Genomic DNA, 57,089 nt, shown 5'->3' on the forward strand with positions numbered 1-57,089 from the left:
TCGGCGACGACGTGCGCGAGCACCTCGAGGCCGTTCCGGGCGTCGGCCGCCAGCCGGACGACGACGGCGGCACTGGTGGTGACGGCGGCCCGGGCCGCAGCGGTCAGGCTCCGGCGCTCCTCGTCCCCCTCGGCGGTGGCGAACGCGGACGTGGTGCCCATCAGGCCGAGGATGCCGGCACGGTAGTGCGTCCCGGGGACGGCCTCGGTCAGCGCGCGTTCGAAGAGCTGCTCTCGCCCGTCGGTGTCGAGCGCGGTGTACCAGTCCGGCAGCAGCCGCGGCAGGTAGGCGCCGTAGCCCGCGACGACGTCGACGCCGCTCGCGAGCGAGAGTTCGGGCAGCCGGGCGTGGTCGGGCCCGAAGCCGAGCGAACTCAGGTCGACCGCGAGCCCGAGGCCGGCGGCCCCCGCGATGCGCAGTTCGTCGGCGAGCAGGTCGAGGTCGTCGAGTCGCAGGTTGTCGGCCAGCGCGAGCTGACTCCACCGCAGGGACGCCGCGAGGTCCGCAGTGACAGCGAGGCTCGGTTCGAGCTGCTCGACCCCTGGTCGCTGCAGGGCGCTGGCGTCGGTGAGCAGGTGCTCGTGCATCGACACCGGGCCGGTCCCGGACGACTCGACGGGACCGAGGACGGTCTGGATCACGACGTGCCTTTCACCGTGGCGGACTTGACGGATCCAATCTACATCGGTTTGGATCCCTCTTGTCCACGGGTGTCGCCGATCGTTCCGGCCGACCCCGAACGTTTACACGCGGGCGACTTCCGACACGAGCACGAAACAGGCGGGCAACGACGGCGACACAGCCCCGCACGACACTGGTCGCACTACCTGTCACACGACAGGTACTCCGCGAAAGGTCCGTAGCCATGCGCTCTCCCGAAGCACCGCTCCACGCACCGCGCGCCACGTCCAGCGTCGACTCCCAGGGCCTCGCCCGTCTCGGCTACGAGCAGGAACTCCACCGCGGGGTCGGCTCGTTCTCGTCCTTCGCTGCCGGCTTCTCCTTCGTCTCCATCCTCACCACGGTCTTCCAGCTCTTCGGGCTCGGGTTCGGACTCGGCGGCGCCGCCTTCTTCTGGGCGTGGCCGCTGGTGTTCGGCGGCCAGCTCCTCGTGGCGCTGAACTTCGCGCAGCTCGCGGCCCGCTGGCCGATCTCCGGCGCGATCTTCCAGTGGTCGAGCCGGCTCGCCGGGCCCCGGTTCGGCTGGTTCACCGGCTGGACGATGATCATCGGGCAGATCCTCACCGTCGCCGTCGCCGCGATCGCCGTCCAGGCGGTCCTGCCGACGATCTGGGCCGGCTTCCAGCTCGTCGGTGGGCCCGGTGCGGATCCCTCCGTCGCCTCACCGACGGGCGCCGCCAACGCGGTGGTCCTCGGACTGGTGATGCTCGCCGTGACGACGGTGGTCAACATCGTGAGCGTCCGCTTCATGGCCCGCGTGACCAGCTTCGGCGTCCTCGTCGAGATCGTCGGCGTCGTCGTCCTGATCGCCGCCCTGTTCCTCCTGCCGCACCGTTCGGCCGCGGTGGTGTTCTCGACCACGGGGTCGACGAGCACCGAGCCGTACGTCTGGGCGTTCCTGGCGTCGTCCCTGATGGCCGCGTACGTGATGGTCGGCTTCGACTCCGCGGGTGAGCTCGCCGAGGAGACGCACAACCCGCGGCGCACCACCCCGAAGACGATCGTCCGCGCGCTCACGGTCTCGGGCCTCGGTGGCGGGCTGCTCATCATCGGCGCCCTCGTCGCCGCCCCGAGCCTGACCGACGGCAGGCTCGCGACCGAGGGCCTGGCGTGGGTGATCACGTCCGCGCTCGGCGACGTCCCAGGACGCCTGCTGCTCTGCACCGTCGCGGTCGCGGTCTTCGCCTGCACGCTCGCGGTACAGACCGCCGGGGCCCGCATGGTCTACTCGATGGCGCGCGAGCACGCGTTGCCCTTCCACCGCACGCTCGCCCGCGTCTCACCCCGCACCGGCACCCCGATCGCCGCCTCGGTCGTCGTGGGGGTCGGCGCCGGCCTGGCCCTCGCCGTGAACATCGGTCAGTCCGCCATCTTCACGGCGCTCTCCAGCCTGTGCATCGCGATGCTCTACCTGGCGTACCTCGGCGTCACCGGCCCACTGCTCGTCGAGCGCGTCCGCCGTCGCCGGACGGGGCTGACGACGGGCGTCGACGAGGACGGCAAGCCGCTCTTCACCCTCGGCCGCTGGGGGATCCCGCTCAACGCCCTCGCCGTCGCGTTCCAGATCGGCATGGCCGTCAACCTCATCTGGCCCCGCCCGGAAATCTACGACCTGACCGGCCACTCGTGGTGGCTGCAGTACAGCGCGCTGCTGTTCATCGGCGCCGTGCTGCTCGTCGGCTGGGCGTGGTCGTCGTGGCGGCACCGCGCGCACGGTCCGATCACCCTCGCCGAGGTCCCACACACCGCCCCCACCCCCGTCAAGGCCTGAACACCAGCACCACCGGAAGGAACCACCGTGCGTGACCTGCACCAGACCGACAGCGTGACCGCCTCGCGCTCGGACGCCCGCGCCCAGGGCGGTGCCACGTCCGACTGGATGCCGTACCTCCCCGCGTCGTCGTCCCCGTTCGCCCCCGAGGATGTTGACCCGGCCGATCTGGTCTGGGCCGAGACGGTCGCCCCGGGCGGGTACACCCACAAGGTGCTCGCCCGGGGGTCCCGGATCCGGTTCGACGACCCCACGGGTGCTGCCTGCGCTCATCTTCTGCTGTTCAACGCCTTCGAACCGTGGGAGCGCCTCAACGTCGCGGACACCCAGAAGATCCCGTGGCAGGCGTACCTCGGCCAGGGCTCCCCCCTGCTCAGCGGCGACGGCCGGGCACTCGCAACCGTGCTCGAGGACACGTCCGGACACCACGACGCGTTCTGCGGCACCTCCACCGACGCGTGGAACGAACGCAAGTACGGCGGCGCGGCACCCGAGGGTCCGACGCCGAGCGGACGGTCGCTCTTCGCGAAGGCCGCGGCGAAGCACGGACTCACGAAGCGGGACCTGCCGCCGAGCGTCTCGTTCTTCCAGGGCGTGCGCATCGACCAGGACGGCGCGATGGAGTTCACCGGATCGTCCGGCCCCGGTCACCACGTCACGCTGGTCGCCGAGCTGCCGCTGCTCGTCCTCGTCGCGAACGTCGCCCACCCGATCGACCCCCGCCCCGAGTACGCGGTCGGTCCCCTGCGTGTGCACGCCTGGCGCGGCGCCCCGACCACGGCCGACGACGACCGCTTCAGCGCGTCGCCGGAGCTCACCCGCGCCTACCTGAACTCGATCGACCACGCGGAAGCACGAGGCTGCTGATGACCGACACGCTGACGTCCACGGTCCCCGTCGGGGCCGTCCACGCACCCGACGTCCCGCTCGACTGGGGCGAGTCGCTCGTACCAGGGGTCGTGGTCCGCGACAACCGGGTCGCCCCGCTCGCGCCGTGGTCCGCCGTGGTGCGGGCGGGCGAGGTGCTCACCATCGTCGACGTCGGCGGCAACCAGAGCGCCGACTGCCTGGTCTACGACGCGCACGACCCCGACGAGCGCTACAGCGTGCCCGACACGCTGGCGGCCCAGGGCAACGCCTACGTCCGGACCGGCACCGTGCTCATGTCGAACGAGGGCCGTCCGCTGATGATCGTCGTCGCGAACGAGATCGACCGCCAGGACACCATCGGCGGCGCGTGCTCGAAGGAGTCGAACACGCTCCGGTACGGTCACCACACGCAGTACCAGCACGGCTGCCGCGAGAACTTCCTCGCCGAGGCCGGTCGGCACGGGCTCGGCGTGCGGGACATCGTGTCGAACCTCAACTGGTTCATGAACGTGCCGGTCGAGGCCGACGGCGCACTCGGCATCGTCGACGGCATGAGCGCCCCGGGCAAGCGGGTCGCCGTCCGCGCCGAGCGGGACGTCCTGGTGATCGTGTCGAACTGCCCGCAGATGAACAACCCGTGCAACGACTTCTCCTGCACCCCGCTGCGCATGATCGTGGTCCGGCCGTGACCGCCGCGCTCGACCCCACCGGGAGCGACACCGTGGAACGTGATCCGAACACCGTGCTCGTCGCCAACCGTGGTGAGATCGCCCGTCGCGTGATCCGCTCCGCCAAGGCGCTCGGCATGCGCACCGTCGCCGTCTTCTCGGACGCCGACCGTGCAGCACCGCACGTCCGCGAGGCCGACGTCGCCGTCCGCCTCGGTCCGGCGCCCGCACGCGACTCGTACCTGGACATCGACGCCGTGGTGCGCGCCGCGATGGACACCGGCGCCGGTCTCGTGCACCCCGGGTACGGCTTCCTGTCCGAGAACACCGCGTTCGCCCGCGCGTGCGAGGACGCCGGCATCCGGTTCGTCGGCCCGACGGCCGACCAGATCGTGCAGTTCGGCGCGAAGCACACCGCCCGCGAGCTCGCCGCAGCGGCCGGGGTGCCGATGCTCGCGGGGACCGGCCTCCTCGCGGACGTCGACGAAGCGGTCGCCCAGGCCGAGCGCATCGGCCTGCCCGTCATGCTCAAGGCCACAGGGGGCGGCGGCGGCATCGGCATGCAGGCATGCGCGACGCTCGACGAGGTCCGACAGGCGTACGCGAGCGTCGAGCGCACCGCCTCCGCCGCGTTCGGGTCCGCCGGCATCTTCCTCGAGCGGCTCGTCCGACCGGCGCGCCACGTCGAGGTGCAGCTCTTCGGCGACGGCGAGGGTCGCGTCGCCGTGATCGGCGACCGTGACTGCTCGCTCCAGCGCCGCAACCAGAAGGTGATCGAGGAGGCCCCGGCCCCGGCACTCCCGCGACACGTCCGGGAGGCTCTGCACACGTCCGCCCGTCGGCTCGCCGAGAGCGTCGGGTACCGCAGCGCCGGCACCGTCGAGTTCGTCTACGACTCGGTCCGCGAAGAAGCGTCCTTCCTCGAGGTGAACACCCGGCTGCAGGTCGAGCACCCGGTGACCGAGGAGGTCTTCGGCGTCGACCTCGTCGAGCTCATGCTCCGCCTGGCCCGCGACGGCGCCACCGGCATCGAACCCGATGTCTTCACGCGCAGCTGGACCCCGACCGGGCACGCCGTCGAGGCCCGGGTCTACGCCGAGGACCCGGCGAAGGGCTCACTCCCCTCGAGCGGCCTCGTCACCCAGGCGGTGTTCCCCGAGCGGGCCGGCGTCCGCGTCGACGGCTGGGTCGAGACCGGCTCCGTGGTGTCCGCCTTCTACGACCCGATGCTCGCGAAGGTCATCGCCACCGGGGAGACCCGCGACGACGCCCTCGACCTCCTCCGGGACGCCCTCGCCGACACCCGCGTCGACGGCATCGTCACGAACGCCGGGCTCCTGCGCTCCCTGACCGACGACCTCGAGCTGCGGACCGCCACGCACTCCACCTCGACGCTCGACGCGACCGACGATCCGGATCCGCGCATCGACGTCGTGGTGGCCGGCACCATGACGACGATCCAGGACCTCCCGGGTCGGGTCGGGTACTGGCAGGTCGGTGTCCCACCGAGCGGACCCTTCGACGCCGCGTCGTTCGCGGAGGCGAACCGCGCGGTGGGCAACCCGGACGGCGCTCCAGCCCTGGAGATCACGGCGACCGGCCCGACCCTGCGCTTCTCGACCGCCGGTGTGGTCGCCCTCACCGGCGCTCCGGCGCCAGCCGCCCTCGACGGCGAGCCGCTGTCGCTGTGGGAACCGGTCGAGGTCGGCGCAGGGCAGACCCTCACGGTCGGCACCGCCCAGGGGCCCGGGCTCCGCAGCTACCTGGCGGTCCGCGGCGGCTTCGACGTCCCGACGTACCTCGGCTCGGCCGCGACGTTCACGCTCGGCGGCTTCGGCGGCCACGCCGGTCGGGCGCTGCTCGCCGGTGACGTCCTGCGACCGGGGTCACCGGACTCGGACGCGCAGCACCCCGCCTTCCCCGCCGGCACCAGGCTCGGGCTGGTCAGCGGCCCGACCCCCGCCGAACGGCGCACCGCACTCACCGACTCGTGGGAGATCGCCGTCACCGAGGGGCCGCACGCGGCGCCGGACTTCTTCACCCGCGCCGACCTCGACGTCTTCTACGCCACCGACTACGCCGTGCACCACAACTCCGCCCGCACCGGGATCCGGCTCATCGGCCCCCGGCCGGGCTGGGCGCGGACGGACGGCGGCGAGGCGGGACTGCACCCCTCGAACATCCACGACACCCCGTACGCCGTCGGCGCGATCGACTTCACCGGCGACACCCCGATCATCCTCGGCCCGGACGGACCCTCGCTCGGCGGGTTCGTCTGTCCGGCGGTGGTCGCCAGCGGCGACCTGTGGAAGCTCGGCCAGCTCCGACCGGGCGACACGGTCCGGTTCGTCCCCGTCCGCGAAGCCGACGCCGCCGCGCTCGAGGCGAACCGAGCCTCCAGGTCGGTGCCGCGCACCGGAGGTGACGGCGACGACGGGGTGATCGCGCGCCTGGACGCGACTCCCGCCCGACCGGGCGTCGCGTACCGGCGTGACGGCGACGACAACGTGCTCGTCGAGTACGGCGACATGACCCTCGACATCGCGCTGCGGATGCGCGTCCACGCCCTCATGACGAAGCTGCAGGAGGAGGCGCCGGCGGGGATCCTCGACATCACCCCCGGCATCCGCTCGCTGCAGGTGCACACCGACGCCTCGGTGCTGAAGGCGAGCACGATGGCCGGACTCCTCCGCGAGCTCGAGGACGAGATCCCGCCGACCGACCAGCTCGTCGTGCCGTCGCGCACCGTCAAGCTGCCGCTGTCCTGGGACGACCCGGCCACCCGGCTCGCGATCGAGCGGTACATGGCCGGTGTCCGGAACGACGCCCCGTGGACGCCGTGGAACATCGAGTTCATCCGTCGGGTCAACGGCCTCGACAGCGTGGACGACGTCTTCCGCACCGTGTTCGATGCGAGCTACCTCGTGCTCGGCCTGGGCGACGTGTACCTCGGCGCACCGGTCGCCACACCACTCGACCCGCGGCACCGCCTCGTCACGACGAAGTACAACCCGGCTCGTACCTGGACGGCCGAGAACTCGGTCGGCATCGGCGGCGCCTACCTCTGCATCTACGGCATGGAAGGGCCTGGCGGCTACCAGTTCGTCGGCCGCACCGTGCAGATCTGGAACCGGTTCCGCCGCGGCGGCCTGTTCCAGGAGGACCCGTGGGCGCTGCGGTTCTTCGACCGCATCGAGTGGTACCCGGTCGGCGCCGAGGAGCTACTCGAACTGCGCGCCGAGACCGACGCCGGCCGTGGGTCCTTCGAGACCGTCGACGGCGAGTTCTCGATCGCGTCGTACAACCGGTTCCTCAGCGACAACGCTGCCTCCATCGCGGACTTCCGGGCGCAGCAGACCCGGGCGTTCGACGAGGAGAAGGACCGGTGGCGGGCCTCGGGCGAGTTCGACGTCCGCGACGAACCGGCCGTGGTCGTGCCCGACGAGGTGGTCCTGCCCGCCGGCGCGACCGCGGTGACCGCGCCGTTCACCTCGACCGTGTGGCAGGTGGACGTCCGACCGGGCGACCGGGTGGACGAAGGACAGCGGCTGCTGGCCGTGGAGGCGATGAAGATGGAATCGATGGTGCACGCACCCGTGGAAGGACACGTGTTGGAGATCTACATCAAGCCGGGCGACCAGGTCGCACCGGGACAGGTCCTGGCAGCGATCGGAAGTGCCGCGTGAACGGGGTCGTCGGCGAACCCGGCACGGCCGCGGACCGGGTCCGGGCCGCCTTCGACCGGATCGACGCCGTCGACCGTCCCGAGGTCTGGATCACCCTGCGCGACCGCGCCGCCGTCCTGGCGGAGGCCGAGTCCGTGGACCGGTCACTACCCCTCGCCGGGATGCTCTTCGCGGTGAAGGACAACATCGACGTCGCCGGGCTGCCCACCACCGCGGCCGCCCGGTCGTACGCGTACACGCCGACGGCCGACGCCACCGCGGTCGCCCGGCTCCGTGCCGCCGGCGCGGTCGTCGTCGGCAAGACGAACCTCGACCAGTTCGCCACCGGTCTGGTCGGCACCCGCTCCCCCTTCGGCGCCGTCCGGAACGCCTGGGACGCCTCCCGCATCTCCGGAGGTTCCTCGAGTGGCAGCGCGACCGCCGTCGCCCTGGGCATCGTCGACTTCGCACTCGGCACCGACACCGCCGGGTCCGGACGCGTCCCGGCGGCGCTGAACCACCTCATCGGCGTGAAGCCCAGCAAGGGGCTCGTGCCGAACACCGGCGTCGTCCCTGCCTGCCGGTCGCAGGACTGCGTCACCGTCTTCGCCCGGTCCCTCGACCTCGCTCGGACGGCCACCGAGCTGATGGCCGGGCCCGACGGCGTCGACCCGCTCGCCCGGACCGACGCAGCCCTGACCGACGGCGCCCTCGTCGTCCTTCCCGCAGTGCCGCGCATCGCCGTCCCGCTGCCGTCGCAGCTCGACGGACTCGCGCCAGGCTGGAGCGAGGCCTTCGAGCGCGCGGTGGACCGGTTCCGCGCCCTCGGCCACGAGATCGTCGAGGTCGACATCGCGCCGCTGCTCGACGCCGCGACGCTGCTCTACGACGGCGCGTTCGTCGCAGAGCGGTACGCGGCGGTCGGCGCCCACATCGAGGCGCACCGCGACGAGATCGGCGAGGACCTGGACCCGACGGTCGCCGGGATCGTGCTCGGCGGTGCGGCCCCCACCGCCGCGGAGCTCTTCGCCGACCAGGAGCGGCTCGACGCGTTCGGCGCTGCCGGTCGCGCGGCCCTGGACGGCACCAATGCGCTCCTCACCCCCACCACGACGTGGCACCCGACCCTGGACGAGGTCGCTGCCGACCCGATCGGCGCGAACAGCCGGATGGGGCGGTACACGAACTTCGCGAACCTGCTCGACATGGCGTCCCTCGCGGTGCCGGCCGGCTTCGTCGACGGGCTGCCGTTCGGCGTCATGCTCACCGGGCCCGCGTTCAGCGACCGCCGCCTCGCCGCGCTGGCCGCGGCCTTCACCGCGCCGACGATCGACCTGCTCGTCGTCGGCGCACACCTGCGGGACCAGCCACTGAACGGTCAGCTCGTCGCCGCGGGCGGCACGTTCGTCCGGGAGGCACGCACCGCCTCCGACTACCGGCTGTACGCACTCGACACGGTGCCGCCGAAGCCGGGGCTGGTCCGGTCGGGTCCGGTCGCGCCGGCGGCGTCGGCCTCCGATCCCGGCTCGATCGTCGGTGAGGTGTGGCGGCTCCCCGCCGCCGGCTTCGGGACCTTCGTCGCGGCGCTCCCCGCGCCGATGGCGATCGGTTCGGTGACGCTCGACGACGGGACCACGGTCACCGGGTTCACCGTCGAGGCGCACGCCGTCGAGGGCGCCGAGGACATCACGCACCACGGCGGCTGGCGCGCCTACCGGCACGCTGCCCGGGAGCACGTTTGACGCTCGGATGTGAGGATGGTGGCATGTCCTCCGACGACCGGCCCGCCCGTATCGGCAGACCGCGTGTCGTCCCGGACACGGCGTCCGGACTGAGCCCTCGCGACCAGATCCTCGACGCCGCCGCGGCCCTGTTCGTCGAGAACGGCTTCAGCGCCACCTCGACCCGGGCGATCGCCGAGCGCGTCGGGATCCGACAGGCATCGCTGTACCACCACTTCGCCGGCAAGGACGAGGTGCTCGTCGAGCTGCTCGCGACCTCGGTCCGCCCGAGCCTCGACGTGGTGCGAGGCCTCGAAGAGCGTGTCCACGGCTCCGTCTCCGCCGCGGGCGCCCTCGCCGCACTCGTCCTCATCGACATCGACACGCTCGCCCGCACGCCCCACAACATCGGGACGCTCTACCTGCTGCCGGAGGTGCAGGGCGACCGGTACGAGGGCTTCCGTGCCGACCGCCAGGAGCTCCGGGACGCGTACGGACGGCTCGGTGCCCTGGCCGCGACGGACGACATCCGTGGAGCGGTGCCGCCCGAGCTCCTGGGCGGCATCCTCATCCAGCTCGCGGAGACCGTCATCCAGTTGCGCCGCACCGGGGAGGTGGACGAGCAGGCGCGCGAGGCGATCACGGGCGCGTGCCTGCGCGCGTGTGGGCTCGGCGAGGACGCCGTCGGCGACGCGCGACGGGAGGCCGATGCGCTGCTCGCTGCCGCTTCGGTCTGAGCGCACGAGCAACTTCCCGCTGTCGCAGCAGTCGGCGATCGCGTCGCGTTGGTACGGGGCTCGCCTCCCGACGAGCCGAAACCGCCGTCCGGGCGGGTGCGGCTAGAGTTCGAACGATCCGCTCCGAAGCCAACTCGGGCGCCAGGTCGGTCATCGTCTGCGTCCGTGCGACATAGGGAGACCAGATGAACGCCAACACCCGGACCGCGCTGTGGTTCGCAACACCCGTCGTGCTGATCGCCATCGCGGTGGCGATACTCCTGTTCGACCTCCCCGGCCTCGCGTGGCTGTCGGTCCTGGTCGTGCTCGGCATCGCGGCCGCGGTCTTCGCCGTCGCGGCACGACGACGATGACCCCGTCAGCCCCGTGACGCACATCGCTATCTGACCGGCCCGCGCGGGCACAGGGCGTTGACTACGCCCATGATCACCAAGAGCACGATCCACGAGATCGAGAACGCGACCGTCCGGGACCGCGACGGCACATCGGTCGGCAAGGTCGCGCAGGTGTTCCCTTCCGAATCGGACGGCAGCGCTGCGTTCGTGAGCGTCGCGACCGGGATCTTCGGGGGTCGCACCACGCTCGTGCCGGTCGAGGACGCGACGTTCGACGGCACCGACCTGCACGTCGGGTACGCGAAGAGTGCGATCAAGGGCGCGCCCTCCCCCGGAGCCGGGAACACCCTGTCCCTCGCCGAGGAGAACACCGTCCGCAAGCACTTCGGACTGTCCCCCGCGGGCAAGGCAACAGGCGACATGGGCGATCCGCACGAGAACCTCGATCAGGCCGGTACCGGTCCGGCGGGCGCGGATGACACGGAGGGCGCGGGGACGACGCCGCCGGCGTGACGACGCTCTCCACCTCGGCCAGGCTCCAGATCCGACATGGAGGCTCGACTCGACTCCGCCAGGTGGGCCGCGTTGGTCTCATGGTCACCCGTCAGGCGTCCGCCGCACCTCCTGCTCGACGAGCGTCGCGGCGATCCGATCAGCCGCGCCAGGGGCCTTCGCGAGCGCGTGGACCACGGCGGTGACACCACCCGCACTGGCGATCACCGCCCCCGCAGCTCGAACCTCACCGTTGATCCAGACGGATCCTCCCGAGCGCTGCCAACTCACGGTGCGACAGCTCGGGGCGCCTGGCTCGAGCGCCCAGTCGGCGTAGCGGCACAGGTCGTCGAACGTCGACCACACCCCACCTGCCGCCGCGAACGACCCCGCACCGAGCGCCCACGGCCGGATCGCGCGACCGAGGAGTCTCGGCATGACCCGATCCGACGGATCGGGCACGAGCGCGGCCGACGTGATGCCAGCCGGCTGCAGGACGCGCTCCCGCACTGCGGCGAACCAGTCCCCGTGCACCTTGTCGAGAACGGCACCCAGGAGCGCGTACCCGAGGTTCGAGTACACGTACTGCCCTCGAGGCGAGACCGGGAGCGCGGCTGCCAGGTCCAGCGGAACACCCACGGCCGAGCTGTACGGGTCGCGGAAGAGACTGTCCCGGATCGTTGCCGGTACTCGTGGCAGCCCGGAGGTGTGGTGGACGAGGTCGGCGATGGTCATCGCAGCATCGGGCACACCGGGGAGGTAGTCCGCGACCGGTCGCTCGACCTCGAGGGTGATCGAAGCTGTCGTCCCGACGAGCCCTTTCGTGATGCTGCCCCACTCGAGCAACGATGCGTCGGCGTAGGGCCCTTTGGGCTCTCGAACGGTCCGCCACCCATCGGCTGCGCGAAGACTTGCGCGCCACAGTCCCCCAAGTACATTGCCGTTCACATTCCAGGACGCTAGCGTCGGTGCCGTGTCTGGAGCAATGGTGATCACGCTGATGGCCGAGATCGGCGCAGCAGTACTCGTCGCCTGGGTGACGTGGCGAGCCGCAGTCGGATCGCTGGGTCGGAACGGGTTCGCGGGGGTCCGGACCAGGATCACGATGTCCAGCGACCGGGCCTGGCGGACAGGGCACCGCGCCGCGCTGCGTCCGACGCTCATCTCTGGGTTGATCACCGTCGCCTGGTCCGTGCTGACCATCCTCATCGCCCCGCTTCGTACGCCGTCGTCGGTGATCGTCGCCTCGGTCCTGCTCGTGGGCGGAGCCCTCCTGTCCATCCCAGCGGCACACAGGGCCGTGCGCCGAGCATCGGGCGACGAGGTCGGCACGCCTCAGCCCCCACGCCGCGATGTGTGATCGCTGAACGCCGGAAGCGAGGCGGCCAGGAAGATGGACGGGACCACGCGGACGCGTCGGTCAGAGAGGGCACCGTGACGGACACCACCAGCAACGCCGGACTGCAGGCGATGATCGCCCGCGCCGGGCAGATCACCGCCGAAGAGGCAGAAGCGCTCGACGTCACCTGGAAGGCCGACGAGGGGATCTTGCTGCCGGAACCGAGCGCATCGCTCGCGATCCAGGGAGGCGCCGACGGACGGATGGTCACGAACGCCGACCTCGTCGCCGCGTGGCAGCACGCGCTCGAAGCCGCTGGCGCTGCGGGACGCGTCGAGGAGATCGAGGCTGCGCAGGAGGCCGGACGCGCGGTGCGGCACTCGGACGCGCACCTGCGGGACCGCGCCGGCGCCGAGGAAGCCGTGCGGTCCGCGGTGCTCGCGACCGGGGTGCGCGACCTCGTTTCCGACGAGGAATTCGCCACACTCACGGCAGCCTGGCGGACGGTGCTCGGGGAGGCCTGACCCGTCGCTGTCGATCGATGCACTGAAGTTTCGGTGTTGACACTTCAAACACTGGCAGGAAGTATGAGCTTTCGAGCGTCCTGGCTGTGGGAGAAGATTGAGGCCCTCGGTGGGGCAGCGGCGAATCTCGGGGCCGAGCTCCTCGGAATCGCGGCCGTGAAGCAGAAGCGCTTCTCATGAAGCGGCGAACGTCAGCGCTGATCACGCTCGGCGGCCTCGCAGCGGCGATCCTCGCGTACTTGCTCTTCGGACCGATGTACGCAGGGATCCTCGCACTCGCGACGCTCTGCTTCGCGGCCTTCGGTTCGCCCATCGTCGGGAGTACCACCACCCCGGGGACGGGACCGATTGACCCCGAAGCTGTCCGACGACACCGGGAAGCTCACCCCGGCGCCACCATCAGTGAGGCTGCGGGAGTCGTCGCGCGAAAGTAATCCGCTCTCCATCCGCTGGTCAGAGGGCCAGCAAGTGCTGACCCTCTGACTCGACGCAGATGAGCGGCCCCACGGTCCCGATCGCCGCCGGACCTGGTGCTCGATGAGCACGGTGGTAAGCCTGTCGGCCGCGTGCAGAGCCGTGATTCACCAAGAACGCGCAGCGGTCCCGATACACGTACACGTGGGTGGGCGCGGCGACCTGGGCCACCGCAACCACAACCACAACCTTGATCGCGGTGCGAGGACCTCGTCGTCGCACTTCGGATCCTCGCGGTCGGACTAGATGTCGGCGGTGCCCTCTTCGCGATTGGAACCCTGCGCGGATTCACTCGGGAAGATCCGCATCACGCGCCGCGGCTCGTCGCGGCGTTCGGGACCACAGGCGCCGGGTGAGCGCAACCGACAATCTCACCGCGGCAGTGACCACAGCCGTGGTCGTCGCCCTCGCGAGAGCCTTCGCCAGCCTCGTGCTCTCGATCCGCAATCTCGCCCGACACGAGCGCGAACACCGAACCGGCGCACCGTAGTTTCCCAAGACAATCACATCTGATCAGATTCGCTGAGCAGCGTCGAATCGCTGCCAGAGAGCTTGACTGTCTCTCGGTGGCCGATCGGCAGCTGCGACAGCGCGGACAGCCAACAGAGTCCTAGTCTGCATGTCGTGCTCATCGTGATCCGCGGCGCCTCTGGCTCTGGCAAGTCGACCCTCGCAGCGCAGGTGCAACAGGAGCTGGGCTGGCCCACCGCGGTGCTTGGCCAAGATCACTTCCGGCGGACGATCTACAAGGAGCGCCAGGACGCTGGTCACGCTGACGGCATGGAGCACGTAGGGCTCCTCGAAGTCGCAGCGAAGCACTGCCTCGCGGCTGGCCACGACGTCGTTCTGGAAGGAATCTTCCAGTCGGATCGCTACGCAACGATGCTGGAGCGCATTTCGAGCGCGTCATCTGATGCTCGCTTCTACGCCTTCAACCTCTCACTCGAGGAGACTCTGCGGCGGCATGCGGGGCGGTCGCTGGCGTCTGAGGTGCGGCCGGATCAGATGCGTGACTGGTACCGCGGATGGGACCCGCTCCCTTTCGTGACGGAGCAGCCGATCCTGCCGGGCGAAGAGCTGGCGGCAGCGACCCAACGAATCCTCCACGACCGTTGAAGGATCGGCTTCCGGGCAGCCCGAGAGATCCTCTGGCACAGTCTCTCGAGGAGGTGTGTCGATGGTCACCGGACAAGAAGCAGAACAGATGAGACGTGGATTCGTCGGTGGCAGGGTCATCATCGCCGGTGCGATGGCGCTGGCAGCGCTGGTCGCCATGGTGATGGGGCAGGCTTGGGCTCTCTGGCCCTTCATCACACTGCTGATCATCGAAATCGTGTTCGTCGTGGCGATGATTCGACGTAGACGATCCAACGGCGGGCAGTCTGACCGATAGCGGATCCGCTACCGGGTCGGACGCACAACGTAATCTGGCAACGTGAGAAGTAGTCACCGGCTCATTGCACGCGCACGTTCGTGGTTCAACGCGCTCACCTGGCGCTTGGCTACTCAGGCGGGGGCTCTCTATCTCGGGGCCGTTTCCTTCATCGGCCTTGAGGCCGTTGCGGTCCTTCTCACCTTCACTACAGCCTGGCCGGTCGTCTTGCCTGTCGTTGTCCTCGTGTTGGGTGTCGCCTATCTACTTCGGGACCGCTTGGTCGCCACGTGGCGCCGCATCCGCCGCGCCCACCGTTGATCCCTGATCGCTCTCGAAAGAGGGTCGCCGAGCGGACACCGAATGCGACGACGGTTATCGCCGCGAGCGACTCGCTGACCCTCTCACTGGCCGATGGGCTACCGGTTCGCGATCTGCCCTCGACCCTCTCCCGCGCTGCGGCTGCTTCGTGAGAAGTCACTCCACCGCTCCTCGTACTCCCGATCGTGACGTTCTTCTAGCTGCGTGAACGCTCGCTCACGCGACTCGTCGTCAAGATCGCGCCGGTAGACGAGGTCCATGAACTCCGCACCCCACCCGAACGTAACGCTCTCGAACTGATTGACGCGCTTCCACACCTGAGCGACCTTCTCGACCGTCAAGGACGGGAAGACCTCCTCGATGCGGGCGGGCACACGGCGTACTCGAATCGTGAACGCGGCATCGAGCACGGTCAGCTCGCGCAGTTCCTCTGGGGTCACGTTGGCACCGTACCTCCAAGCGCCGCACTGTCTCGCTAGCCGATGAGTTGACGGGACGGCTCCCGATCGACGTTCCGCGCTTGTTACCTCTTGCCGGTGTACCGACCACGGAGCGCCACGAAGGTCACGACCGCTGCCAGCCCGACCGCGAGAATCGGAATGCCGTACAGGTGGCCGTCAACACGGGCAAGGAACGAGCCGAGTGCGAAGACGGCTAAGCCAGCGATGAACAGCACCCAGAGCCATGCAGGCGTCTTGCGCCTCGAACTTGAGTCCTCAACCACGAGCCGAACGTACAACCCGAACCTGCGGCGTGGTCAACGACTGCTGCACGGCTGTCTCAATAGCCGATCCCTTGTCGGAACGCCGAGCACTCAGCTTTGGTGTTCGTTCGATACGGTCAGGGACGTGGGTGTCCTTTTCCTTGCGGTTGGAGCGGTAATCTGTATCGCCTGGGGCTGCGCACTCATGCTTTTCCCGGGCCCGATCACCCGCTCTGCGCGGAAGGCCGAAGGAGAGTTCTGGGGACGCCAGATCACTCCGGAGCTGACGCGGTTCATCGGATGCGGATTCTTCCTTGGAGGACTCATCGCAGCAGTAACGCTGGTCGTCGGACTCCTCAGACACTGACACGTCAGGTGCCCGCTCGAGGATGGGTTACTGAGACGGGCTGATCGTCAATGCGATCGTCCCTGAGCGTTCGCCCCGCCCCGTTCGCGGCGGCACCGTCACTGAAACGACCACCGCGCCAGCTAGGTGCGATTTGAACGATCCTTCACCGGGCTATGGGACGAAGTTGAGGTTCATTACGCGACTTCCGGGTCGGGGATAGGGACGAGCGTGGCCTGGATCGCGGGCGCCAGCATGGCGACGAGGGAGTCCAGGTCTGGTTCGACGAGCGGGTTGACCTGGATGACGTGTCTCGCGACGGCGACTCCGAGTAGCTGGAGGCAGTGCACCGTCCTCGATGTTGATGCCGACCGCACCGGCTTCGAGTACTCCGTCGACCGTGTGCTCCACGCCGTCCGCGTCATCGGCGTAGCCGGCCTCGATGTCAGCGGTGACCGGCACGGTCACCGCGCCAGCGATCCGAGAGAGAGCCGCGACGGCCTCCTCGCGCCCGCGAGCGTTGCCGTCCGCATGACCAAGCGACCATGCGACACCTGCGCTGGTGGTAGCGATGGCTCGCGCACCCGCGCTTTCAACGAGTCGGGCGCTTACTACGTCCCAGGCGTTGGCGAGGAGGAGCGGTTTTGCTGGGTTCTGGTGGAGCGTGTGGAAGGCGGTCGCCTGCGTGTTTCTGTTGTTCACCTGCTCAGTTCAGCCGAGCTGCGGTTCCGTTTCTGGCGGATATCGGACGACGCGGTCGGCCCTACAGCGGTCTCATTAGCCGGAAGGCCGGCGGACGAACCGCTCAGCGGCTCAGAGTGTCGACGAGATCCGTCTCGGATAGCCCGTCCGCTCCCGTTCTCGTTGACGGAACGACACACGGACACGGAAAACGCCCCGCCGGCCGAAGCCAGTGACCCGTGGCACGGCTTCTTGGCCGAAGTTGGCCAGCGAGTTCCGCGCGGCTAAGGGAGGGGCCTTGCCTGCGCGCCGGAGGGCATATCCACGCCCAGTTGGCCATATATCACATAGGGGCATTGGTCGCTGTGATTCCGCGCAACGCCCGGCCAAGTGGACCCTCGGCTTCCCTCGTGAACGCGCTTCCACTGCGGCGACTTGCCTGGAATCCGAGGACCGTGGATCCCGACCTCATCCCTCTGCTCATCGTTCCTGGACACCTAGGGGGCGACACCCTCCAACTGCGCTTCCCGCCCGAATACGCGAGGGAGATCCTGCAGCTCCTCGACGAGCACGAGATCGAACACGGGACCGTGCTGGAACTGTCCGCGACCACGGTCGACTGGATCGAGGAGGTTCACGTACTTGGTACCGCCGTGGCGGGCGCCGGCGGCCTCACCGGCCTCGCTGACGTGATCACCGCGTTCGTGCGTCGCCACGACAAGAAGCGGTTCGTGTTCAAGCGCGGCAGCGCTGAGATCGACGCAACGGGCTACTCGCGGAAAGACATGGAGAAGCTCCTCGCCGAACTACCGGACGAGAAGGCCCGACTCAAGGACGAGACACGGAAGCGACTCAGCGAATGACGCCCGCAGCCCCGACGCACGACGCGGTCCGCTCTCAACGCGCGGAACCAATAGCGGGGCGATCATGACGTCCGAGGACCATCAGGGCGCGTTCGTCGACGTGTGCGTCCTGTCGGAACCGCGGGCGAACGAGATGGACTTCGATATGACGCAGGCCACTCGGGACATGCCCAGAGTGCGAGTCGTCGGCGACCAGATCACGCTGGCGCAGGCTGTCCAGACCGCCATCGACACGCTGGACGGTACGATCGAAGTGATCGCCGCGTACCGGCGCACCGCCTACGGTGACGACCGAATCCGATACGTGGTGCTCCCCGACGCGGATACCGACGACGCCACGGCGGTCGCGTGGACGAAGCAGTTCAACGAGCCCATCTACGGCGTCCGGTCCGACGGATCCCTGGTCGCTGACGACGGCTTCCACGAGAACATCACCATCGGAGACCTCTCCCGGTCCGCCGGCCATTTCGGCAACGGAGCGAACGACCGTGTTGTGCTCGTCGCGCCAACCGGGTTGGGTGATGCAAGCGTCTACCACGACGTGACCATGTTCCTACTCGACCACTGGCTGGAGTACACGGTGGCGGGATGGGAGGCGCTGACGACGCTGCGGAAGGCCATGCTGCGCCGCACGATGATCCGTGCCGCGCGACGCACCGTGCAGGCGATGCTGCACGCTGCGGTGGCGCAACCGTGGCAGCTGCGGCGGTTCATCGACACGCAGACCGAATGGCAGCTGTCCCGGTTCGCGAAACTGATGCAGATCCCGCCGGCGGACACAGCACGGCTGCTTCGTGGAGTCGGCTACGAACCGCGCGGCGACGTCGGGGAACGCAGCGAAACAGGCCGCGCTCGTCGCGCGCGGCGTCATTGGATGCGGGACGAGTCCCGTCGTGCCGGCAGCTGAGGCGCCTCAGGGATCCCGTCTCCGACGTCATTGCCGGCCTCGCCCTCCTCGTCGCCGTCGGCACGTTCCTGTTTCACCCGTATCGAGAGCACCAAACGCCGGGCCGAACGCGTCGAAGACCACGTCCAATCTCCATGCTCGCGTTTGGCGCGAAGCACCCGAGCCGAAAACGGTGACCGGCAGCTCGAGCACGTCTTGATTCATAACAGCGCCACCGCTTCGCACTGCACGCACCGGGCTCCACGCCACGTACGGAGGATCGACGAGAACCGCTTGGCGATCCCGTCGGAGTCGGTCCCGCGGTCGCATGCCTTCAGCATCCGGGCCGGTCGGCGCCGTCATGGGAACTCGCGTCAGCTCCGCGGTCGACGGCAATCTCACCATCGGCCGCCCCTGCCAAGGCGGCGGCCGTTGAGCTCCCGGATAGTGCGCGTCAGAGTCTGAACGAGCAGCGCCGAACGCCACGGCGCATGCGTCGAATCGGCAAGGAACGCGTCGAAGCCGAGGCGATTGACGCAACCACCGTCAGCGGTGGAAGCCGGCCCCTTGCCACCAGATCGCGTCGCCCGGCCGGAAGCCGCGACCGCTCCGTGTGGAACGGCTTCGCGCAGCTGGGAGCTGGCGGAGAAGCGGATGAGGCGTCTGGCGCTTGGAGCCCCCGGTGCGGATGACGTACGGCATCCTCCCGCTTCGGAGTACGGAGTCCCAGATCGGCTGGTGCGCTGCGTTGCGAGACCCGTGATGTGGGGCACTCATAACACCGATGGCGTACCACGGGAAGTCCCGCAGATTTCGTTCACCTCCCCCATCTCCATCGCTCCAGATCACGGCGTCGCCGGCCGAGCCTCGCCCCCAGAGATATGGAGCGAGCGCCCGCCGATTTTGAACGGTCAGCTGCGCTGACCGGAGGAGAAGAGCCCCGTTCGCTGGAGCCCGGTGCACCTGAACTTCCTGCGCGTTGCTGATCGTGACCAGTCCTGGTTCCCCTGACGACATCCACGACCGGGCCCGGGTGTGATCAGTTGAAAACCATCGAATCCGCCATTCCGCTGACCGCGCGTCGAGCAGGATCCGGCCCAGCTTCACGGCCTTCTTCGTGATGTCTTTTGCGACGCCCTCGACGTCGCGCTCGCTCGGCGAGTAGTGCGCCTCAATGGTGCCTGCAGCTAGGGCGCCGGAGAGCGCCCGAGCAACGTTCGAGATGGTCCCCTCGTGAAAATTCACATCGTCCCCTTCAGCAGCGTCGATGTGGCTCCCTGCTTCGGCTGTGAGCGGATCTGCCCACTGCACCGGCTCGGCCCCTGAACGAGATGCCCCGTCGGGGCGTTCCTCTACCGCATCACCGACAGGCTCGGCCAAATCCTCAATTCGTCGGACATCGTCGGCGTCGACTCCATTCGTAGCCACTTGACCGAACACATCAACGAGTACCGCCCACTCATAGGGCATCCAGAGTTCGTGCAGTAGGCCGCACGGCATTTTGTCAGCTGTCACAACCGCGAAGAACGGGCCCGCGCCGTTGATGTGGTCCTGATCCGAGTGGGTGAGGACGACCACACGCGGATGGGCTCGCGCTGCCCGTTCGCCGGTCTTCGCATGTCCAAGGTCGACGCTGACCACGCCATGCCCCGCTGACCACAGGTGCGCTTCCCCACCGCCACCCAAAGTCATAAGCATGCTCGGTTCCGCCCCCAGGAAGACTGTCACAGGGCGATTCTTACAGAACGGTTGACCGTTCGGTGGGGGTGGAACCGGGAATGCTCACCGCACCGGAACGCGAAGGAACGCGCGCGCCACTTCAACAACTCGCACGCCCCGGAGGACGTGTCTCGTGACTGAACGTGCCAACGACTGTCCGGGTGAAAATCGACGGCGGGCTCCAGCACAGTTCACGCGACTTGATCTTGACGTCTTTCAGGTGCTGCACTCCGCGCATGTCTCTGTAGACGAAGATTCCGTCGCTGTCGGAACCGGAGAACACGTAGCCGACAACCTGTTGGCCGCTGCTGAACGTCACGGATTCAAGCGGGGCGAGCTGCACAGGCGTTGTGAGCAGGGAGTACCCGTATGTGCCAAATATGGCCCACACCACGACCCACGCTGCGGCGAGCAGGCCAGGAGCTCGATGCCGTGCGATGGCTTCCTGTCGTGCTACTACCTCTTGACTGATTGCGTGCAGGTGCGAGGGCTCTTGCCGGCCTCGCTGCCACAACTGCCGGAGCACACGGTCCTCCGGTTCGGGAGGTTCCAACCACTGCTCGAACGGCATGCCGATGGTGAGCGAGTCGCGTGCGCGGAGCCACTTTGGTGGGAAGCGCCAGAACACGTAGCAGATCCCGAGAGCGCTTATGAACACCGTCGCTGTCTGCGTGTAGAAGGTGATCAACAGCAGCGAGGTTGATCCGATTGACGCTGCACGTCGCACCGATGGAGGCATGGACCGGTCTCCGCTCACGGAGGAGAATCCGATGGCAAGTCCCGCGCTGACGGCCGTGGATAAGCCGAACAGCACCCCGAACGCAAGGCTGGTGAGCGACAGGTTCTGCAGAATCGCGAGCGTAAGCCGGCTGTCCCCGTGCGCTTGCTGGAGGAGGTTGAGGGCGGCCAGAAGCGCCGCGCCGAGCGGCAGCAGCGCCACGCCGGCGCTCAGAACCCCGGTGCGAACCTCCCGCTCTTCACGGGTGACCGCTTCGAGGTCCCATGAGTGGTGGGAAGTGCGCTGGGGCGCGCGGAGCGGCCACACAAGTGCTCGTATCACTTGTGCGCGGATCGGTTGCCGCTCGCGGTGCCGTCGGGTCTTAACCACATTCACACGCTATGCCGGACCTCCGACATTCCCAATGCTCCGAGAAGCGGCGCCAGATAGCGGTTCCGGGTTCGTGTTGGGCAGACTTAAGCGGGAGCTCCGATTCGGCGAATGGTGCTCCGGTTTCACGCCTCTTACGCGTCGCGATCAACTGGACGGCTGCTTTCCTCCGGCTGCTCACTGTCGAGCGCGGCGTTTGCGTATCGCACCCGCAACGTATTGCCAGATTTCAGCGATGGGCCCGAAGTAGTACTCCCTGCCAGGCGTGCCGGCGATGCGACGAGCGTCGTTGCGCTTCAGCATCCTCTCGTGGAGGAGGCCGGTGATGACGAGAAACACCAGCGCGAAGACGAGGAACACGCCGGCGGCGACGCGCTGTGTGACGGCGTCAGCTTCTGTCTTCTGGTGGTGGGCGGCGATGAACGCCGTGACAGCGAAGAACGCGAAGAGGATGAAGTAGCCGGGCATCAGGACGCGCGCGAAGTCGAATCCGACTGGCGTTGGGTTCTGTTTCGCGTATGCCGCCGCGTTCTCACGGACGATTCTGCTGAGTTCTCCGCGGAGTTCCGTTTCGTCTGCCGGGGTAATGAGCCGGGTGCCGTTCGCGTGCGCTGCGGGGAGCGTGTCGAGATCGTTGAGCAGCGCCGATGCCCCGTGCGCACGTTCGACATGACGTCGCACGCCGGAGGCGTGCACTGCGGTGATCGTGCTGGTGATGCCGCCGACTGTGCCGAGGATGCCGAACGTGCCGGTTACGACCGTGAACGCGTCTGTCATGGTGATCTTTCTTCTGCCGGCCGACGCCTCATTCGGTGGCTGGTGTTGGAGGTGGGATTGCCCACCTGCGGTTCCTGCTGGATTCGCCGCATCTGCGGGTGTGGCCGCGGTCCGCGCATCGGGTCAGCGCCGGGTCCGTTGCGGATGTCGGTGGGATGTGTTGCGATGAGCGCAACGCTGAGAGGAGGAAACATCATGACTATGACAACGACTACGTTCGTTCGGGTCCGCCATGTGAGCGCGCCGACGCCGGATGGGTGCCGCTGGTGCGGTGAGTCACGGGCGCTGCACGGTCATGCGCACTCTCGAGCCGTTGGTGGCCACTATTGGACGATGCCGACGTCCGCTCAGCGTCTCGCTCGGATGCGTGCCCGCCGGGCTAGCTCGCGCGCTTGATCATCTCCTCGAATGCAGTGATGAGGTCTGCCGGTACCTCGCTCGGCTCGCGGAGCGTCAAGGCAAGGTCACGGAGTGCGTCGGGTTTCCCGGACGGTCCGGACGTCGACCCGCGTTGCAGCATGTCGAGCACCTGACTGCTGAACTTGCCCTCGCGATGCGCCGCGAAGTCGGCTGCTGTCCACTCGTTCGACGTTTCCTGCTCCCCATCGCGCGGCCACAGCGTGTTCGCAGCAGCAGCCCACTGCGCGTCTGAGAAGACGTCTTCGATCTCGTTCTTGTCGCCGATGTAGTGGCTGTGCTTCTCCGGATCCAGGCCTTCCTTCCGGAGTTTACTGTCGCTGAAAACGTGCTTCGCGTTCGTCCTTGAGTCCCTGTCGACGAGGAACATGACATTGCGGTTGTGGCGGACGAGGAACGTCGCGAATCGGACTGCGCCTTCGTTGTTGTTGCATGGCCAGAGAGCGATGCCGTATGACTCGGGCTGCCGTCCCATCGCGAGTCGGAAGAGCACTGGGAGTGCGCGCGCTTCCGAGTCACCTTCGACGCCCACGAAGAGCCGCTCATGCAGAAGGACAGTGTTCCGGAGGCCGACACTCGCGGCGATCGCGCCGAGGTGGTCGCCGACGCTGAGGTCGTCGGTGAGGCGTTCGACGACGGTGCGGTGTCCGACGTGTTTGATGTGGGCAACATCGGCGATGTCGGTGCCGTCGATGAGGTTCATGGAGTGCGAGGCGATGACGACGGTGACGTTGGGGTTCTTCGTCTGCTCGTGAATGAGCCGCATCAGCTCCCGCTGATGGCCGTAGTCGAGGTGCGTGTCCGGCTCGTCGTAGAGCAGGACGATCTCTTCGGTCGCGTCGGCGAGGAGGGTGGCGTTGTACTCCCAGACGGCGAGGGCGATGCGTCGTGCGCGGCCAGCGCCGGAGAGGCGTAGATCGATCGCTTCGCCGCGAGAGTTCTGCACGGTGACGTGCGTCGACTTGAGGCCGCTGCCGTTGCTGAGGCTCACCATCGGACGGATTGTCACTTCGCCGACGTCCGTGACCTTGTCGGCGATGTGGTCGCGGATAGCCTGCGCATCGTCGATGAGCTTCTGCTCGAGGCTTTCCTCGATGGTGCGGAGGCTGCCGCTGTACTCGTCAGACTTGAGGTGCGCTTTGAACTTCGTTTGCAGCGTCGACTGGATGGCCGCTTCAGCGTCGACGGCACTGCTGGCGTCGAATCGCTTCACGGTCGGGAGAGCCCGGTCGATGGCGGTGCTCGCGGTAACCCACAGCTCTTCTTTCTGGGCTGCAGCGGCAGCTGCGTCGAGCCGTTCGATGAGTTCGGCCTTGTTGCCCGTCTGCGCGAGGCCAAGAGTGTCGAGGCGGTCCTTCAAGAAAGGGATCGTCAGGGTGCCGTAGTCGCGAAGCCTGGCATCGACGGGCGCCATCGTGAGCATCTCAAGCTTCGACGCGTCGCCATCAGTCGAGATCCGTCGGAGCCGAAGCGTCGCAACCCCGTGTGTTGCAACTTCGTCGCCGTTGAGGGCAAACACACCCTCAACGAACGTCTCGGACACCCGGCCGGGAGCCTGCGGCTCATCATCGTCCGCGACCGGGGCCAGGTCGATGTATGTGCGGTCGGACTCGGTGAGATCGTACGAGCCGAGCAGGAACAGGACAGCATCGATGATCGTCGACTTACCGGCGTCGTTGTGACCGGCGAGCACCAATGGGGAACCGACTCGCAGGTCGGTGAGGAACTCGATCGACCGGAAACCGACGATCGAGACGTTCTGTAGCTTCATTTCTCCACGGGGCTTGTGATGGCAGGCCGATGAGGCTGAACACGTATGGCGCGTACGGATCGACTGCTGCGGAATGGGTTGAACGGGTCGGGTGCCTAAGTGGCAACCGGTGCAGCGCAAGTCTCGTTGGCCACTCGCGCGTGCTGCACCCTCACAGCGATCGCAGTCGTGCGGCGGGCAGCAGATCCACAGGACGAGGACGGGTAGTCCTAGGCATCACATCCAACCTTCCCCCACATATGGATCCGAACCCGCTCGACCAGCCGGACCGCAGCCCCACTCATCCCAGCCACACCGCAAAACACCGCACCAGCAGAAATTGGCCAACTTCAAGCGACCATGGCCAACTTCACTTCCTAGTGGCCAACCTCACACACCCACCGGCCAAGTAAGAGGCAGTCGGGTCAGCCAGCGGGGCGCTCTCGCGGGTCAGACCAGACTCAGAAGTCCCAGTCCTCGTCCTCCGTGTTCACGGCCTTCCCGATCACGTACGACGACCCCGACCCCGAGAAGAAGTCGTGGTTCTCGTCAGCGTTGGGCGACAGCGCCGAGAGAATCGCCGGGTTCACGTCCGTGATGTTCTTCGGGAACATCGGCTCGTAGCCCAGGTTCATCAGGGCCTTGTTGGCGTTGTAGTGCAGGAACTTCTTGACGTCCTCGGTCAGCCCGACCTGGTCGTAGAGGTCCTGCGTGTACTGCGCCTCGTTCTCGTACAGCTCGAACAGCAGCGAGAACGTGTAGTCCTTGAGCTCGTCACGCTCGGCCTGGGTGGCCTGCTCGAGCCCCTTCTGGAACTTGTACCCGATGTAGTACCCGTGGACGGCTTCGTCGCGGATGATCAGGCGGATGAGGTCAGCGGTGTTGGTGAGCTTCGCACGCGAGGACCAGTGCATCGGCAGGTAGAAGCCCGAGTAGAACAGGAACGACTCGAGCAGCGTCGAGGCGACCTTGCGCTTGAGCGGGTTGTCGCCCTGGTAGTAGTCCATCACGATGGACGCCTTCTTCTGCAGGTTCGGGTTCTCCTCGGACCAGCGGAAGGCTTCGTCGATCTCGGGGGTCGACGCGAGGGTCGAGAAGATCGACGAGTAGCTCTTGGCGTGCACGGACTCCATGAACGCGATGTTCGTGTAGACCGCTTCTTCGTGCGGGGTGATCGCGTCGGGGATGAGCGACACGGCGCCGACGGTGCCCTGGATGGTGTCCAGGAGCGTCAGGCCGGTGAACACGCGCATGGTGAGCGTCTGCTCGGCCGGCGTCAGCGTGTTCCACGACTGGACGTCGTTCGACAGCGGCACCTTCTCGGGCAGCCAGAAGTTGTTGACGAGGCGGTTCCAGACCTCGACGTCCTTGTCGTCCTGGATACGGTTCCAGTTGATCGCCTGGACCCGATCGATGAGCTTGAGCTTCTCGACCAACGCACGTTCCTTTGAAGAGATGGTGATTACGGGACTGGAGGCGCGGTGCGGGCTGGCACCGCGCCTCCAGGAAGAAGGGTGATTGCGTGAGCAATCAGAGCATGCAGGAAACGCAGCCCTCGACCTCGGTGCCCTCGAGCGCGAGCTGGCGGAGACGGATGTAGTAGATCGTCTTGATGCCCTTGCGCCATGCGTAGATCTGCGCCTTGTTGATGTCACGCGTGGTGGCGGTGTCCTTGAAGAACAGCGTCAGGGACAGGCCCTGGTCCACGTGCTGCGTCGCCGCGGCGTACGTGTCGATGATCTTCTCGGCACCGATCTCGTACGCGTCCTGGTAGTAGTCCAGGTTGTCGTTCGTCATGAACGGCGCCGGGTAGTAGACGCGACCGAGCTTGCCTTCCTTGCGGATCTCGATCTTCGACGCGATCGGGTGGATCGACGACGTGGAGTGGTTGATGTACGAGATCGAACCGGTCGGCGGGACGGCCTGCAGGTTCTGGTTGTAGATGCCGTGCTCCTGGATGGACGCCTTCAGCGCCTTCCAGTCGTCCTGCGTCGGGATCGCGATGCCGGCGTCAGCGAACAGCGACTCGACGCGCGAGGTCGCGGGTGCCCAGACGGCGTCGGTGTACTTGTCGAAGAACTCACCCGACGCGTACTTCGAGTCACGGAAGCCGTCGAAGGTCTCCCCCGTCTCGATGGCGATGTTGTTCGAGGCGCGCAGAGCGTGGAACAGCACCGTGTAGAAGTAGATGTTCGTGAAGTCGATGCCCTCTTCGGAGCCGTAGTACACGCGCTCACGAGCGAGGTAGCCGTGCAGGTTCATCTGGCCGAGGCCGATGGCGTGCGACTTGTCGTTGCCGTCCTCGACCGAACGCACCGAGTTGATGTGCGACATCTGCGAGACCGAGGTCAGGCCGCGGATGGCGGTCTCGATGGTCTTGCCGAAGTCCGGCGAGTCCATCGTCAGCGCGATGTTCAGCGAGCCGAGGTTGCAGGAGATGTCCTTGCCGATCTCCTTGTAGGAGAGGTCCTCGTTGAAGGTCGTCGGGGTGTTGACCTGCAGGATCTCCGAGCACAGGTTGGACATGTTGATCCGGCCCTTGATCGGGTTGGCCTTGTTCACCGTGTCCTCGAACACGATGTACGGGTAGCCCGACTCGAACTGGATCTCCGCGATGGTCTGGAAGAAGTCGCGCGCCTTGATCTTCGTCTTCTTGATGCGCGAGTCGTCGACCATCTCGCGGTACTTCTCGGAGATCGGGACGTCGCCGAAGGGCACGCCGTAGACCTTCTCGACGTCGTACGGCGAGAAGAGGTACATGTCCTCGTTGTTCTTCGCGAGCTCGAACGTGATGTCCGGCACGACGACGCCGAGGGACAGCGTCTTGATGCGGATCTTCTCGTCGGCGTTCTCGCGCTTGGTGTCGAGGAACCGCATGATGTCCGGGTGGTGCGCCGACAGGTACACGGCGCCGGCACCCTGGCGAGCACCGAGCTGGTTGGCGTACGAGAAGGAGTCTTCCAGCAGCTTCATCACGGGGATGATGCCCGAGGACTGGTTCTCGATCTGCTTGATCGGGGCGCCGGCCTCGCGGATGTTGGAGAGCAGCAGGGCCACGCCGCCGCCGCGCTTCGAGAGCTGCAGCGAGGAGTTGATGCCGCGCGAGATCGACTCCATGTTGTCCTCGATGCGGAGGAGGAAGCAGGAGACGAGCTCGCCGCGCTGGGCCTTCGCGGTGTTGAGGAACGTCGGGGTCGCGGGCTGGAAGCGTCCGGCGATGATCTCCTCGACGAGGTCGATCGCGAGCTGCTCGTTACCCTGCGCGAGGCCGAGGGCGGTCATCACGACGCGGTCCTCGAAGCGCTCCAGGTAGCGCTTGCCGTCGAAGGTCTTCAGCGTGTACGAGGTGTAGTACTTGAACGCACCGAGGAAGGTCTGGAACCGGAACTTCTTCGAGTAGGCCAGGTCGTTGAGCTTCTGGATGAAGTCCAGCGAGTACTGGTCGATCGTCGCCTGCTCGTAGTACTCGTTCTCGACCAGGTAGTCCAGCCGCTCCTTCAGGTTGTGGAAGAAGACGGTGTTCTGGTTGACGTGCTGCAGGAAGAACTGCTTGGCGGCTTCCCGGTCCTTGTCGAACTGGATGTTGCCGTCCGCGTCGTAGAGGTTGAGCATCGCGTTGAGGGAGTGGTAGTCCATCCCCGTCGTCGGCGACGTCAGATCGACGTCTGCAACTGCTGCGTCCAAAATGCATCCAATCCTGAGTTGACCGCCTGCACGTCGTCAGGCGTTCCGAAGAGTTCGAATCGATAGAGCACGGGGACGTGGCACTTCTGTGCGATGACGTCCCCTGCGAGGCCGTACGCCTCGCCGAAGTTCGTGTTGCCGCCGACGATGACTCCCCGGATCAGTGACCGGTTGTGTTCGTCGTTGAGGAACTTGATGACCTGCTTGGGGACCGCCCCGTCGCCGTTGCCGCCCCCGTAGGTGGGCAGCACGAGGACGTACGGTTCGTCCACGTGGAGGAACGGTTCGCTCGGGTAGAGCGGGATCCGGTCAGCATCGCGACCGAGCTTCTCGATGAAGCGTGCGGTGTACCCGGACACGCTCGAGAAGTAGACGAGTCGGCTCATGGTTCGCTCCTTACGACAAGGTGCGTGGCTGACGGACCGGAGGGCGTCTGCGGGTGGTGATCCGAGCCTCCTGAGCGGGCTCGGCTCGACCACCCGGCGGACTACGCCAGTTCGGCGCTGAGCGTCGCGATCTTGTCGGGACGGAAGCCCGACCAGTGGTCGTCGTCGGTGACGACGACGGGGGCCTGCAGGTAGCCGAGGCTCTTGACGTGCTCGAGCGCTGCTTCGTCCGTCGAGACGTCGTGCACTTCGTACTGGATGCCCTTGTTGTCGAGGGCTCGGTACGTCGCGGTGCACTGGACGCAGGACGGCTTGGTGTAGACGGTGACGGCCATGATCTCCCCTGGTTCTTGCTGGTTGTTTCGTGCTGTGGAGGTGGTGCTGATGCCTGTGCGCAGACGTGTCCGGGAAGGGGCCGCTGCGATGGACTCCACACTACATCTAGTGGCCGACCACGGCACCGACCACAAGAGAAAGTGTTACAGCCGTGTAGTTCTCCACAACGCCCTCCACAGTCTGTGGATTCCCGCGAGCCCCGTGATTCCGCCAGTCTGCGGCCGACCACCGACATTTCCCCACACCCGTGGACAGCCTCGATCCACATGTGTGGAATGAGCGCATCGGCGTGTCGCCGTCGTGCCGGATCGGGGTCGCAGCCGACGCCTCCCCCGGACGGGTGACGCCCGACCCACGGACCTCCCGTCCGGTCCGTACACTCGACCCGTGAGCGCGTACGGCAACCTGCTGAAGACCCCCGGCGTCGGCCGAGTGATCGCTGCGCAACTCACGGCGAGGTTCCCGTTCGGGATGCTCTCGCTCGCCTACCTGCTGCACGTCGAGCACGTGTTCCACTCGTACGGATCCGCTGGTCTCGTGCTCGCGACGACGAGCGTCGGGCAGGCCATCGCGGGACCGCTCACCAGCCGGTGGATGGGCAGCTGGGGCATGCGCCCGGTCCTCATCCTCACGAGCCTCGTCGCACTCGCCAGCATGGGCGTCATCGCGTTCGTGCTGATGCCGCTGTGGGCCTACGTCGTGATCGGGTTCATCGGCGGCCTGGCGGTCCCACCCGTGCAGCCGGCCGTCCGCACCATCTACCCGAAGATGGTCACGTCGACGCAGCTGACACCCCTGTTCTCCCTCGACGCAAGCGCGCAGGAGCTCATCTGGGTCGCCGGCCCGGTCATCACCACGTTCGTCGCGACGCAGATCGGCACGGTCGAGGCGATCGTCCTCGCGATGGTGTTCCTCGTCGTCGGCGGCGTGTGGTTCATCGCCTCCCCCGAGCTCGGCCGCGTCCGCATCCCCCGCTCGAAGCGCGCGTTCGGCGTGGTCCTCAAGCGCCCGTCCGTCGTGGTCGCCACCCTGACCGGCATGCTCCTCATCGGTGCGTGCGCCGCGGTCGAGGCCGGTGTCACCAGCGCGTTCGGCGAGGGCAGCCCGAACGCCGGCATCGTCCTCGCGATCTTCGCGATCGGCTCCCTGGTCGGCGGCCTGGCGTTCGGCCACCGTCCGATCTCGCCGAACACGCTGTGGACCCGCATGCTCATCGTCTTCATCGGCCTGGGGCTCGCCACGTTCGGCACCGGGTTCTGGTGGCTGTCGTTCGCGCTCCTCATCGCGGGTGGTGGGATCGCGCCCGCACTCGCGGTGATGTTCGGCTCGGTGTCGGCGACGGTGAAGTTCTCCGACACGGCAGAGGCGTACGGCTGGATGGGGACGGGGCAGCTCATCGGCGCTGCGCTCGGTTCCGCGGTGGCCGGGTTCCTCATCGACCTGCACGGTGCGACGGGCGGCATGCTCGTCGGGGCTGCTGCGGCGTTCGTGGGTGTGCTGCTGCCGCTGTTCGCGAAGCGGTGGCTCCCCGACCTGCGCGGTCGCGACGCGAGCCCCATCCCCGACACCGAGCCGGTGAACATCCCGACGTAGGGGCGCTTCGCGCTCTCCTGTCCGGTCCCCGTCCCCGTCCCCGTCCCCGTCCCCGGCGGTGGCGTTGGGCCGTTTCGCGCGTAGGAAGCGGAATCGCGCGTAGTCGGTCGGAACTTCCGACCCCCTACGCGCGATTCGACTTCCTATCGCGAGCGTTGTGGGTAGGAACGAGCGTCCTCCACAGCGACGCGCGACAGCCCGGTTCTCCACGGAACGGACTGGAGGCTCGGCTCGGCCCCGCCACGACCGGCAGGATGGACGCATGGTCACCTCCATCCCCCTCCGCGACGGTCGTTCCGTCCCCGCCATCGGGTTCGGCGTGTACAAGGTCGACGACGCCGAAGCCGCGACCGCGGTCGGAACCGCACTCGACAGCGGATACCGCCACGTCGACACCGCCGAGATGTACGGCAACGAGACGGGCGTCGGCAAGGCGATCCGGGCCACCCGGCTGGACCGTGACGACGTCTTCGTGACCACGAAGGTGTGGAACAGCAACCAGGGGCGCGACGCGACCCTGCGGGCGTTCGACGCCAGCCTCGACCGGCTCGGGCTCGACGCGGTGGACCTGTACCTGATCCACTGGCCGGCCGCGGCGAACGACCGCTACGTCGAGACCTGGCGGACACTGGTCGAGCTGCGGGAGTCCGGGCGGGCGCGCAGCGTCGGGGTCTCGAACTTCCAGGTGCCCCATCTGGAGCGGATCATCGCGGAGACCGGTGAGGTCCCGGCGGTGAACCAGGTCGAGCGACACCCGTGGCTGCCGCAGCGGGAGCTCATCGCCTTCCACGAGCAGCACGACATCGTGACGGAAGCGTGGTCGCCGCTCGGTCGTGGGCGACTCATGGACGAACCGGTGCTCGCGGGGATCGCGGCGGCGCACGGGGTGAGCGTGGCGCAGGTGCTCGTGCGATGGAACGTGCAGCAGGGCGTCGTGGTGCTGCCGAAGTCGGTCACGCCGTCACGCATCGCGTCGAACATCGACGTGGACGGCTTCGCACTGACGGACGACGAACTCGCGGCGATCGCCGGGCTGGAGTCGGGCGAGCGGACGGGGTCGCACCCCGACTCGGTCTCCTGACGGGGTACGGGCGCCCAGGAGCCGTGGGGAAGCGTCCGTAGAGTCTGGAGCGTGATCGATCCTCAGCAGACCGCGCGTGACCAGCTTCGCCCGGACGAGCATCTGTACTGGGCAGGGATGAGTGACCCGGCAAAGCTGTTCTCCGGCCGGGACGCCTTCCTCGTGCCGTTCTCGCTGCTGTGGTGCGGGTTCGCGGTGTTCTGGGAAGCACAGGCGCTCGGCAGCGGCGCGCCGGTCTTCTTCCCGCTGTTCGGTGGCGTGTTCGTCCTGCTCGGACTGCATCTCGTCGTCGGCCGGTTCCTCGTGAAGCGGCACCGGAAACGCACGACGGCGTACGCCGTCACGAGCCGGCGCGCACTCATCGTCACGCCCCGGTCGACGCGGGACGTCCCGATCGGACGGACCGACCGCACCACCACCTGGAGCGGAGGGCGCCGCCATTGCTCGGTGGAGTGGAACGACGGCGATCGCCGCGACGTCCGCTCGCTGTTGTCGGGTGCCTCCGCGATGCGGATCTACGCCAACACCGGGCTCGACGGGCTGTTCGGCCCGCAGCCCTTCGCCTTCTGGGACGTCCGCGACGGCGAGGAACTCGTCCGGGAGCTCGACCGGGCGTCGGCCTAGCCCCGGCGGTCGTCCTCGGACTGCCACGGCAGGTGCAGATCCCCCGGCTCGGGCTCGACGTCTCCCGCGTCGTCCGCACCCCCGGTCCCCGGCGCCGCGACGACCCGCGACGGGTCGATCCCGTCCTCGCGCAGCTCCCCGCCACTCCGCTGTTCGGTCTGGGAGGCCACGGTCTCGCGCTCGCTGGACGGGCTGTAGGAGGTGTCCACGGCGCGCTGCGCAGACCCGCTCACGCCGTCGGACCCCTCGTGGTGAGCAGCATCGCGCAGTTCGTCCTCGCGGGCACGGTCGTCGGAGGGTCCTGGTCCGGGCACCTCGGGAGTACGGTCGTCGGTCATGCCCTGCACAGTAGGCCGTGCACCTTGCGATCCGGGTCCGGTCCCGGTCCGTTACGGTTGATCAGCACTCGCCACTCGCAGGAGGTACCCCGTGACGATCGTCGCTGCCGCTGACGGCTCCGCCCTCGGCAACCCCGGCCCAGCCGGCTGGGCCTGGTACGTCGATGACGATCGGTGGGCCGCCGGAGGCTGGCCGAAGGCCACGAACAACATCGGTGAGCTCACCGCCGTGCTCCAGCTGCTCCGTGCCACGAAGGGCACCGACGAACCGCTGCACATCCTCTGCGACAGCCAGTACGCGATCAAGGCCTGCACCGAGTGGCTTGCCGGGTGGAAGCGGAAGGGCTGGCGGAAGGCCGACGGCAAGCCCGTGATGAACGTGGAGATCATCAAGGAGCTCGACGAGGAACTCCAGGGCCGCAAGGTCACGTTCGAGTGGGTGCGCGGCCACGTCGGTCACGAGATGAACGAGGCCGCCGACGTCCGTGCTCGTGGCGCAGCGACCGCCTACCAGAACCGCACCGAGGTCCCGCACGGGCCGGGGTGGCCCGGCGTCGAGGTCACCGAGCCGGCTCCGCTGCCCGAGGCGACCCCGCCGGCGACCCTGTTCTGATCACGGCCCCGTCTATATACTCGCTTATACAAACGGCGAGGAGCTCATCATGGCAGTCACCACGATCGATCTGGACCAACCCCTGCTCGACGACGCCAAGCAGCTGACAGGCGCTCGCTCCAACCGAGAAGTCGTCCAACGTGCACTCGAGACGCTCATCGCGGTCCGTCGTCAGCCTGCAGCAGTCGAGCGCATCATCGCCCGGGACTTCGCGGAAGACCCCACCGCGGCGGACGAACTCCACCCCTGATGGCGACCTACATCGTCGACAACTCCGTCTGGTGGAAAGCAGGGCGCTCGCCGGTCATCGCTGAGCGACTCCGCGCGATCGCGACGCAGGACCTGATCGTGACCTGCCCGCCGCAGGTCTTGGAGTACTGCCACTCGGCGCGATCGAGCGCGGATCACGGCGACCACTGCGCCGACATGGAAGCCTTCCTCGAAGCGTCGATCCACCCCGACGTCGACGATGTGACCGCCATCCAGAGCGCACTGTGGAGCAACGGCTTCGTGCGGGGCGCTGGCCCGGTCGACGTGCACATCGCGGCGTACGCGGTCCGCAACGGGGCGACTGTCCTGAGCGCTGATCGTGACTACGAGCACATCGCAGCGAGCGTGGACGAGTTCCGGCACGAGTACCTCGCCGAGCAGGCCTGATCAGATCAGGACCCGACGACCGCCTTGATAGAAGCAGCGAGGAGCGCCAGCTTGTCGGCATCAGGGCTGCCCGCGTCGGCGTGGTAGATCGCCACGGTGAGGTTCTGCGCCTCGGCGGGCACGAGCTTCTCCCGGTGCAGGCTGATCTCGCCGACGACCGGGTGGTCGAACCGCATCAGCGCACCACGGCGCCCACCGATGTCGTGTCGTCCCCAGAGCCGCTGGAACCGCGGACTCGCGATCGACAGCTGCCCGACGAGCTCGACGCAACGGGGGTCGTCGATGGAGGTACCGACGGACTGCCGGAACGACGCGACGAGCCCCTCGGTCGCTGCCTCCCAGTCCACGAACAGCGCCCGTTCCTCCGCGTCGAGGAACACGTCGCGGAGCCGGTTCGCCCCGACGACCAGCCGCGGTGACAACGCCGCGGCGAGCGGGTTCGCGGCGAGTACGTCGAGATAGCGGCCTTCGATGAACGCGGGGCTGCCGAGGCCGTCGAGGAACGATCGGAGGCTCGCGGGCACCACTTCCCGCGCCGCGCGACGGCGTGCAGTCCTGGGTTGCGAGACGACGAGCCCCAGCAGGTACGCGGTGGTCTCCTCGTCGAGCTGCAGCACCCGCGCGATCGCCTCGAGCACCTGCACGGACGGGTTCCGGTAGCGCCCCTGCTCGAGCCGCAGGTAGTACTCGCTGCTGATCCCCGACAGCATCGCGACCTCCTCGCGACGGAGCCCGGCGACCCGGCGAACTCCAACGACCGGGATGCCGGCCCGCTCCGGGGTCACGAGCTCGCGCCTGGCGCGCAGGAACTCGCCGAGGGGGTTGGTCGCGTCGGTCATGGCTCCCACGCTAGGCCGGATCCCGTCCTCGCTGCCTGGTCGCCCCGCTACCAGGAGCGGAGCGGTCTGGAACACCCGACGGTGCCGCGCGAGGGTGGGACCCATGTCCACGACTCCCAGCACCAGCACTCGCGTCCTCGTCACCGGCGGATCCGGCTTCATCGCCGGCCACTGCATCCTGCAGCTCCTCGACGCCGGGTACGAGGTCCGCACGACGATCCGTTCGCTGTCACGTGAACCAGACATCCGGGCCGTGCTGCACGACGCGGGGATGACTGCTGACGACCGGCTGGAGTTCGTCGCTGCCGACCTGCTGTCCGACAGCGGCTGGGCAGCAGCAGTCGACGGTGTCGACACGGTGCTGCACGTGGCGTCCCCCGTGATGCCCGGGCACGTGGAGGACGAGGACGCGGTCATCCGCCCCGCGGTCGAGGGAACGACCCGCGTGCTCCGCGCCGCGCGGGCCGCCGGGGTCCGCCGCGTGGTGCTCACGTCGGCGTTCCACGCGGTCAGCTGGGGGCACTCGCACACCGACCACGTGTTCACCGAGTCCGACTGGACCGTGCTCGACGGCCCCGGAGTCGACGCCTACGGCAAGAGCAAGACCCTGGCCGAGCGCGCCGCATGGGATCTCGTCGAGGGAACCGACCTGGAACTCGTCACCATGTTGCCCGTCGCGGTGATGGGCCCGGCGATGGGCGGCACCGTGTCTGGCGCGAACCACATCCTGCAGTCGATGCTGAACGGTTCGATGCCGGCGACGCCGCGCCTGTTCATCCCGATCGTCGACGTGCGGGACGTCGCCGCCGCGCACGTCAGCGCGATCGCCGTCCCGGATGCCGCAGGCAAGCGGTTCCTGCTGTCGAACGGACCCGCACTCGAGCTGCACGAGATCGCGACCACGCTCCGCGAACACCTCGGCGACGGCGCGGCGGAGGTCCCGACGGAGGTCCTCCCCGACGACGCCGTGCGCGCGGCGGCGGAGACCCAGCCGCAGTTCCGTGCGATGGTCCCCGATCTCGGCTACGCCAAGCGGACGTCGAACGAGCGGGCACGCACGGTGCTCGGCTGGACGCCGCGGGACGCGCACGAGGCGATCACAGACGCGGGACGCACCCTCGCAACGAGGTAACGACGCAACGACGCTGCGCAGCCGACTCCCCGCCTCAGTCGACGTCGACCTCGGCCCACCCGTCGAACCGCCCGATCTCGGTGACCCGCACGACGGCCTCGCCCGCTTCGTCGGACGCGTCGAGGTCGATCGTCGCCGAGAACCCGGAGTCCTTGTCCCCGGAGGGATCGGCGAAGATCTGTCGAGCGCGCCACGTCCGGCCCTGCTCGGACAGCACCAGGTACTGCATCGACCGCGCGTCAGCGTCCGTCCCGACGTGGTCGTGCGCCTCGTAGTACTCCTCGAGCACGGCGTCCCACGCGTCGGCGTCGAACCCGGCGGCGCCGTCGAGCACCCCGAGCCCTTCGACGTCGTCCCGCGCGGCGAGGAGCACCCGCTGGAACAGGGCGTTGCGCACCAGGACCCGGAAGGCCCGCACGTTGCCGGTGAGCCGGGCGGGCTGCGGCGGGGCGATCTCCTCGTGCTCCGCCGCCGCGAGCGACAGATCCCCGTTGACCAGCGCCTCCCACTCGTCGACGAGCGAGGAGTCCACCTGTCGGACGAGCTCGCCGAGCCACTCGATCAGGTCGTCGAGCTCGTCGGTCCGCTGCTCGTCGGAGATCGTCTGCCGCATGGTCCGGTACGCGTCGGAGAGGTACCGCAGCACGAGCCCCTCGGAGCGGGTGAGCTGGTAGAACCGCACGAAGTCCCCGAAGGTCATCGCCCGTTCGTACATGTCGCGGACGACGGCCTTCGGCGACAGCGTGAAGTCGAGCACCCACGGCTGCTCGGCCGCGTAGGCCTCGTACGCCGCTTCCAACAGCTCGGACAGCGGACGCGGCCAGGTGACCTCCTCGAGGAGCTCCATGCGCTCCTCGTACTCGATGCCCTCCTGCTTCATCCGCGCGACCGCCTCGCCGCGCTCCTTGAACTGCTGCTGCGACAGGATCGCGCGCGGGTCGTCGAGGGTGGCCTCGACGATGGACACCATGTCGAGGGCGTACGTGGGCGACTCCGGGTCGAGGAGCTCGAAGGCGGCGAGCGCGAACGGCGACAGTGGCTGGTTGAGGGCGAAGTTCGCCTGCAGGTCCACCGTCAGCCGGTAGGTGTCCTCGACCTTCTCGATCACGCCGGCGTTGATCAACGTCCTGGCGATCGTCAGCGCACGCCTGGCCATCGCGAGCTGCCGGGCACGGGGCTCGTGGTTGTCGAACACCAGCGACCGGACCTCGTCGAAGGCCGAGCCACCGCGGGCGACGACGGACAGCACCATCGCATGGGTGATCCGCATCCTGGACACCATCGGCTCGGGCTCGGCCTGGATGAGCCGCTCGAAGGACGCCTGCCCCCACGAGACGAACCCGTCCGGTGCCTTCTTCTTCTTGACCTTGTTCTTCTTCTTCGGGTCGTCCCCGGCCTTGGCGACCGCGCGGGCGTTCTCGATGTCGTGCTCGGGCGCCTCCGCGACGACGTCGCCCTCGGTGTCGTACCCGGCCCGTCCGGCCCGTCCCGCGATCTGGTGGAACTCCCGCGCGGACAGCTGCCGCATCTTCGTGCCGTCGAACTTCGTCAGCCCGGTCAGCAGCACCGTGCGGATCGGCACGTTGATGCCGACGCCGAGGGTGTCGGTGCCGCAGATCACCGGCAGGAGCCCGCGCTGGGCGAGCTGCTCGACGAGCCGACGGTACTTCGGCAGCATGCCGGCGTGGTGCACCCCGATCCCGGCGCGGATCAGCCGGGAGAGCGTCTGCCCGAACCCGGCGCTGAACCGGAACCCGGCGATCGCCTCCGCGATGGCGTCCCGACGCGCGCGATCGGCAACGCGCACCGACATGAGCGCCTGCGCCCGCTCGAGCGCCGCCGCCTGCGCGAAGTGCACGATGTAGACCGGCGCCTTGCCCTCCTCGAGCAGGCGTTCGACGGTCTCCTGCACCGGCGTCACCACGTACTCGTACGACAGTGGCACCGGACGGGACACCCCGGTGACGCGAGCGGTGGGCCGCCCGGTGCGCCGCGAGAGGTCGTCCGCGATGGTCGTCACGTCGCCGAGGGTCGCCGACATCAGCAGGAACTGCGCCCGCTCGAGCACCAGGAGCGGCACCTGCCAGGCCCAGCCGCGGTCGGCGTCGCCGTAGAAGTGGAACTCGTCCATCACCACGACGTCGACGTCCGCGTCCGGCCCCTGTCGCAGGGCGAGGTTCGCGAGGATCTCGGCCGTGCAGCACACGATCGGGGCGTCGGCGTTGACGCTGGAGTCGCCCGTGACCATGCCGACGTTCTGGGCGCCGAACAGGTCCACGAGCTGGAAGAACTTCTCGGACACCAGCGCCTTGATCGGTGCCGTGTAGTAGCTCCGCTTGCCCTCGGCGAGCGCCGCGAAGTGTGCGCCGGCGGCCACGAGGGACTTCCCGGTGCCGGTCGGGGTGCTGAGGATCACGTTCGCGCCGGACACGAGTTCGATGACGGCCTCGTCCTGCGCCGGGTACAGCGGGCGGCCGCCGCTCGCGGCCCAGTCCGCGAAGGCCTCGTAGACGGCGTCGGGGTCGACGGCGCCGCCGACGGCCGCAGGGATCGCGGCGACGAGCGGGGCGTGGACGGTGACGTCGGTCATGCCCCCATCCTCCCAGCATGGTGACGTGGCGACGGTCCGGGAGGCTCGGCTCGATACGCGCGCATAGACTCACGTCGTGCGCGAACTCGGCTTCCTCTCCTTCGTCCCGAACCACGGTGGTCCAGCCGGTGCTGCCGCCGCCCTCGAGGACGGTCTACGGCTCTTCGAGACCGCCGAACGCCTGGGGTACGGCACGGGGTGGGTGCGCGGACGGCACTTCGAGCCCTTCCTGACGAGCCCGATGACCTTCTTCGCCGCGGCCGCGCAGCGGACCAGCACGATCGGCTTCGGCACGGCGGTGCTCGGGATGCGCTACGAGGACCCGGTGCGTCTCGCCGAGGACGCCAGCACCGTCGACCTGCTCAGCGGCGGCCGCGTGCAGCTCGGGATCAGCACGGGGATCGCCGGGTACGGCCCGATCCTCGACCCGGTGTTCGGCGCGACCGAGCGGAGCTTCCGCGACGAGGCAGAAGCCCGCGCGGCTCGGCTGCTCCAGGTCCTCGACGGGGAGCCCCTCGGCACCTCGGGCAAGGGGTACGAGAGCATCCCTGCCGACACGGACCTGACGCTGCAGCCGCTCAGCCCGGAACTGCGGAGCCGTGTGTGGTGGGGCGGCGGCAGCGTGGGCACCGCGGTCCGGACGGCCGAGAAGGGCCTGCTGCTGCACTGCTCGACCCTGAACACCGAGGACACCGGCGAGCCCTTCGCCGTCGCGCAGGCCGCGCAGATCGCAGCGTACCGGGAGCGCTTCGCCGAGCTGCACCCCGATCGCACGCCGAAGGTCGCCGTCGGCCGCATCGTCGTCCCGCTCCTCGACGACCACGACCGTGCCGTGCACGAGGAGTTCCTCACCGGCTACGCGTCGGGGATGGACGACGAGGGACGGCCGCTGTCGGGCAACCCGCCGTTCCGGTTCAGCAAGGTGCTGTCCGGCGATCCGGCGGCGATCGTCGAGGCCCTGCGCGCCGACCCCGCCGTGGCCGCGACCGACGAACTCGTGATCACCCTGCCGGCGAACGGCGACGCCGCGTCGCACGAGCGGATCCTGACGGTCATCGCCGAACAGATCGCCCCGCACCTGGGCTGAACCCCGAGTCGGTGGACGACAGAACGAATGTCAGGCATCCGGCGGAGCCCAGCACGAGTTGGTGAGTCTCGGGGCTCCCGCCGGATGACCATCTCGTCCCTGATCCGTACGGGATGGTGCACTCATCGTTCCACCATCTTCGTTGTTTGTCACAACTCGGACGCCCCGATTCAGCGAATCGTGATGATTCGTCACGACATATTCCGCATACGGAAAAACCTCCGCGTGGAAGAAGAGATGCGCCCCCGCAGAAGCGGGGGCGCACCATGACGCACCGGGACCGCCGGGGCTCCATCGGCCGGATCAGGAGGCCGTGTCGCTCACGCGGCGATCCCATGTCGGTGCGCGCGTCGACGGTAACCAGCCGCCTGACGCTCGTTCCATGCTACTGAACACACCTGACCGGTGCGCGGAAACCGGATGCGATCGGACTCACTCCAGTTCGAGGGCCACCGTCCCGGCCGCATCTGCGACCGACGCGCCGACGTGCAGGGTGAAGGTGCCCGGCTCGTACACCCACGCGCCGTCCCAGTGCGCAAACGCCCTCGCCGGCACCTCGATCGACACCTCGGTGGACTCCCCCGCTCCCAGGCGCACCGGGGCGAACCCCACGAGCCAGCGAACCGGACGGTCGACCGCGGACGTCTCCCGCGAGGCGTAGACCTGCACGACGTGCTTGCCGGCACGCGATCCGGTGTTCGCGACGGTCGCGGTCACTATCACCGCGTCGCCCTCGCGCACGGTCGGCGTCGCGGTGACGCCGTCGATCGTCCAAGTCGTGTACCCCAGACCGTGGCCGAACGGGTACGCGGGCTGTACCCCGGCGCGAAGCCAGGCCCGGTAGCCGATGTGCACGCCCTCGTCGTAGCGGACGACACCGTCGACCGGCGTGACGTCGAGCACGGGGACGTCGGACATGGCGACCGGCCACGTCGTGGGCAGGCGCCCGCCCGGCTCCGTCGCCCCCGTGAGGACGTCGGCGACCGCGTTCCCGTACTCCTGCCCGCCGAACCAGGTGAGGAGGACCGCGGCGACGTCGTTCCGCCACGGCATCTCGACCGGGGAGCCGGCGTTGACGAGCACGATCGTGTTCGGGTTCACGGCGGCGACGGCGGCGACGAGTTCGTCCTGGTGCCCGGGGAGCGACAGGGAGGAGCGGTCGTAGCCCTCGGACTCGACCTTGGAGTTCGTCCCCACCACGACCACGGCGACGTCGGCGCCACGAGCGGCATCGACGGCGGAGGCGATGAGCACCGACGGGTCCTCGTCGGAGGGCTCGGTGCCGAACTGGTACGCGAGCACCCCGCCCAGCGCCTCGTCCTGGATGACGTCGTACTCGATGCGGATCGCGACCTGCTGGCCGGCCGTCACCGAGACGGGCACGGAGCGTGCCGGCGGGTTGAGGAACGCCGCGCCGAGCTGATCGCCCTCGAACGGCACGTCCTCGTCCAGGACGAGCGACCCGTCGATCCACATCCGCGATCGACCAGCAGCGCCGATGCCGATCCGGACGGTGCCGGTCGTCGGTGCCGTGTAGGTCGTGGTGATGTCGAGCCGGTCGGCCTCGCGCGTGGGGGCGTCGCCGCCGAACCAGAAGAGCGCCGTCGCGCGGCGGTCCTCCACGTACAGCTCGGATCCGTCGCGCACGAACGCCACGCGCGCGCCTGGCTGCCCGGTGGCCGGGTTCGTGATCGTGGACAGCGGGAACTCCGCGATGCCCTCCTGCACGACGGCGCCGATCGCGTAGTCGACGGTCGCGGACGGGAACGCCGCGCGGATGCCGTCGAGCGGCGAGACGACCTGCGACGGCACGACCGTGGCCGAGCCGCCACCCTGCGTGCGGGCCTGGTCGGCGTTGTGGCCGATGACGGCGATCCGGGCGAGCGCGGGCGCATCGAGCGGAAGGATCCCGGTGTTCCGGACGAGGACGGTCCCCTCGGCCTCGGCCTCGGCCTCACGGACGAACGCGATGCCGTCCTCGACGTGCACGGGCTCCGCCGCGACGGCATCGAACCCGGACAGCGCTCCGACGCGGGCGGCGAGGGTCAGGATGCGACGGACCTTGCGGTCGATCGCCTCGATCGGGACCTCGCCGGACTCGACCGCGGCCAGCAACGGCCCCTCGCTCCACCACTGGTTCGGTCCGGGCATCGCGACGTCCTGCGACGCCTTCGCCGAGTCGACCGAGCGGACGCCGGTCCAGTCGGACACCACGATGCCGTCGAAGCCCCACTCGGAGTTCAGCGGTGTCTCGAGCAGCTCGTTCTCGGATGCGGTGACGCCGTTGATCGAGTTGTACGACGACATGATCGCCCAGGCGTGCGCCTCGGTCACGGCCTTCTCGAACGCGAGCAGGTAGAGCTCGCGGAGCGCGCGGTCGGACACCTCGGTCGACGCGGTGAAGCGGTCGGTCTCGTAGTCGTTCGCGATGTAGTGCTTCGGGGTCGCGGCGACGCCGTTCTCCTGCACGCCCTCGACGTACGACGCGGCGAGGTCGCCGGTGAGCACCGGGTCCTCGCTGAACGCCTCGAAGTGCCGACCGCCGAGGGGCGAGCGGTGCAGGTTGATGGTCGGGCCGAGGACGACGTCGACGCCCTTGCGGCGGGCCTCGACGGCAGCGGCGGCGCCGTAGCGCTTCGCGATCGCACGGTCCCACGACGCGCTCAGGGCGGTGGCGGACGGCAGGTTCAGCGACGGGTCGCGCTCGTCCCACACCTCGCCACGGACCCCGGAGGGGCCGTCCGACATCAGGATGCGCCGCAGCCCGATCTTCTCGATCGGCCAGGTCGTCCAGAAGTCTCGTCCGGTCAGCAGCTGCACCTTCTCCTCGGTGGTCAGCTGGTCGACGAGCGCGCCGATGCGCTCGTCCAGCGGGGCCGCGCCGGAGGCTGTGCTCACGTCGTTCACGGTGGTCACGATGGTCGTTCCTTTCGTTCAGAGCCAGGAGGGGTCGGTCAGCGGACACCGCGGATGCGCGAGACCGAGGCGATCCCGAGCAGTCCGACGACCGCGCCGGTGATGAAGAAGCCGCTGTACCCGCCGGTCAGGGCGATCACGCCCGGGGCCGCCGCCGGCACGATCGACTGGGGCAGGGCCTGCGCGATGTTCACGACGCCGAGGTCCTTCGCATTGTCCTCGTCGGACGGCAGCACGTCCGTGATCAGCGCGAGGTCGACGGCGTAGAAGACGCCCATGCCGGCACCCATCACGAACTCGCCGACCAGCACCGTGCCGAGCGACGGCGCGGTGGCGATGAGCACGAGGCCGACGACGCCGACGATCCCGGCGACCGCCACGAAGAGCTTGCGGCGCCCGAGCCTGTCGGACAACCACCCGGCGATGAGCGAGGTGAGGACGATGCCGACGACGTTCCAGAGCGTGCCCTGGAAGACGGCGTTCGCGACGTGGGCGGGCTCGACCCCGATGTCGTCGCGGAGGAAGTACGTGAGGTAGCTCACGGCGGTGTACTGCGCGGCGACCATCATGAACCGGGTGAGCCAGGCCCAGCCGAGGTCGGGGTGCTTCACGGGGTTGAACACGAACGACCCGAAGAGCTGCCCGATGCCGAGGCGCGTCGACGGCCGCTCGGTGAGCACGCGGTCGCGGAAGAGCAGCGCGTAGAGGACGACCACGGCCGACCCGATGGCCCCGGGGACGATCATCTGCGTCGCCGACGTCGAGAAGAGCTGCACGAGGAACGTGCCGCCGACCAGCGCGAGGTTCTGCGAGAGCCCGAGCAGCGCCGCGACCCGTCCGCGCTGGGACCGCGTGACGTGGTCCGGCATGACGGCGGTCAGCGCCGCGATCGTGGCGTTGTACGCGATCTGCGTGACGCCCCAGGCGAGCACCAGGACCACGGTGGACGACGTCGTCGCGACGACCACGAGGCCTGCGAACCCGACCACGGTGCCACCGATGATCCACGGACGACGCATGCCGAGCCTCCCGGCCGTGCGGTCGCTGAAGCGACCGGCCAGGGGGTTGGCGACCATCGCCGCGAACGCACCGACGCCGAGCGCCAGGCCGAGCACGCCCGCCTGGTCGTCCGGCGCGATCTCCGCGACCTTCAGCGCCATCGCCACCAGCACGGGTGGGAGGAGGGCGATGTACAGGCCGAGCATCGCGATCGGCATGCCGAGCGTGTACATGAGCGAGCTGCCTCGACCGCGCGTGGGTGCGACTGCGGTCGGGGTGTCGGAAACGGTCAGGGCATCGTTCGCCACTGCAACCTCCATCGGGTGCGCCGCCGGCGTCGGCGACTCGCACGCCTTCGTCGGCGGCTCGTGCCACCGTACCACCAAAACCTATTGACGCTAGGTTTTCCGGGATCGCCCAGGAGCGGTACAGTCTCGCCATGACACGACGGGGTTCGTACGCGAAGGGCATCGCGAAGCGCGAGGAGATCCTCACCGTCGCCCTGGACCTCGTCGCTCAGCAGGGGTTCCGGCGCACGAGCATCAAGGACATCGCCGACGCGGTCGGGCTGACGCAGGCCGGGCTGCTGCACTACTTCGACTCGAAGGACGAGCTCTGGGTCGAGATCCTCCGGCGCCGCGACGAGATCGACAACGCGGCAGACTGGCACGCGAACGACCCCGGTGAGCTCCTCGCCGCGATCGTCCGGCACAACGCGGAGGTCCCGGGGCTCGTCCAGATGTTCGTGAACCTCTCCGCCGCGGCTGCGACCGACCCGGACCACCCGGCGCACGAGTACTTCCGGCAGCGCTACGAGAACTCCCGACGCACGATGGCCGCGGACTTCCGGGCGATGCAGCAGGACGGCCGGCTCCGCGCCGACGTCGAGGTCGAGGAGCTGACGAGCGTGCTGCTCGCGGTGTCCGACGGCATGCAGATCCAGTGGCTGTTCGATCCCTCGCACGACATGGCCGCACACGTCGAGCTCGTCGTGCGCCTGGCGGTGGCCCAGGCGGTCCCCTCCGTCTGACACGCGCTCCGCGGACAGGTACCGCTGGTGCCTGGTTGCGGCGGACCCGGCAGTGCAGGATGGACACCGACAGCACGACTCGACGATGAGCGGAGGCGCGATGACGCGCGTAGTGGTGACCGGCGGCAGCGGCAAGCTCGGACGAGCGGTGGTGCGTGACCTCGACGAACACGGGTACGACGTGGTCCTCCTCGACCGCGTCCCGTCTCCTGACAAGCCCGAGCGCGTGCAGTTCGTGCGGATCGACCTCACCGACTACGGGCAGGTGCTGAACGCCCTGCTCGGCATCGACGACCGGTACGACCACGTCGACGCCGTCGTGCACCTCGCGGCGGTGCCGGCTCCCGGGCAGGTCCCCGACGTCGCGCTCATCACGAACAACGTGACCGCCTCGATCAACGTCTTCCACGCCGCCCGTGCCGCGAAGATCACGAACGTGGTGTGGGCGTCGAGCGAGACTCTGCTCGGCATCCCGATGGGCGAGCACCACCCGCCCTACCTGCCCGTGGACGAGGAGTTCCCGGTGCGCCCGCAGTCCTCGTACTCGCTCGGCAAGGCCGTGGAGGAGGAGATGGCGCGGCACTTCACCCGTTGGGACCCGACGCTGAAGATGATCGGCCTGCGGTTCTCGAACGTCATGGACGAGACCGACTACCCGTCGTACCCGTGGGACGCCACCCCCGAGGCGAAGACGTTCAACCTGTGGTCCTACATCGACTCCCGCGACGGTGCCCAGGCCGTGCGCAAGGCGCTCGAGGCGGACCTGACCGGCTTCGAGGCGTTCGTCATCGCGAGCCCCGACACCGTGATGGACACTCCGACCATCGAGCTCGTCGAACGGTACGTGCCGGACATCGAGCGTCGTGCGGACATCGACGGCGTCAGCTCGCTGCTGTCGTCGGAGAAGGCCCGCGAGCTCCTCGGCTACGACCCGCAGCACAGCTGGCGCGACCACCGGTCCTGAGCAGCACCGGCACGGCGGGCTGCATCACATCGGGCCGCGTCAGGCCGGGGTGAGCAGCCCGTCGAGCACCAGGTCACGGGCGGCCGGCAGCAGGTCGGCGGCGAGCACCTGCTCGTCGACGCCCGTGATCTGCGCGAGCGCACCGATGATCGCCGCGACGGAGAGTTCGCCGTCGCACGCGCCCACGAACGCGGCGAGCGCCGTGTCCGCGTCGACCCGCCGGCCGAACCCGCCGCCCTGCACGAGCGTCATGACCGTGGGGTCGTCGTTGCCCGGCCAGTAGTACCGCTCCTCGGTGACGTCGCCGGCGACCGTCAGGTGCGCGGCCGCGAGTGCGACGTCGTCGTGCGCTGCCAGCCAGGCGGCCGCGTCGAGGACGCGGGCCACCGTGGCGCCGAGCCCCGCTGGGTTGGAGCCGAGCGTCTCGGGGACGCGCTCGAAGCGCCGGAGCTGCACCGAGCCTCCTGTCCGCGCCCTGCGGACCACGACGTAGCCGAAGCCGACGCCGGTGACCCTGCGCTCCCGGAAGTCGTCGAGCCACGCGCCGACCAGCTGGTCGAACGCGGCCGTGCCCGGCTTCGTCCCGCCGTCGCGGATCCAGGTCTCGGCGTAGGCGTTCGGGTCCTGCCGCTCGCGCTCGACCACCCATGCGTCGAGGTCGGTCCCCTCGAACCAGGCGCGGACGCGGTCGAGCCCGTCGACGCCCCAGTGGTACTCCCAGTTGCCGAGCAGCTGCGCGGTCCCGCCGGGTTCGAGGTGCTCGGCCAGGCCACGGAGGACCGTCTCGACGAGGGCGTCGCCGACCATCCCGCCGTCGCGGTACTCGTAGGACGGGACGCCTTCGGTGCGTGGGGTGATGACGAACGGCGGATTCGACACGATGCGGTCGAAGCGCTCTCCGACGACGGGCTCGAACAGCGACCCGAAGCGGAAGTCGATGCCGTCGATGCCGTTCAGCTGCGCGTTGAACCGTGCGATGTCCAGGGCGCGGCGGGAGATGTCGGTGGCGACGACCTCGTCGGCGAAGCGCCTGGCGTGCATGGCCTGGATGCCGCAGCCGGTCCCGAGGTCGAGCACCCGGTGGACGGGCACGGGCACCTGCAGGCCGCTCAGCGTGGTGGTGGCCCCGCCGATGCCGAGCACGTGTTCCTCGTCGAGCGCGCTGCCGAGGGCGAGCTCCCCGAGGTCGGAGACGATCCACCAGCTGCCGGCGCCGGCGTCGTCGACGAACGCGTACGGGCGGAGGTCCACCGTCGGGTGCGCGCGGTCGTCGTCGACACGGAGCAAGCCGGCGGACACGACCGCATCGAGCCCGGCCGTCGGGAACGCCTGCTCGGCGTCGGTGCGCGGCACGGGGAGCCCGAGGACGAAGAGCATCGCGAGCGTCGTCAGCGGCGTCGTCGGACGGGCGTCGAGCGCACGGACGGCGGCAACGCGGTTCCCACGGTGCAGCGCGGCCGCGGCGTCGACCCCCCAGAGCGCGTCGACGCCCTCGACGGAGAACCCGGCGGCGTCGAGGTCCGCGGCGAGCGCCGTGGTGACGGCCGCGTCGGCGACGATGGTGGGCAGCGTGTGGGTGCCAGCGGTCACGCGGGGACCTCGTCGCGCATCAGGGCAGCGGGCACCTGCCAGTCGAGGACCAGGTCGAGGAGTCCGGGGAACCGCTGCTGCACGTCCTCGACGCGCGCGCGGCTGCTGCGGGTGAGTCCTTCCTGGTGCTGCTCGAGCAGGCCGGCCTCGCGCAGGACGCGGAAGTGGTGCGTCAGCGTCGACTTCGGCCGGTCGATGCCGACCCAGCCGCAGCTGCGGATCCCACCGGCGGCGTCGACGAGGTACCGGTGCAGGATCGCCAGGCGGATCGGGTCCGACAGGGCGTCCATCACGACGGGGAGGTCCATCTCGGCCACCGTCGGCTGCGGGAGCCGTTCGGGGGCAACGGTGCGCTCGGGCATGGACGGGACGCTACCACCGTTCACCTCCCAGTACGACTTGCGTCGTACAGCGGAGTGCGGTACGACTTTCCTCGTACTGTTCGTCATCGAAGGGGCACCCATGCAGTCAGCTCGCTCGGTCGCCGGGTTCTGGATCCTCGCGGCCATGCTGCTCGTCTCGGTCGCGTCGTCCGCCGTGCCGTCGCCGATCTACCCCGTGTACGCGGCGGAGTGGCACCTGACGCCGCTCATGCTCACCGGGGTGTTCGCGATCTACGTCGCGGGGCTCCTCACCAGCCTGCTCGTCGCCGGCCGCCTGTCCGACCACGTCGGGCGGAAGCCGGTGCTCGTCGTCGGTGGGCTCGGCGTCGCACTCTCGCTCGGGCTGTTCTCGATCGCGGACGGCCTCGGCGCGCTGATCGTCGACCGCATCGTGCAGGGTGTCTCCGTCGGGCTGCTCATCGGTGCCCTCGGTGCTGCGCTGATCGACAACTCGCTCGAGGCGCACCCGTCCCTCGCCGGCGTCCTGAACGGTGTGATCCCACCGATCGCCCTCGCCACCGGAGCCCTGTCGAGCGGTGCACTCGTCGAGTGGGGTCCGGCGCCGGAACAGCTCGTCTACGTGCTCTTCGGGGTGCTCCTCGTCCTCATGGTGATCGCGCTCGTGGTCGTCCCGGAGCGGGTCACCCGCCGTCCGGGAGCCCTCCGCTCCCTCCGTCCGACGATCTCCGTGCCGCGGTCCTCGCGCCGCCTGTTCCGTGGCGTCGCCGGCTCGCTCATCGCCAGCTGGGCGCTCGGCGGGATGTTCCTGTCGCTCGTGCCGTCGGCGCTCGGGGCGGTGTTCGGGATCACGAACCACTTCGCGGCCGGAGCACTCATCGCCGTCGTCACCGGCGTCGGAGCGCTCACCGGGTTGGCGATCCAGCGGCTCGACACCCGCATCGGCGTGCTCATCGGGCTCGTCGCACTGGTCCTCGGACCGGTCGTCACCGTCGCGTTCGTCGTCGCACACTCCCTGCCGGGGCTCGTCGTCGGCAGTGCGATCGCCGGGGTCGGCTTCGGCGCCGGCTTCCAGGCGCCGCTCCGGATGCTGCTCGCCACCGCCGCGCCCACGCACCGCGCCGGGCTGCTCTCCACGATCTACGTCGTGAGCTACCTGGCGTTCGGTGTCCCCGCGGTCATCGGCGGGCTGCTCGAGCCGACCGTCGGACTCGTGCCCGTCATCGCCGGGTACGGCGCGTTCATCGTGCTCGCCGCGGCGGTCGCCCTCGTGCTGCAGCTCGTGTCGCGCGACGCCGCCGAGGTCGAGGAGCAGGCGTCCGAGCGCATCGCGACGGGCTCGGTCCGCGTGCAGGCGTGCCCCGCCCCCGCCGCGGACTGAGCCGCCCGGCCGGTGCCGCTGCTGCGCTGCCGCTGTGGCGGCGGGTCGATTCGCGCGTAGGAGGTCGAATCGCGCGTAGGTGGCCCGGATTGTCGACCTCCTACGCGCGATTCCGCTTCCCATCGCACACGTTGTGGGTCAGAAACGCCGGGTCAGAAGCGCCGGGTCACAAGCGCCGGGTCAGAAGCGCCGGGTCACAAGCGCCGGGTCAGAAGCGCCGGGTCAGAAGCGCTAGGAACTCAGTGCCCGGGACGAGCGGGGCGCCGGCCGATGCTCCGGTGTGCGTCGTCGTGCGCTGCGTCGACGTCGGCCTTCCCGCGGTCGGCGATGTTCCGGAGCCACTGCGGCCCGTGCGCCTTCGCCCAGTCCCAGAACCGGTGCAGCTGCGCCTTGAGCCACGTGATGATCTTGTGGAAGAAGTGGAACTCGCTCGCCAGGATCGTCAGGCCGATGAACACCACGAGCCACCCGGGCCCGGGCAACGGCACGAGGATCAGCCCGATGATGACGACCAGCCCGCCGACGATGCCGACGAGCACCTTGTAGAAGAGGTGCAGGTGCGGCCGGGCGTGGATCCACTCGCGGGCTTGGTGGAACCAGCGGAAGCGGTGTCGGAGCGCGGACTCACCGGAGTCCGCTTCCGCGGGTCGGTGGTTCGGGTCGCCGTCCATGCCGAAACGGTAGGGCGCGCGGCTGGGAATCCGCGGCGCGCGCGGTGCGCGGACGCCCGGCAATCGGACGGGAGGCTCGTCATGCGTGCGCGACGCAGGTCGCAGCCCACGGGACTGCCGCCAGTCGTGCCTCCGGGATCGGTTCGCCGCCGACGACGCACGTCCCGTAGGTCCCCTTGTCCAGCCGCGCAAGCGCTGCGTCGACCTGTTCGATGCGGCGCCGTGCGTCGTCGCGGACCGCGCCGAGCGACCCTCGCTCCCAGGCCAGCGTCGCTCCCTCGGGGTCGTGCTCGTCGTCCGTGTTCGCACCGTCGCGGGCGTCGCTGACGTCGCGCATGCTCCGCTCGACGTCGGCGATGAGCTTCGTCGCCCGCGCTCGCTCCGCGCTCAGTGCCGCACGTGGATCGTCCATGCCCCCCGAACCTAGTCCGACGGAATGCGCGACCTCTCGAATGCGTTCGCATGGACATGACCAAGATCGGGTTCCTGTCGTTCGGACACTGGCGTGACGTCCCCGGATCGAAGGTGCGCAGCGGCCGCGAGGCCCTCGTGCAGGCGATCGACCTCGCGGTGGCGGCCGAGGAAGCGGGCGTCGACGGCGCGTACTTCCGCGTGCACCACTTCGCCCCGCAGCAGGCCGCACCGTTCCCGCTGCTCTCCGCCATCGCCGCGAAGACGAGCCGCATCGAGATCGGCACCGGCGTGATCGACATGCGCTACGAGAACCCGCTCTACATGGCGGAGGAGGCGGCAGCGACCGACCTGATCTCCGGCGGGCGCCTGCAGCTCGGCGTCTCGCGGGGATCACCCGAGACCGCTCAGGCCGGTTACCAGCAGTTCGGGTACGTGCCCGACGCCTCGGACCCGAACGGCGCCGACCTCGCCCGTGCGCACACGAGCGTGTTCCGCCGCGCGATCGCTGGCGAGCCGATGGCGAACGCGAACCCGCAGATGACGGGTGCCGCGGGGTCGTTGCCGGTGTTCCCGCTGTCCGACACGCTCCCCGACCGCATCTGGTGGGGTGCCGGAACCCGCGCCACCGCCGAGTGGACCGCCGAGCAGGGCATGAACCTGATGTCGTCGACGCTCTTGACCGAGGACACCGGCGTGCCGTTCGACGAGCTGCAGGCCGAGCAGATCGAGCGCTTCCGGCGGGTCTGGGCCGAATCGGGCTGGGACCGTGAGCCCCGGGTCTCCGTGTCGCGCAGCATCATCCCGATCATCGACGACGAGTCCCGGCACTACTTCGGCGTGCGCGCGCAGGTCGAGGGTGCCGACCAGGTCGGGTACCTCGACGGTGGGCTCGCCCGCTTCGGACGGTCCTACATCGGGTCTCCGGAGTCGCTCGTCGAGGAGCTCGCGGCGGACCAGGCGGTCCACGCTGCCGACACCGTGCTCGTCACCGTGCCGAACCAGCTCGGCGTGGACTTCAACGCCCGGCTCCTCGCGGCGGTGAAGGGCGTCTTCGCCGAGGTGGACGCCGCGCCGGCGCACGCATAGGCGTCCCCCTTCCTGCCGACACCCGGGTTGGGACTGGGGGGCGCGCACGGCGGCACGTAGCGTCGGAGCGCACCATCCCCCGTTCTCAGGAGCACCTCGTGACGCTGCCGGCCGCTGGCTGGTTCCCGGACCCCCGGGATGCCGGTCGTCTCCGTTGGTGGGACGGCCACGCCTGGGGTGAGGCGACGCGCGCGGTCCCGACTCGGCACGTCGAGCCGGTGCTGCCGATCGTGGTGGCGCCGACGGGCCCGGCCTTCTCGGTGCGGACCGGCGCCGTCGAACACCGTGCGTGGGCGTACGGCGCGAGCACGTCCCGGAAGCTCTGCGCGTTCACGATCTCCGCGGTGCTGCTCGCCGGCGCGTCCCTGCTGCTGAACCCCTACGGCGTCTTCAGCGTGTTCGCTGTGGTCGCGGGCGCGATCGGGATCGTCCGCCCCGGTGCGACGGGCCGGTGGCGGGTCCTCGCTCGGAGCCTGGCGGCGTCAGCGCTGGTCCTCGCCGTCGCGACGGGCATCATCGCCGCCGACGTCCACTTCCCGGTGACCTGATCCCGCGCCGTCCCTCTCCCGCGCTCCCGGCTCGCTCGCGCCCGTCGCCCTGGCGATCGAGTGCGCAGAAGACGGGGGACGACTTCCCCGCAGAACCCCTTTTCTGCGCACTCGATCGGCCGACGGGACGGGCGGCGCGTGCGATCGGCCGACGGGACGCGCCGCCGCACCCCGCCTACCGCCGCGCGCGTGGGTGCGCCGTCTGGTACACGTCCCGCAGCATGTCCGCCGTGACCATCGTGTAGATCTGCGTCGTCGCCACGCTCGCGTGCCCGAGGAGCTCCTGCACCACCCGGACGTCCGCCCCACCCTCGAGCAGGTGCGTCGCGAACGAGTGCCGGAACGTGTGCGGCGACACGTGGGCGGACAGGTCCGCCCGGTCGGCCGCGGCCTGGATCACGAGCCACGCGCTCTGCCGTGACAGCCGTGCCCCGCGGGCCCCGAGGAAGAGCGCCGGCGTCGACGGCCCCCGCGCGGCGAAGACCGGTCGCGCACGGACCAGGTACGCATCGATCGCGGCCCGCGCGTAGCTGCCGAGCGGCACGATCCGCTGCTTGTTCCCCTTGCCGGTGACCTTCACGACCGAGACCCCGGTCCCGTCCGGGTCGTCCGTCACGTCGTCGACCGAGAGCCCGACGGCCTCGGAGATGCGCGCCCCGGTGGCGTACAGGAGTTCCAGGAGCGCCCGGTCGCGCAGCTGTACGGGATCGTCACCGTCGACGGCCTGCAGCAGCCGGTCCATGTCGTCGACCGAGATCGCCTTCGGGAGCCGCATCGGGGCCTTCGGTGGGCGGACGGACGCGCCGGGGTCGAGTGGCAGCCATCCCTCCCCAGCGGCGAACGTCGCGAAGGACCGCACAGAACTGAGCATGCGGGCGACGGACCGTGGCGCCAGCGGCGATGCTGCTCGCGTGGCCAGATGCGAAACGAACCCCGCGAGATCCGCTCGCGTCAGTCGAGCGACGTCGTCGACGACCGACGCGCCCCCGGCCCGGTCGGCTCCCTCGGAGTCGACCACCGGCTGGGTGCCGACCCACGTGGCGAACGTCGCGAGGTCCCGCCGGTACGCCGACAGCGTGTGCTGCGACAGGCCCCGCTCGATCGCGACGTGCCGCAGGTACGTCTCGGTGGCGGCAGCGAGCGAGACCATCCTCGAAGGCTACCGGCGCGACGCCGCGTCCACGGCGAGCGCCGCCACGATGAGCGCCGAGTTCCGCAGTCGCCCCTCGAGGATCCCCGCGATGATCTCCGACCGCGGCACCCAGCGCTTCACGATGTCCGCTTCCTCGTCGGAGCGGTCGAACGCCGACGCCGTCGCTCGGACACCGCGTGCCCGGTAGATCTGGATGAACTCGTTGCTGCCGCCAGCAGAGGTGTTGTACCGCACCAGGGGCTCCCAGTCGTCGGCCTCGACGTCGGCTTCCTCCGCGAGCTCCCGCTGCGCGGCGACGAGCTCGTCCTCACCGGAGATGTCGAGCAGCCCGGCCGGCAGCTCCCAGTCGCGCAGGTGCACGGGGTGACGGTACTGCTGGATGACGAGCACGCGGCCCTCGTCGTCCTCGGCGTAGACCGCGACGGCCCCGGTGTGGTCGATGTACTCACGCACCATGCTGCCGTCGCCGTACGCCACGGTGTCACGCCGGACGTCCCAGACGGCGCCGTCGTACACGAGGGTCGAGTCGGTCACGTCGAAGGATGCTGGCTCGTCGGAGATGGGTGCGTCGGTCACCCGTCCATCCAACCAGCGTCCGTCATGACCGCCGGACGAACCCGTTCCGTGTTCGACGCCCGGCCACAGACGGACTGGAGGCACCGTGCCAGCTGGCACCCCTCCCTCGCAGGCTCGGTCGGCGCGCCCCGCGTGCCGCTGGCGCGTCACTGCTGAGCGGGACGCGCCCGTCCGATCGTGGGTGCGTTACGACGCGACCTGCTCGCTCTCCGGGTCGAAGAGCCGGGTCGACTCGTTGCGCGCGATCGCCGCCTCGACGAGCCCCGCGAACAGCGGGTGCGCGTGGTTCGGACGCGACCGCAGCTCCGGGTGCGCCTGCGTGCCGATGTAGAACGGGTGCTGCGCACGGTCCAGCTCGACGTACTCGACCAGGTTGCCGTCGGGCGAGGTGCCCGAGAACACCAGGCCGGCGTCCGCGATCTGCTGGCGGTACTTGTTGTTCACCTCGTAGCGGTGACGGTGCCGCTCGGACGCTTCCGGCGCGCCGTACAGCGACTCCGCGAGCGACCCGGACGTGAACGTCGCCGGGTAGAGGCCGAGCCGCATCGTGCCGCCCATGTCGCCGCCGGCGATGATGTCCACCTGCTCCGCCATCGTGGCGATGACCGGGGTCGGGGTCTCCGGGTCGAACTCGGAGCTCGACGCGTCGTGCAGGCCGGCCTCGTGTCGGGCGTACTCGATGACCATGCACTGCAGGCCGAGGCACAGGCCGAGCGTGGGGATGTGGTTCTCGCGCGCGAACTTCAGCGCACCGAGCTTGCCCTCGATGCCGCGCACGCCGAACCCGCCGGGGACGCAGATGCCGTCGACGTCGCCGAGCTGCTTCGCCGCGCCCTCTGGCGTGGTGCAGTCGTCCGAGACGACCCACTTCAGCGTGACCTTCGCGTTGTGCGCGAAGCCACCGGCACGGAGCGCCTCGGTGACGGACAGGTACGCGTCGGGCAGGTCGATGTACTTGCCGACCAGGGCGATGGTGACGTCCTTCTTCGGCTCGTGCACGGCGCGGAGCACCGGGTTCCACGAGGTCCAGTCGACCTCGTTCGCCTCGAGGTGCAGTGCGTCGACGATGACCCGGTCGAGCCCCTGCGTGTTGAGGAGCGTCGGGAGGTCGTAGATCGACGGGACGTCGACCGCGTTCACCACGGCGTCCTCGTCGACGTCGCACATCAGCGCGATCTTGCGCTTGTTCGAGTCCGAGACGGGCCGGTCGCTGCGGAGCACGAGTGCGTCGGGCTGGATGCCGATCGAGCGGAGCGCGGCGACGGAGTGCTGCGTCGGCTTGGTCTTCTGCTCACCCGATGCGTTCATGAACGGCACGAGCGAGACGTGCACGAAGAACACGTTGTTGCGGCCGAGCTCGTGCCGCACCTGACGCGCCGACTCGATGAAGGGCTGGGACTCGATGTCGCCGACCGTGCCGCCGACCTCGGTGATGATGACGTCGGGCTGCGGGTCGTTCGACGCCTGCTCGCGCATCCGTCGCTTGATCTCGTCGGTGATGTGCGGGATCACCTGCACGGTGTCGCCGAGGTACTCGCCGCGACGCTCCTTGGCGATGACCGTCGAGTAGACCTGCCCGGTCGTGACGTTGGCCGACTGCGACAGGTTGATGTCGAGGAAGCGCTCGTAGTGCCCGATGTCGAGGTCCGTCTCGGCGCCGTCGTCGGTCACGAAGACCTCGCCGTGCTGGAACGGGTTCATCGTGCCCGGGTCCACGTTGAGGTACGGGTCGAGCTTCTGCATGACGACCTTGAGGCCGCGTGCCGTGAGCAGGTTGCCGAGGCTGGCCGCCGTCAGGCCCTTGCCGAGAGACGAGACGACCCCGCCGGTCACGAAGATCTGCTTCGTCACCTTCGGGGTCGGGGAGTTTGCCTGGGTACCGCTGCTGAAAGTGTCCGCCACGGGGTTCCATCGTACGTCAGAACTGCCGGGAGGCGCGACCCGCGTTCGCCTGGCGCGTGTCGCCCGGGCGCGTGGCCGGGTCCACGGCCCGGCTCGCGCCCGCCACGACGGCGTGCGTCCGTCAGGCGGACTGGGCGGCGACGTCGAGCAGCTCGCGCGCGTGCTCCATGCCGCTCGCGCTGTCGCCGAGCCCGGAGAGCAGACGAGCCATCTCCTGCAGCCGCTCGTCCCCCTCGAGCCGCCGGACGCTCGACGACGTCACCGCGCCGCTGGCGTCCTTCACGACGTTGAGGTGGTTCGTCGCGAACGCCGCGACCTGGGCCAAGTGGGTGACGACGATGACCTGCGTGCGCTCGGCGAGCTTCGCCAGGCGCCGACCGATCTCGATCGCCGCGGCGCCACCGACACCGGCGTCGACCTCGTCGAACACGAAGGTGGGGACCGTCGTCGACCCGGCCATGACGACCTCGATCGCGAGCATGACGCGGGAGAGCTCGCCGCCCGACGCGCCTTTGCCGATCGGCCGCGGGTCCGTCCCCGAGTGCGGCTGCAGCAGGATCGCGACCTGATCGCGCCCGTGCCGCCGGTACTCGCCGGCGTCGGTGACCTCGACCACGAGCGTCGCACCGGCCATCGCGAGGGTCTTCAGCTCCGTCGTCACCCGCTTCGCGAGGTCTGCTGCCGCCTTCGTGCGTGCCTGGGTCAGGGTCGTCGCCGCCTGTTCGAGGGCCTGCTCGTCCTGCGCGACCGCTTCCTGCAGGGCGACGATCCGGTCGTCGTCGCCGTCGAGCTCGAGGAGCCGATCGCTCGCTCGCTGGCCGAACGCGATGACGTCGTCGATCGTCTCGCCGTACTTGCGCGTGAGCCCGGCAAGGAGTGCTCGGCGCTCGTTGATGAGCTCGAGGTCGTGCCCCGCGTCGGGTTCGAGCGAACCGAGGTAGCTCGACAGGCTGGCGGATGCCTCGCTCGCCTGGATGCCCAGCTCCGTGAGCTGTTCGAGCACCGGCTGCAGCGTGCTGTCCGCGCCGGCCACCCGCTCGACTGCACGGCGAGCGGCCTCGACCAGGCCGATGACGTCGGTGCCGTCGAGAGATTCGGACGAGATGGCTTCGTGTGCGAGGCCCGCGGACAGGCGCAGTTCCTCGAGGTTCCCGAGGCGGTCCGAACGCTCCTGGAGCTCGGCGTCCTCGCCGGGCTGCGGATCCGCCGCCTCGATCTCGTCGGAGGCCTCGCGCAGACGAGCGGCTTCGGCCAACCGGTCGTCCTGGTCGCGCGTGAGCGTCTCGAGGTCGGCGGCGTGCTGCTGCCACGTGTCGTACGCGGCGACGTACCTGCCGAGGGCCTTCTCGACCGCCGCGCCACCGAAGCCGTCCAGGGCAGCGCGCTGCGCGGTCGACGAGGTCAGGCGGATCTGGTCGGACTGCCCGTGCACCGTGACGAGTTGGTCCGCGAGTTCACCGAGCACCGCGACCGGTGCCCCGCGTCCGCCGACCGTGGCGCGGCTGCGCCCCTCGGCCGAGACCGTGCGGGTCAGGATCAACTCGCCGTCCTCGACCGCTCCCCCGGCGTCCTCGACGCGCTCCGCGACCGTGGCGTGGTCCGGGATGTCCCAGCGGCCCTCGACGACGGCGCTCGACGCACCCCGACGGACCGAGCCCGCGTCCGCCCGCGCGCCGAGCAGCAGCCCGAGTGCCGTGACGATCATCGTCTTGCCGGCACCGGTCTCACCCGTGACGACGGTGAACCCGGGGCCGAGCTCGAGGGTCGCGTCACCGATGACCCCGAGGTCGTTGATGGAGATCTCCTGGATCACAGGCGGTCCTCGTCGTCGTGCTGCGGCCCGCGCCACCCGGCGACTGGCAACTGGAACTTCGCCACCAAGCGGTCCGTGAACGGGGCGTCCTTGAGCCGTGCGACCCGGACCGGTTCCGGCGACCGGCTGACCTCGATGCGCGCTCCAGGGGGGAGGTCGTGGGTGCGTCGGCCGTCGCACCAGAGCACGCCGACGCCGCTCGTCCGCCGGAGCACCTCGACGGCGAGCACGCAATCGGGTCCGACGACGATCGGCTTCGAGAAGAGCGCATGGGCGCTCAGCGGCACCATGATGAGCGCGTCAACGTCCGGCCAGACGATCGGACCGCCGCCGGAGAAGGAGTACGCCGTCGAACCGGTCGGCGTGGAGATGACGACGCCGTCGCAGCCGAACGAGGACAGCGGACGTCCGTCCACCTCGGTGACGACCTCGAGCATGCGCTCGCGGGAGGCCTTCTCGATGGTGGCCTCGTTCAGGGCCCACGACGAGTAGACGACCTCGTGCCCGACGACGACGTCGACCTGC

The 57,089-nt window shown here is 69.1% G+C and carries 54 protein-coding genes and 1 pseudogene (2 of these 55 only partly in view); 27 read left to right on the forward strand and 28 right to left on the reverse strand.

The genetic code is table 11. The features are described from left to right. On the reverse strand, positions 1-641 hold the 5' portion of the coding sequence (locus ACIPJ2_RS17565) for a hypothetical protein (protein WP_402729911.1). The gene continues 379 nt to the left of window position 1, outside the view; the window shows 641 of its 1,020 coding nt (coding positions 1-641); the start codon lies at positions 639-641; its stop codon lies off the left edge, out of view. A 224-nt stretch (positions 642-865) separates the two neighbouring features. Here ACIPJ2_RS17565 and ACIPJ2_RS17570 point away from each other — a divergent pair, with 224 nt between their 5' ends. The 8 genes from ACIPJ2_RS17570 to ACIPJ2_RS17605 all read left to right on the forward strand — a co-directional run bounded on the left by ACIPJ2_RS17570 (position 866) and on the right by ACIPJ2_RS17605 (position 10,961). Then, entirely contained in the window at positions 866-2,452 is a 1,587-nt protein-coding gene (locus ACIPJ2_RS17570; protein ID WP_402729912.1) for an amino acid permease, read from the forward strand. Positions 2,453-2,479: 27 nt separating this feature from the next. Beyond that, positions 2,480-3,319, forward strand: coding sequence for an urea amidolyase associated protein UAAP1 (locus ACIPJ2_RS17575; RefSeq protein ID WP_402729913.1), 840 nt, complete (start codon positions 2,480-2,482; stop codon positions 3,317-3,319). Continuing rightward, positions 3,319-4,011, forward strand: coding sequence for an urea amidolyase associated protein UAAP2 (locus ACIPJ2_RS17580; RefSeq protein WP_402729914.1), 693 nt, complete (start codon positions 3,319-3,321; stop codon positions 4,009-4,011). Before ACIPJ2_RS17575 ends, ACIPJ2_RS17580 begins: the two co-directional genes overlap by 1 nt. After that, positions 4,008-7,676, forward strand: coding sequence for an urea carboxylase (gene uca, locus ACIPJ2_RS17585; RefSeq protein WP_402729965.1), 3,669 nt, complete (start codon positions 4,008-4,010; stop codon positions 7,674-7,676). The genes ACIPJ2_RS17580 and uca overlap by 4 nt, the downstream gene beginning before the upstream one ends. Then, positions 7,673-9,397, forward strand: a complete 1,725-nt coding sequence (gene atzF, locus ACIPJ2_RS17590) for an allophanate hydrolase (RefSeq protein ID WP_402729915.1) — start codon at positions 7,673-7,675, stop codon at positions 9,395-9,397. Before uca ends, atzF begins: the two co-directional genes overlap by 4 nt. Before the next feature lie 23 nt (positions 9,398-9,420). Then, positions 9,421-10,113, forward strand: coding sequence for a helix-turn-helix domain-containing protein (locus ACIPJ2_RS17595; protein WP_402729916.1), 693 nt, complete (start codon positions 9,421-9,423; stop codon positions 10,111-10,113). Between the two features lie 185 nt (positions 10,114-10,298). Then, complete coding sequence (locus tag ACIPJ2_RS17600; protein ID WP_402729917.1) at positions 10,299-10,466, forward strand: hypothetical protein; 168 nt, start codon at positions 10,299-10,301, stop codon at positions 10,464-10,466. A gap of 69 nt (positions 10,467-10,535) precedes the next feature. After that, entirely contained in the window at positions 10,536-10,961 is a 426-nt protein-coding gene (locus ACIPJ2_RS17605) for a PRC-barrel domain-containing protein (RefSeq protein ID WP_402729918.1), read from the forward strand. A gap of 84 nt (positions 10,962-11,045) precedes the next feature. Here the strand turns inward: ACIPJ2_RS17605 and ACIPJ2_RS17610 are convergent, their stop codons facing one another. Next, positions 11,046-11,936, reverse strand: coding sequence for a serine hydrolase domain-containing protein (locus ACIPJ2_RS17610; protein WP_402729919.1), 891 nt, complete (start codon positions 11,934-11,936; stop codon positions 11,046-11,048). Between ACIPJ2_RS17610 and ACIPJ2_RS17615 the strand changes: the two genes are divergently transcribed. From ACIPJ2_RS17615 to ACIPJ2_RS17630, 4 genes are all read left to right on the forward strand, one after another. After that, positions 11,914-12,300 (forward strand): SdpI family protein, encoded by a 387-nt coding sequence (locus ACIPJ2_RS17615; RefSeq protein ID WP_402729920.1) that lies wholly within the window; start codon positions 11,914-11,916, stop codon positions 12,298-12,300. The genes ACIPJ2_RS17610 and ACIPJ2_RS17615 overlap by 23 nt on opposite strands. 74 nt (positions 12,301-12,374) lie before the next feature. Continuing rightward, a complete protein-coding gene (locus tag ACIPJ2_RS17620) occupies positions 12,375-12,803 on the forward strand; it encodes a hypothetical protein (RefSeq protein WP_402729921.1) in 429 nt (142 codons plus the stop codon). Positions 12,804-13,829: 1,026 nt separating this feature from the next. Further along, on the forward strand, positions 13,830-14,393 hold the full coding sequence (locus tag ACIPJ2_RS17625) for an AAA family ATPase (RefSeq protein ID WP_402729922.1): 564 nt from the start codon (positions 13,830-13,832) through the stop codon (positions 14,391-14,393). Between the two features lie 61 nt (positions 14,394-14,454). After that, entirely contained in the window at positions 14,455-14,670 is a 216-nt protein-coding gene (locus ACIPJ2_RS17630) for a hypothetical protein (protein WP_402729923.1), read from the forward strand. 398 nt (positions 14,671-15,068) lie between these two features. Here the strand turns inward: ACIPJ2_RS17630 and ACIPJ2_RS17635 are convergent, their stop codons facing one another. From ACIPJ2_RS17635 to ACIPJ2_RS17650, 4 genes and pseudogenes are all read right to left on the reverse strand, one after another. Then, positions 15,069-15,410: a hypothetical protein gene (locus ACIPJ2_RS17635; RefSeq protein WP_402729924.1), complete on the reverse strand. Its 342-nt coding sequence runs from the start codon at positions 15,408-15,410 to the stop codon at positions 15,069-15,071. A gap of 83 nt (positions 15,411-15,493) precedes the next feature. Further along, positions 15,494-15,694, reverse strand: a complete 201-nt coding sequence (locus tag ACIPJ2_RS17640; RefSeq protein WP_402729925.1) for a hypothetical protein — start codon at positions 15,692-15,694, stop codon at positions 15,494-15,496. Positions 15,695-16,216: 522 nt separating this feature from the next. Beyond that, entirely contained in the window at positions 16,217-16,444 is a 228-nt protein-coding gene (locus tag ACIPJ2_RS17645) for a hypothetical protein (RefSeq protein ID WP_402729926.1), read from the reverse strand. Continuing rightward, positions 16,362-16,721: pseudogene (locus tag ACIPJ2_RS17650) on the reverse strand (isocitrate lyase/phosphoenolpyruvate mutase family protein); the annotation flags it as partial. The pseudogene ACIPJ2_RS17650 and the gene ACIPJ2_RS17645, both read right to left, overlap by 83 nt. Positions 16,722-17,110: 389 nt before the next feature. Here ACIPJ2_RS17650 and ACIPJ2_RS17655 point away from each other — a divergent pair. Further along, the gene (locus tag ACIPJ2_RS17655; RefSeq protein ID WP_402729927.1) at positions 17,111-17,563 is read left to right on the forward strand and encodes a hypothetical protein; all 453 of its coding nucleotides are present in this window, start codon (positions 17,111-17,113) and stop codon (positions 17,561-17,563) included. A 64-nt stretch (positions 17,564-17,627) separates the two neighbouring features. Next, complete coding sequence (locus ACIPJ2_RS17660; protein WP_402729928.1) at positions 17,628-18,470, forward strand: hypothetical protein; 843 nt, start codon at positions 17,628-17,630, stop codon at positions 18,468-18,470. Positions 18,471-18,995: 525 nt separating this feature from the next. Here ACIPJ2_RS17660 and ACIPJ2_RS17665 read toward each other — a convergent pair. From ACIPJ2_RS17665 to nrdH, 8 genes are all read right to left on the reverse strand, one after another. Continuing rightward, positions 18,996-20,177 (reverse strand): hypothetical protein, encoded by a 1,182-nt coding sequence (locus ACIPJ2_RS17665; RefSeq protein WP_402729929.1) that lies wholly within the window; start codon positions 20,175-20,177, stop codon positions 18,996-18,998. Positions 20,178-20,268: 91 nt separating this feature from the next. Further along, positions 20,269-21,276 (reverse strand): hypothetical protein, encoded by a 1,008-nt coding sequence (locus ACIPJ2_RS17670; protein ID WP_402729930.1) that lies wholly within the window; start codon positions 21,274-21,276, stop codon positions 20,269-20,271. Positions 21,277-21,453: 177 nt separating this feature from the next. Beyond that, positions 21,454-22,053 carry a hypothetical protein gene (locus tag ACIPJ2_RS17675; protein ID WP_402729931.1) on the reverse strand — a complete coding sequence of 200 codons (600 nt, stop codon included), beginning with the start codon at positions 22,051-22,053 and terminating at the stop codon, positions 21,454-21,456. 379 nt (positions 22,054-22,432) lie between these two features. Then, positions 22,433-24,241, reverse strand: a complete 1,809-nt coding sequence (locus ACIPJ2_RS17680; protein ID WP_402729932.1) for an AAA family ATPase — start codon at positions 24,239-24,241, stop codon at positions 22,433-22,435. Positions 24,242-24,681: 440 nt separating this feature from the next. Then, positions 24,682-25,656, reverse strand: a complete 975-nt coding sequence (gene nrdF, locus ACIPJ2_RS17685) for a class 1b ribonucleoside-diphosphate reductase subunit beta (protein WP_402729933.1) — start codon at positions 25,654-25,656, stop codon at positions 24,682-24,684. Positions 25,657-25,750: 94 nt separating this feature from the next. After that, positions 25,751-27,856: a class 1b ribonucleoside-diphosphate reductase subunit alpha gene (gene nrdE, locus ACIPJ2_RS17690; protein ID WP_281265711.1), complete on the reverse strand. Its 2,106-nt coding sequence runs from the start codon at positions 27,854-27,856 to the stop codon at positions 25,751-25,753. 17 nt (positions 27,857-27,873) lie between these two features. Next, complete coding sequence (nrdI, locus tag ACIPJ2_RS17695) at positions 27,874-28,290, reverse strand: class Ib ribonucleoside-diphosphate reductase assembly flavoprotein NrdI (RefSeq protein ID WP_402729934.1); 417 nt, start codon at positions 28,288-28,290, stop codon at positions 27,874-27,876. A 101-nt stretch (positions 28,291-28,391) separates the two neighbouring features. Next, positions 28,392-28,625 (reverse strand): glutaredoxin-like protein NrdH, encoded by a 234-nt coding sequence (nrdH, locus tag ACIPJ2_RS17700; RefSeq protein WP_022904483.1) that lies wholly within the window; start codon positions 28,623-28,625, stop codon positions 28,392-28,394. Between the two features lie 388 nt (positions 28,626-29,013). On the opposite strand from nrdH, the gene ACIPJ2_RS17705 reads away from it, so the two are divergent. The 3 genes from ACIPJ2_RS17705 to ACIPJ2_RS17715 all read left to right on the forward strand — a co-directional run bounded on the left by ACIPJ2_RS17705 (position 29,014) and on the right by ACIPJ2_RS17715 (position 31,924). Then, positions 29,014-30,219: an MFS transporter gene (locus tag ACIPJ2_RS17705; RefSeq protein ID WP_281265713.1), complete on the forward strand. Its 1,206-nt coding sequence runs from the start codon at positions 29,014-29,016 to the stop codon at positions 30,217-30,219. Positions 30,220-30,481: 262 nt separating this feature from the next. Beyond that, complete coding sequence (locus ACIPJ2_RS17710; protein WP_402729935.1) at positions 30,482-31,300, forward strand: aldo/keto reductase; 819 nt, start codon at positions 30,482-30,484, stop codon at positions 31,298-31,300. A gap of 117 nt (positions 31,301-31,417) precedes the next feature. Then, positions 31,418-31,924 carry a hypothetical protein gene (locus tag ACIPJ2_RS17715; protein WP_402729936.1) on the forward strand — a complete coding sequence of 169 codons (507 nt, stop codon included), beginning with the start codon at positions 31,418-31,420 and terminating at the stop codon, positions 31,922-31,924. On the opposite strand, the gene ACIPJ2_RS17720 is transcribed toward ACIPJ2_RS17715, so the two are convergent. Next, complete coding sequence (locus ACIPJ2_RS17720) at positions 31,921-32,262, reverse strand: hypothetical protein (protein WP_402729937.1); 342 nt, start codon at positions 32,260-32,262, stop codon at positions 31,921-31,923. The genes ACIPJ2_RS17715 and ACIPJ2_RS17720 overlap by 4 nt on opposite strands. A gap of 91 nt (positions 32,263-32,353) precedes the next feature. Between ACIPJ2_RS17720 and ACIPJ2_RS17725 the strand changes: the two genes are divergently transcribed. The 3 genes from ACIPJ2_RS17725 to ACIPJ2_RS17735 are packed head-to-tail and all read left to right on the forward strand — an operon-like array spanning position 32,354 to position 33,532. Further along, positions 32,354-32,875, forward strand: coding sequence for a ribonuclease H (locus ACIPJ2_RS17725; RefSeq protein ID WP_281265718.1), 522 nt, complete (start codon positions 32,354-32,356; stop codon positions 32,873-32,875). 49 nt (positions 32,876-32,924) lie between these two features. Then, complete coding sequence (locus tag ACIPJ2_RS17730) at positions 32,925-33,125, forward strand: type II toxin-antitoxin system VapB family antitoxin (protein ID WP_402729938.1); 201 nt, start codon at positions 32,925-32,927, stop codon at positions 33,123-33,125. After that, positions 33,125-33,532, forward strand: coding sequence for a PIN domain-containing protein (locus tag ACIPJ2_RS17735; RefSeq protein ID WP_402729939.1), 408 nt, complete (start codon positions 33,125-33,127; stop codon positions 33,530-33,532). Before ACIPJ2_RS17730 ends, ACIPJ2_RS17735 begins: the two co-directional genes overlap by 1 nt. A gap of 5 nt (positions 33,533-33,537) precedes the next feature. Here ACIPJ2_RS17735 and ACIPJ2_RS17740 read toward each other — a convergent pair whose 3' ends face one another. Continuing rightward, positions 33,538-34,371, reverse strand: a complete 834-nt coding sequence (locus tag ACIPJ2_RS17740) for a helix-turn-helix domain-containing protein (RefSeq protein WP_402729940.1) — start codon at positions 34,369-34,371, stop codon at positions 33,538-33,540. Between the two features lie 103 nt (positions 34,372-34,474). Here ACIPJ2_RS17740 and ACIPJ2_RS17745 point away from each other — a divergent pair, with 103 nt between their 5' ends. Continuing rightward, a complete protein-coding gene (locus tag ACIPJ2_RS17745; RefSeq protein ID WP_402729941.1) occupies positions 34,475-35,503 on the forward strand; it encodes an NAD-dependent epimerase/dehydratase family protein in 1,029 nt (342 codons plus the stop codon). 34 nt (positions 35,504-35,537) lie between these two features. Here the strand turns inward: ACIPJ2_RS17745 and ACIPJ2_RS17750 are convergent, their stop codons facing one another. After that, complete coding sequence (locus ACIPJ2_RS17750; protein ID WP_402729942.1) at positions 35,538-38,093, reverse strand: DEAD/DEAH box helicase; 2,556 nt, start codon at positions 38,091-38,093, stop codon at positions 35,538-35,540. A gap of 76 nt (positions 38,094-38,169) precedes the next feature. Between ACIPJ2_RS17750 and ACIPJ2_RS17755 the strand changes: the two genes are divergently transcribed. Further along, positions 38,170-39,180 carry an LLM class flavin-dependent oxidoreductase gene (locus ACIPJ2_RS17755; RefSeq protein ID WP_402729943.1) on the forward strand — a complete coding sequence of 337 codons (1,011 nt, stop codon included), beginning with the start codon at positions 38,170-38,172 and terminating at the stop codon, positions 39,178-39,180. A 432-nt stretch (positions 39,181-39,612) separates the two neighbouring features. Here the strand turns inward: ACIPJ2_RS17755 and ACIPJ2_RS17760 are convergent, their stop codons facing one another. Further along, positions 39,613-42,096, reverse strand: a complete 2,484-nt coding sequence (locus ACIPJ2_RS17760; protein ID WP_402729944.1) for a glycoside hydrolase family 3 C-terminal domain-containing protein — start codon at positions 42,094-42,096, stop codon at positions 39,613-39,615. Positions 42,097-42,134: 38 nt separating this feature from the next. After that, positions 42,135-43,403 carry an MFS transporter gene (locus ACIPJ2_RS17765; RefSeq protein ID WP_281265725.1) on the reverse strand — a complete coding sequence of 423 codons (1,269 nt, stop codon included), beginning with the start codon at positions 43,401-43,403 and terminating at the stop codon, positions 42,135-42,137. A gap of 131 nt (positions 43,404-43,534) precedes the next feature. Between ACIPJ2_RS17765 and ACIPJ2_RS17770 the strand changes: the two genes are divergently transcribed. Both ACIPJ2_RS17770 and ACIPJ2_RS17775 read left to right on the forward strand, forming a co-directional pair. Continuing rightward, the gene (locus ACIPJ2_RS17770) at positions 43,535-44,125 is read left to right on the forward strand and encodes a TetR/AcrR family transcriptional regulator (protein WP_402729945.1); all 591 of its coding nucleotides are present in this window, start codon (positions 43,535-43,537) and stop codon (positions 44,123-44,125) included. Positions 44,126-44,225: 100 nt separating this feature from the next. Beyond that, the gene (locus ACIPJ2_RS17775) at positions 44,226-45,089 is read left to right on the forward strand and encodes an NAD-dependent epimerase/dehydratase family protein (protein ID WP_402729946.1); all 864 of its coding nucleotides are present in this window, start codon (positions 44,226-44,228) and stop codon (positions 45,087-45,089) included. Between the two features lie 39 nt (positions 45,090-45,128). On the opposite strand, the gene ACIPJ2_RS17780 is transcribed toward ACIPJ2_RS17775, so the two are convergent. Further along, positions 45,129-46,679, reverse strand: coding sequence for a methyltransferase (locus ACIPJ2_RS17780; RefSeq protein ID WP_402729947.1), 1,551 nt, complete (start codon positions 46,677-46,679; stop codon positions 45,129-45,131). Beyond that, positions 46,676-47,041, reverse strand: a complete 366-nt coding sequence (locus tag ACIPJ2_RS17785; RefSeq protein ID WP_402729948.1) for an ArsR/SmtB family transcription factor — start codon at positions 47,039-47,041, stop codon at positions 46,676-46,678. Before ACIPJ2_RS17785 ends, ACIPJ2_RS17780 begins: the two co-directional genes overlap by 4 nt. 100 nt (positions 47,042-47,141) lie before the next feature. Here ACIPJ2_RS17785 and ACIPJ2_RS17790 point away from each other — a divergent pair, with 100 nt between their 5' ends. Continuing rightward, the gene (locus tag ACIPJ2_RS17790; RefSeq protein ID WP_402729949.1) at positions 47,142-48,401 is read left to right on the forward strand and encodes an MFS transporter; all 1,260 of its coding nucleotides are present in this window, start codon (positions 47,142-47,144) and stop codon (positions 48,399-48,401) included. A 239-nt stretch (positions 48,402-48,640) separates the two neighbouring features. On the opposite strand, the gene ACIPJ2_RS17795 is transcribed toward ACIPJ2_RS17790, so the two are convergent. Further along, positions 48,641-49,072, reverse strand: coding sequence for a TIGR02611 family protein (locus ACIPJ2_RS17795; RefSeq protein ID WP_402729950.1), 432 nt, complete (start codon positions 49,070-49,072; stop codon positions 48,641-48,643). Between the two features lie 79 nt (positions 49,073-49,151). Continuing rightward, on the reverse strand, positions 49,152-49,484 hold the full coding sequence (locus tag ACIPJ2_RS17800) for a TraR/DksA family transcriptional regulator (protein ID WP_402729951.1): 333 nt from the start codon (positions 49,482-49,484) through the stop codon (positions 49,152-49,154). Between the two features lie 50 nt (positions 49,485-49,534). Between ACIPJ2_RS17800 and ACIPJ2_RS17805 the strand changes: the two genes are divergently transcribed. Then, positions 49,535-50,572, forward strand: coding sequence for an LLM class flavin-dependent oxidoreductase (locus ACIPJ2_RS17805; RefSeq protein WP_402729952.1), 1,038 nt, complete (start codon positions 49,535-49,537; stop codon positions 50,570-50,572). 98 nt (positions 50,573-50,670) lie between these two features. Next, a complete protein-coding gene (locus ACIPJ2_RS17810; protein ID WP_402729953.1) occupies positions 50,671-51,120 on the forward strand; it encodes a DUF2510 domain-containing protein in 450 nt (149 codons plus the stop codon). Between the two features lie 175 nt (positions 51,121-51,295). Here ACIPJ2_RS17810 and ACIPJ2_RS17815 read toward each other — a convergent pair whose 3' ends face one another. From ACIPJ2_RS17815 to ACIPJ2_RS17835, 5 genes are all read right to left on the reverse strand, one after another. Then, on the reverse strand, positions 51,296-52,270 hold the full coding sequence (locus ACIPJ2_RS17815) for a site-specific tyrosine recombinase XerD (RefSeq protein ID WP_402729954.1): 975 nt from the start codon (positions 52,268-52,270) through the stop codon (positions 51,296-51,298). A 9-nt stretch (positions 52,271-52,279) separates the two neighbouring features. Further along, positions 52,280-52,849, reverse strand: coding sequence for an NUDIX domain-containing protein (locus ACIPJ2_RS17820; RefSeq protein ID WP_402729955.1), 570 nt, complete (start codon positions 52,847-52,849; stop codon positions 52,280-52,282). 186 nt (positions 52,850-53,035) lie between these two features. Continuing rightward, positions 53,036-54,751 (reverse strand): CTP synthase, encoded by a 1,716-nt coding sequence (locus ACIPJ2_RS17825; protein ID WP_402729956.1) that lies wholly within the window; start codon positions 54,749-54,751, stop codon positions 53,036-53,038. Positions 54,752-54,872: 121 nt separating this feature from the next. Beyond that, positions 54,873-56,564 carry a DNA repair protein RecN gene (gene recN, locus ACIPJ2_RS17830; protein ID WP_402729957.1) on the reverse strand — a complete coding sequence of 564 codons (1,692 nt, stop codon included), beginning with the start codon at positions 56,562-56,564 and terminating at the stop codon, positions 54,873-54,875. Beyond that, positions 56,561-57,089 carry the 3' portion of an NAD kinase gene (locus tag ACIPJ2_RS17835; protein ID WP_281265739.1) on the reverse strand. 398 nt of this gene lie beyond the right edge of the window, so only the last 529 of its 927 coding nucleotides appear in the window; the start codon falls outside the window, past its right edge; its stop codon occupies positions 56,561-56,563. Before ACIPJ2_RS17835 ends, recN begins: the two co-directional genes overlap by 4 nt.

The organism is Curtobacterium sp. NPDC090217 (assembly GCF_044746705.1).
In the GTDB taxonomy this organism is placed as follows: Bacteria; Actinomycetota; Actinomycetes; order Actinomycetales; family Microbacteriaceae; genus Curtobacterium.

Excerpts from the sequence above, each read along its gene's own strand:
- ACIPJ2_RS17570 (WP_402729912.1), top strand. The coding sequence starts at position 866 with ATGCGCTCTCCCGAAGCACCGCTCCACGCACCGCGCGCCACGTCCAGC.
- ACIPJ2_RS17580 (WP_402729914.1), top strand. The coding sequence starts at position 3,319 with ATGACCGACACGCTGACGTCCACGGTCCCCGTCGGGGCCGTCCACGCA.
- ACIPJ2_RS17595 (WP_402729916.1), top strand. The coding sequence starts at position 9,421 with ATGTCCTCCGACGACCGGCCCGCCCGTATCGGCAGACCGCGTGTCGTC.
- ACIPJ2_RS17600 (WP_402729917.1), top strand. The coding sequence starts at position 10,299 with ATGAACGCCAACACCCGGACCGCGCTGTGGTTCGCAACACCCGTCGTG.
- ACIPJ2_RS17605 (WP_402729918.1), top strand. The coding sequence starts at position 10,536 with ATGATCACCAAGAGCACGATCCACGAGATCGAGAACGCGACCGTCCGG.
- ACIPJ2_RS17630 (WP_402729923.1), top strand. The coding sequence starts at position 14,455 with ATGGTCACCGGACAAGAAGCAGAACAGATGAGACGTGGATTCGTCGGT.
- ACIPJ2_RS17645 (WP_402729926.1), bottom strand. The coding sequence starts at position 16,444 with ATGACGCGGACGGCGTGGAGCACACGGTCGACGGAGTACTCGAAGCCG.
- ACIPJ2_RS17660 (WP_402729928.1), top strand. The coding sequence starts at position 17,628 with ATGACGTCCGAGGACCATCAGGGCGCGTTCGTCGACGTGTGCGTCCTG.
- ACIPJ2_RS17675 (WP_402729931.1), bottom strand. The coding sequence starts at position 22,053 with ATGACAGACGCGTTCACGGTCGTAACCGGCACGTTCGGCATCCTCGGC.
- ACIPJ2_RS17680 (WP_402729932.1), bottom strand. The coding sequence starts at position 24,241 with ATGAAGCTACAGAACGTCTCGATCGTCGGTTTCCGGTCGATCGAGTTC.
- nrdE (WP_281265711.1), bottom strand. The coding sequence starts at position 27,856 with ATGGACTACCACTCCCTCAACGCGATGCTCAACCTCTACGACGCGGAC.
- nrdI (WP_402729934.1), bottom strand. The coding sequence starts at position 28,290 with ATGAGCCGACTCGTCTACTTCTCGAGCGTGTCCGGGTACACCGCACGC.
- nrdH (WP_022904483.1), bottom strand. The coding sequence starts at position 28,625 with ATGGCCGTCACCGTCTACACCAAGCCGTCCTGCGTCCAGTGCACCGCG.
- ACIPJ2_RS17710 (WP_402729935.1), top strand. The coding sequence starts at position 30,482 with ATGGTCACCTCCATCCCCCTCCGCGACGGTCGTTCCGTCCCCGCCATC.
- ACIPJ2_RS17715 (WP_402729936.1), top strand. The coding sequence starts at position 31,418 with ATGAGTGACCCGGCAAAGCTGTTCTCCGGCCGGGACGCCTTCCTCGTG.
- ACIPJ2_RS17720 (WP_402729937.1), bottom strand. The coding sequence starts at position 32,262 with ATGACCGACGACCGTACTCCCGAGGTGCCCGGACCAGGACCCTCCGAC.
- ACIPJ2_RS17730 (WP_402729938.1), top strand. The coding sequence starts at position 32,925 with ATGGCAGTCACCACGATCGATCTGGACCAACCCCTGCTCGACGACGCC.
- ACIPJ2_RS17735 (WP_402729939.1), top strand. The coding sequence starts at position 33,125 with ATGGCGACCTACATCGTCGACAACTCCGTCTGGTGGAAAGCAGGGCGC.
- ACIPJ2_RS17740 (WP_402729940.1), bottom strand. The coding sequence starts at position 34,371 with ATGACCGACGCGACCAACCCCCTCGGCGAGTTCCTGCGCGCCAGGCGC.
- ACIPJ2_RS17745 (WP_402729941.1), top strand. The coding sequence starts at position 34,475 with ATGTCCACGACTCCCAGCACCAGCACTCGCGTCCTCGTCACCGGCGGA.
- ACIPJ2_RS17750 (WP_402729942.1), bottom strand. The coding sequence starts at position 38,093 with ATGACCGACGTCACCGTCCACGCCCCGCTCGTCGCCGCGATCCCTGCG.
- ACIPJ2_RS17770 (WP_402729945.1), top strand. The coding sequence starts at position 43,535 with ATGACACGACGGGGTTCGTACGCGAAGGGCATCGCGAAGCGCGAGGAG.
- ACIPJ2_RS17775 (WP_402729946.1), top strand. The coding sequence starts at position 44,226 with ATGACGCGCGTAGTGGTGACCGGCGGCAGCGGCAAGCTCGGACGAGCG.
- ACIPJ2_RS17785 (WP_402729948.1), bottom strand. The coding sequence starts at position 47,041 with ATGCCCGAGCGCACCGTTGCCCCCGAACGGCTCCCGCAGCCGACGGTG.
- ACIPJ2_RS17790 (WP_402729949.1), top strand. The coding sequence starts at position 47,142 with ATGCAGTCAGCTCGCTCGGTCGCCGGGTTCTGGATCCTCGCGGCCATG.
- ACIPJ2_RS17795 (WP_402729950.1), bottom strand. The coding sequence starts at position 49,072 with ATGGACGGCGACCCGAACCACCGACCCGCGGAAGCGGACTCCGGTGAG.
- ACIPJ2_RS17800 (WP_402729951.1), bottom strand. The coding sequence starts at position 49,484 with ATGGACGATCCACGTGCGGCACTGAGCGCGGAGCGAGCGCGGGCGACG.
- ACIPJ2_RS17805 (WP_402729952.1), top strand. The coding sequence starts at position 49,535 with ATGGACATGACCAAGATCGGGTTCCTGTCGTTCGGACACTGGCGTGAC.
- ACIPJ2_RS17815 (WP_402729954.1), bottom strand. The coding sequence starts at position 52,270 with ATGGTCTCGCTCGCTGCCGCCACCGAGACGTACCTGCGGCACGTCGCG.